The following is a 57,671-nucleotide window of genomic DNA, read 5'->3' as shown; positions in this document are numbered from 1 at the left end:
CTGTTACCTGTCCCGTGGCGATGATAGCTGCCACCGCCTCTCCATTGCCTGATATGGCCGCTGAGTGCAATGGATTACAATCTCGCAAGTCACCGGCAGAAATCTGTGTATTCAAATCAACACCATTAGAAAGGAATTTCTGAATCTGCTCCAGCTTAACCACCTTATGACTCTCCAAGTCAACACATAAACGCCTGGTTAAAAGAACCCTACCGGGTTCAATAGCTGGCATTACATCCGGTAAAGCACTGACACCGTTGACATTACCATTTGCCGGGGCCTGGCTCTGCCCTGACCCGAAAGACATGGATTGTAGATCGGGCGCAATATCGCTGCATATATCTCTGTAAGGATTCATCTGTCACCTCAGGTAATCTACCTGTCATCATTCAATCTTTAACTTGATGATAAATATGACCGACGAAACAGGAAAAAGTTCAATACTTCTTCGCCTAAAGTGATAACCGTCATGCTTTAAGACAACTGTAATGAGCATTAAAACAGAGTGCTATGCTTCCGCCTCATCTGGTTTCCGGCTTTTCACAAACCGGGCAAAGAGAATTCCGCACTCAAACAACAGCCACATCGGAATGGCCAGCAGAGACTGTGAAATAACATCAGGCGGCGTCATGATCATACCGATCACAAAGCAGCCAACCACCACGTATGGGCGCTTTTCCTTGAGGCTTTCGACCGTAGTCACCCCCGACCACACCAGCAGAACCGTGGCCACAGGGATTTCAAAAGCGATACCAAAGGCAAAGAACAACTTCAGGATAAAATCCAGATAACTGTTGATATCCGTCATCACGGTGACTGACTCAGGGCCAACCGTGGTGAAAAACGAGAAAATCAAAGGGAAGACCACATAATAGGCAAAGGCAATACCCAGGTAAAACAACACAATACTGGCAACCAGCAGAGGAATTGCGATGACTTTTTCATGCCGATACAGGCCAGGCGCAATAAAGCCCCATGCCTGATGGAGAATAAATGGAATCGCAATAAACAGCGACAGTACAATGGTCAGCTTAAAGGGTGCCAGAAAGGGTGAGGCCACCTCGGTGGCAATCATGGTACTGCCTTCCGGCAGGCTGGCGCGGAGCGGTTCCGAGATATAAACGTAAATATCATTGGCAAAATAAAACAGCCCGGCAAAAACCACCAGCACGGCAACCAGGCTTTTCAGGATACGCCCGCGCAACTCAAGGAGGTGCTGAACGAGAGGCTGCTCTTTATCCTGACCTTTTGATGTCTGTTGAGAATCATCCGACGTTTGTTGTGACATAGTTTACCAAACCCGTCGTAAAGCATCGCCCAATCGGGCGGTGATATAAGACAGGAGCGCACAGAGCGCTCCGCTTGAGTGTTTGTTCATTCCTTGCTAACTTTATCCAGTCTTTTGTAGACCTACCGTCGGGCAGACGGGATGTAAAGTCTGCGGAGTTCGTGTGAGACTTGGGGAGCATGGAGCTAGGTGCCCCCGTTGATTCGCCATCGTAAAAGCTCCCACTGTGGAACTTTTATGCGATAACCAAGCCTAGGCGGCCCCACCTGTTCCCTGAGCTACGGACCGTGAAACAGAAACGTTCTTGAGCGATCAAGAACCCTCGCCCGCCAGGGCGGGGAGTGTCAGTTACTGCCCTTTTCCTGAGACAGGCGAGCAGAGGTGTCATTCACTGCCTGTTGGTTAACACTGCCATCTCCACTCACTGAGCCACCGTCAACCCCGGACGAGGTATTTACACCGGAAGACGTCTGGTCTTCGGCAGGATCAATGCTCACAGACTTTTTCAGATCATTGATCTGACTCTGAAACTGTTCACGAGTTTTATTCAACTCTTTCATGACAGCTTCATTGTGCAATTGCTGTTTGATTCCGTCGGCATCAATCTCCCGCTCAAGCTCCTCTTTGACGGACTGAAAACTGCGACGAATTTTGCCCACCCAGTAAGCGGTTGTCCGGATGGCCTGAGGCAGGCGCTCCGGACCCAGCACCACCAGGGCAATTACGGCAACCAATAACAACTCTGTAAAACCTATATCAAGCACAGCGAACTATCACACCTCTCGATCGCCACTCAATTACCAAAGGGTAGCTGTAGCTCCCCTGCAAGAGGGGATCACACCTGGCTCAAAAGAACAGCTTTCGCCAGAAAACCGGCCTGAAAGCCCTTTTATACAGTCAAGACTGCTTATGCCTGGACTTTTCCAGGTCAGACTCCAGATTACGCTGCTCAACAGAGCCAGCCTTCAGCTCAGGCTTCCCTGAGTTTTTTTCATTATTTTTCTCACCTTCCGACTCTTCATCAGAGCCCAGTGCTTTTTTAAAACCTTTTACTGCACTGCCCAGATCACTGCCCATTCCGCGAAGCTTTTTCGTACCAAAAAGCATCACTACGATCAACAGAATGATCAGCAACTGCCAGATACTGATGCCACCAAAACCCATTTTCTACTCCTTCAGCTCTCCATAAAAGCTGATCAAATAATACACAAAGAGAGGACATATTACCCCATTCCATCACCAGGAGCCTGTCGGACTTAAGACTGTCCTACTGCGGTTGCGATAAATTGGTCTAAAAATTTCTCGCAATCCTCGCTACGGACGCTTAAGTCCGACAGGCTCCCAAGGGCGTGGCTATTTTGCAACAAACGTTCAGGAAAAGTCGGGAAAGACAGTTACCCGCGGGATGCTTTCTCTTCTATACCGGAAAGCCCGAAACGACGATCCAGCTCATTCAACACATCAGCAGGCTCAAGCCCAAGATGGGACAGCATGACCATGGTATGGAACCAGAGATCAGCCGTTTCATAAATAACCGCCTCCCGATTATGGTCATATTCTGATGCCTTGGCGGCAATCAGCACTTCTGCTGACTCTTCCCCCACTTTTTTCAGAATATGGTCCAGTCCCTTGCTATGAAGCTGTGCAACATAAGAGGAATCCGGATCAGCTTGCCTGCGGTTGCTTAATACTTCAGTCAATTTTTTGATTATATCGCTCATGTTTTAACCTGTGGGATGATTTACAGCAAAGAATACAGCCTTTACTGATGTCCATAAATCGTTGCCGGATCCTGTAACACCGGCTCTTCGGTATCCCACGATGCGTCTCCATAGTTATCACTGAGGCGACGATAAAAGCAAGACTTACGTCCTGTATGACAGGCAATGCCACCTGTTTGTTCCACTTTCAGCAGGATCGCATCGCCATCACAGTCAAGGCGGCACTCTACCAGCCGTTGCGTATGGCCAGAGCTTTCGCCCTTGCGCCATAGCCTGCCCCTTGAACGGGACCAGTAAATGGCAACCTGTTCTTTCAGGGTCAGTTCCAGCGATTCCCGGTTCATCCAGGCCAACATCAAAACCTCTGCGGTTTTATGGTCCTGGGCAATGGCTGTCACCAGGCCATCATCGTTCCACTGAACCTCATCCAACCAGTGAGTTGTTTTCATAACACTATCCAATCATTTTATTTGTTCACATACTGACGCGGCTGATCAGATATCATATCCCTACTTCCCGCAGAGACACGACAACGTTAGCATGCAGGCATGAACACAACAGGCTTGGAGAAGATCACCTAAACAACCATTGTCAAATAGCTGTTCACAACACCCTTTATCGTTAGCACGCCGCTCTACCTGGAAAGCATCTTCTCTCATCTGTCTCATGACGTTATTGAGCAAAAGCACATTATTACGGTCAGGAACAGGCTTATTACGGTCAGGAAAAGCCTGTGGAGTCTGCCTCATAGCTTCCGAGTAGGACGGCGGAGGCGCAGCACACAGGTGACAAGGCTGGGAAGCAACGACGTCATGCCCCGAGAAACGTCCAGGCACATCTGGAACTGAAGCTTCAGTAGCGCCGTAGCCTGGTGGTTGGGCGCTGCTTACAAAACCACCCGGAACCGAATTCATGGGGCAACTCCTGATAGCTGATGGATAACAATATTTGACCCCCGGTATTAGAAAAAGTTCATAGGCCAATTCGCGCCTGACCCGGGGGTTGTCATAACAACGTTGTAACCTGGCAACCTTCTTAGCGAACAACCAGCCACCCACCCATTGCCACAGCCAGTAATCCAACCATTGTCTGATCCAGCAGCTCTTTTTCCACAAAAAGGGAACCTGAAGTCACCATCAACACCCCGCCTGCCAGAAGTAACAGAACGCCAAAACGTCTCTGCTTTTGCTGGCGTTTTTCCGCCCTCACCTGCTGATGATGCAACGCCTGTTGCTGATCAACCAGGGTTCGCACCGTTGACATCACTCTCTGGGCCATCACGGGAGCACTTAGCAGCCAGTCTGCACTTTGCTCCTTAATATCGCAGAAAATGCCAGTTGGGCTGACCTGGTCTTTCATCCACTTTTCCAGATAAGGCTGAGCCGTGGCCCAGAGATCCAGATCCGGGTATAACTGCCGCCCCAGTCCCTCGACATTCAATAATGTCTTCTCCAGCAGCACCAGCTGCGGTTGAACCTGCATATTAAAGCGGCGCGCCACCTGAAAGAGCCTGACCAGCAGCTGGCCGAAGGAGATATCCTTAAGGGGCTTTTCAAAGATCGGTTCACAGACGGTACGAATCGCCGCTTCAAGCTCTCCTACCGGCGTATCTCTGGGCACCCAGCCGGAATCCACATGCAACTGGGCAACCTTGCGGTAGTCCCGCCGAAAGAAAGCCAGCAGGTTGCTGGCCAGATAGTGCTGATCTTCCGGTTCAAGCGTACCGATAATGCCACAGTCGATCCCGATATAGCGGGGCTCGGCAGGATTGGTGGTATCAATAAAAATATTGCCCGGATGCATATCCGCATGGAAAAAACGATCCCGAAACACCTGGGTGAAGAATATTTCAACCCCCCGTTCTGCCAGTTTTTTCATATCCACATGCTGTGCTTTCATCATGGCAATATCAGAAACAGGCACCCCGTAAATCCGCTCAACGACCATCACTTTTGTGCGGCAATAATCCCAGTAAACCTGGGGCACAAACAACAGGGGAGAGGTCAGGAAGTTACGTCGCAGCTGCGAACAGTTAGCCGCTTCCCGCAGCAGATCAAGCTCATCCAGAATGGTACGTTCATAGTCGGCCACCACTTCCACCGGCCTCAAACGACGGGCGTCTTTTGATAAAGCAATCAGCACGCGGGCAAACAGATACATTAAGCCAATGTCTTTGCGAATCACCCGGTCAATGCCCGGACGAATCACTTTGACCACCACCTCTTCACCGGTATGCAGCTGAGCGGTATGAACCTGGGCAACCGAGGCAGAAGCCAATGGTTCACGATCAAAACGGGCAAACAGGGTATCAACATCGCTGCCCAGGCTGGACTCAATAATACCAATCGCCTCGGCGGCGGGAAACGGCGGCACATCGTCCTGAAGCCGGGACAACTCATCACTGACATCATCCGGCAACAGGTCCCGCCGGGTTGAGAGGATTTGCCCAAACTTGATAAAGATAGGCCCGAGCGCCTCCAGAGAGAGGCGAACACGCTCACCCCGGGGAGCATTATTGCGGATAACATAGCGCCAGGGCAGCAGAACCAGCAGGCAGCGCAGCCAGAACGGTGAGCGCTCCGAATCAATCAGATTATCCAGCCGGTTACGGGCGACAGCGGCGACAATTTTCAACAAACGGATCAACGTCAGGCCCCCGATTTGGCATCAGATGTATTTTTTGCAGGTTGTATGGTTTGCCATTGCTCCTCAAGCCGCTCCATCGACTCAGCCAGGCACCTCACTTCCTCCGCAAAGCTTTCCACTTCAATCCTTGACGGAATCAGGCGAAGTTCTTCCTGAAGGTAGTCCCCGAGGTTGTCCATAACCAGCTGCTGCCATCGCTGGCCCTGGTCACCGACAAAGCGGAGCCCCCGGGCCATCATATGCCCGGTGATATCACCAAAGGTCTGGCAAAGCGGTCTTTCCCAGTCCAGCTCCATCTGCTGGTGAATCTGCTGCAAATCAGCAATCAGTGTCTTATCACCAGAAACACTCAACCCGGGAACATCAGCAAACGGCAGATTCCTGCGCGTCGCCAGTGTGACAAATGCAACGCTGGAACCTGTAAAGGTGGCATCCACCGCATATTCGCGCTCTTCACCAAGAGTACTGGCAAGACGAATACGGTCATGCTCAAAGTGGACATAACATAACCACTGCGGCGAAGTGCACTGAAAAGCCACCACCTTACCAAACCAGTGCGACAGTTTTTTTATGGTGACCGGATCCAGAGCCAGCAGCGAATTGACCTGACGCTCAAGGGCGGCCAGCAAACCCATCTTGACGACGATGTTATCAAAAGAGCTGTCAGAAGAGCTGTTATCAGAGTCGGCCATCAGGGCTTAACTCCCTTATGCAGCGCCACAATGCCGCCGGTCATATTGTGGTAGGCCGTATTGACAAACCCGGCCTCTTTCATCATGCCTTCCAGCGTCTCCTGATCCGGATGCATGCGAATACTTTCCGCCAGATACTGATAACTTTCGGAGTCCCCGGCCACCAGCTTGCCCATCATTGGCAGCAAACTGAACGAATAAGCATCGTAAGCCCTGGTCAGCAATGGATGGTTGGTTTTGGAAAACTCAAGCACCAGCAATCGGCCACCCGGCTTTAACACCCGGCACATAGAACGAAGTGCCGCATCCTTATCCGTCACATTACGCAGACCAAAAGAGATGGTAATGCAGTCAAAGGTGTTATCCGGGAAAGGCAGGCATTGTGCATTGGCCTGGACAAACGCCATATTGCCAACAATGCCCTGATCAGTCAGTCGATCCCGACCGACGCGCAACATGGATTCATTGATATCCGCCAGTACCACCCGCCCGGTTTCGCCAACGATACGGGAAAACTGCCTGGCCAGATCGCCAGTCCCCCCGGCGATATCCAGCACCACATGACCGGGCCTGGCGGCGGAAAGCTCAATGGCAAAACGCTTCCAGAGCCGGTGAATGCCCATGGACATCAGATCATTCATCACATCATAGCGGCTGGCTACCGAGTGAAAGACACCCGCTACCAGCCCTTCTTTATCACTCTCTGGCACATCACGATAACCAAAGTGCGTCGTGCCATCATGCTTTTGCTTGCCACTGTCAGTCATGATCCTTCCCGGCATTCATTCGATCTTATGGCTGACTATTGTAAAGGCAAAAAGCTTATGGCGTAAGCATGAGAACAGGTATCGGGAAAAGAGGGCTAAAACTCTCTGACTGAGTAGAGAACAACAGCGAAGTTATGGAATAAGCTACCGCAATCAACTACCATCACAACCACTATTTATTATTCATTCTGCCCCATGGACTTCAACCGTATCTTGGGCCTGCGCAGCCACCCGGCCTGGCGACTGTTGCAGGCGGACAGCGCACCGCTGATTATCAGTTTCCTCCACCGTGCCTTTATTGCCACCAACCAACGCTCGGTGGCGGCAGAAGAGCTGGCCACGAAACTGGACGACTACCTGCACCATTTACGGGAAACCACCGGGGAGAACCGCTACCCCAAAAAAGGGCGGAGTATCTCAACAACTGGTCTGCCGGTGAACAAGGGTATTTAAGAAAGTACTACCCACCCGCCAGTATGGGCGATGAACCGCTGTTTGACCTGACCCCCGCCACCGAAAAAGTAATTGAGTGGATTGCCAGTTTTGAGCAGAAGCAATTTGTCGGCACCGAGTCCAGACTGCTGACCATTTTCCGGCTACTGCGGGAGATTGCCGATGAGACCGAAACCGACCCCACCCTGCGCATTCAACAATTAGAGCAGGAAAAGACCGCCATTGAACGACAGATTGCCCAGCTGCGTGAAGGTCATGTCACCCCTCACGACGGCACCCGTATCAAGGAAAAATTCCTGCAGGCAGAAGATACCGCACGACAACTGTTGTCTGACTTCCGTCAGGTGGAAGAGAACTTCCGGGCACTGGACCGGGGCGTCAGGGAGCGAATCACCACCAGCAGCAGCGGTAAGGGCCAGATGCTGGACACTATTTTCTCCGAGCAGGATGCCATTACCGAATCGGACCAGGGGCGCAGCTTCAAGGCTTTTTGGAGCTGGCTGATGTCCCCGGTCAGCCAGGATGAATTGCAGGAGACATTGCAAAAAGTCCTCCGGCTGCCGGAAATCAATAGCCTCAACAGTGACAAAGACCCTTTGCTGGACGGCATCCGTTTTCGTCTGCTGGAAGCCGGAGAAAAAGTGAACAGCACCTGCGCCCTGTTAGTGGAACAGTTACGCCGCTACCTGGATGACCAGGCCTGGCTGGAAAACCGCCGGATTATGGAGATTGTCCGGGATATTGAGCAGAATGCCATCACCATTCGCCAGCACCCGCCACCGGATAAACTGTTCACCACACTGTCGCCATTAAAACCGGAAGTGGAGCTGCCCATGGGCCGGGGGCTGTTCCGCCCCGCCCTGCGCCCGGTGATTGATGAAGTGCCGGAAGAGGGTCAGGGTGATGTGGACACCAGCGCACTCTATAATCAGCACTATGTGGATGAGCAGGCCCTGAAAAGCCAGATTCGCTTCGCCCTGCAGACCCGGTCACAAATCACCCTGGCAGAACTGCTGGAACTCTACCCGGTGAAAAAAGGATTAAGTGAAGTGGTCGCCTACTTACATATCGCGGCTGAATCGGATCGGGCGGTAATCAACGCTGAACATAATCAAGCGGTTCAGTGGCTGGACAATACCGGGAACACCAAAGCGGCGTGGATGCCTTCGGTGATTTTTACCCGTTAATGGTCTTTTACCCATCAACAACTTCGTCATAAGAAATGAGTAAGAATGAATCAGCCCCATCACAGGGGAACGCCAATCTGGGTGTCGTTGTGGTCAACCTGATGAAAGGTGTTGTCTATCGGGACCAGAATCCGGCGGTATGGCAACAACTTGAAGAGCTTCATGGGCCAGTATTGGACTATGTCTGGGTCATGGGTCTGGACCTGATCCTGGACGAGGCCGAAGGCTACGCTTTTCTCCGGCAACTGGATGAAGAGACCACCGAAGCAGACGACGACAAGACAAAGCTGCCGCGACTGGTGGCCCGTCGCCCCCTCAGTTTTCCGGTCAGCCTGCTCTGCGTACTGCTGCGCAAAAAAATGGTGGAGCAGGACGCCAGCGGTGGTGATGCCCGGCTGATCCTGAACCGTGAACAGATCGTTGAGATGATGCGGGTGTTCCTGCCGGACCGGGCCAATGAAGCCCGACTGTTTGACCAGATCGATACCCACATCAATAAAGTGGCCGAATTTGGCTTCCTGAAAAAACTGTCAGGCAATCCCCCCGCCTGGGAAGTACGACGCATCATCAAGGCACTGGTGGATGCCGACTGGCTGGCGGATTTTAACGACAAACTCAAGGTATACCGGGACCATGCAGACACACTCGTTTGATTTTTCCGACAACTCAAAGCGGGCTGGCTTCCGTCTGGCAGCCCTGGAAGTACTGAACTGGGGAACTTTTCACAAAAAAATCTGGGTCGCCACCCCTGGTGGTGATAACAGCCTGCTGACCGGGGATATCGGTTCCGGTAAATCCACCCTGGTGGATGGTCTCACCACCCTGTTGGTCCCCAGCCAGAAAATCACCTATAACAAGGCGGCGGGTGCGGAAACCAAAGAGCGCAACCTCACCTCCTATGTGCGCGGATATTACAAGAGCGCCAAAGATGACGACACCCTCAGCGCCAAAGCGGTGGCCCTGCGGGACCATAACAGCTATAGCGTCCTGCTGGCCCGTTTTGTCAACGAAGGGTTTGACCAGACCATCACCCTGGCCCAGGTATTCTGGAGCCGGGATAACAGCAATACGCCGGAGCGCTTCTATCTGGTGGCACGCACACCGTTATCCATTGCCAAACACTTCAGCGGCTTTGGCAGTGATATTGGTGACCTGAAAAAAAAGTTGAAACGAAAGGAGCACATCAAGCTGTTTGACAGTTTCAGCCAATACCAGGCCGAGTTCCGTCGCCAGATGGGCATTGACAACGATCAGGCTTTGGAGCTGCTTTACCAAACCGTCTCCATGAAATCCGTGGGCAACCTGACCGAGTTTGTCCGCAGCCACATGCTGGAAAGCACCGATGCCGAAGAGAAAGTCAACGAACTCAGTCGTCAGTTTGACAACCTTAACAGGGCGCACGAGGCGGTACTGAAAGCTCGCCAGCAAATTGATCGTCTCGCCCCCATGATTGACAACTGCAACCAGTATGAAAGCATTGAGTCAAGCATTGCGGCCCTGCGTCAGTCCAGAGAAGCGCTGTACGGTTTTTTTGCCGATAAAAAAATCACACTTCTGACGGAACGCATCCAGCGCCGGGAACAGGAACAGCAAAAACTCGAATCCCGCCTGCAGGAGCTGCGTCTGTCCATTGATGACCTGCGTACCACCAGCCGCGAACTGGAACGGGCCATTGACCAGAATGGCGGCCAGCGCCTCAGTGAACTGAAAACGGAACTGGAACGACTGGCGCGGGAGCGGAACCGCATCGCCAAAGCCTGTGATGATTACCAGGCACTGTGCAACATCCTGGAATTCTCCCCACCTGCAGACGACGATGGTTTTTTTCATAACCGACAGCAGGCAGAAACCGGGCTGCAATCCCTGGAGAAACAGCAGGCCGATCTGCAAAACCAGCAAGTGGAACACCGCGTTGAGTTCCAGAAACTGCGCAGTCAGCACGATGAACTGGAAGCAGAGATCGCCTCGCTGAAAAGTCGTCAGTCCAATATCCCCAGCCGCAACCTGGCCATTCGTCAGGCCCTGAGTGAATCCCTTAACTTGCCGGAATCCACCCTGCCCTTTGCCGGTGAACTGCTCCAGGTCCGTGAAGAAGACAAACACTGGGAAGGGGCGGTTGAACGAGTACTCCATAATTTTGCCCTGAGCCTGCTGGTGCCCGATGAGCACTACCAGTCCGTTGCCGACTATGTGGATCGCACTCACCTCAAGGGACGCCTGGTCTATTACCGGGTTCGCCAGCCCGCCCGTGCCACGGCCGATACCCTTGACCCGCGCTCCCTGTGCCGCAAGGTCTCGATCAAAACCGACAGCCAGTTTTACAGCTGGCTTGAGCATGAACTGTCCCAGCGCTTTGACTATATCTGTTGCGATCAGCTGGAGGACTTCCGCCGGGAGGTACGGGCCATCACCACCGCCGGACAGATCAAAAGTGGCGGCAGCCGCCATGAAAAAGACGACCGTTACCGTATTGATGACCGTTCCCGTTTTGTCCTGGGCTGGAGCAACCGGGAAAAAATCTTCACCCTGGAAGCCACCCGTAAACAGCTGGAAGCCGACATTCAGAAATCCGCCAGCGCTGAGATGCAGTTTAACCAGCAGATCAACCAGCTGAACCAACGGCAGTTAGATCTGAAGCTGCTGCTGAAATACGCTGACTTCGCCGAAATCAACTGGCAGCCCCTGGCCATCCAGATCAACAGCCTGGAACAGGAAAAGCAGCAGCTGGAAACGGGCTCCGACATTCTTCGCACCCTGCGCGAACGCCTGGAACGTTGTGAAGCGGCGACGGGTGAAAAAGAGCAACAGGAGCGTAAACTGACCAGGGAGTCCGGTACCGCTGCAGAGAAGCTGAAACAGGATCACAAACTGCTGAAGTTTTCTGAACAACAGCTATCAGAGCTTCCGGAAACCGCCCGTGAATCCTGCTTTCCCACGCTTGCCGAAATGGAACAGGAAGCCCTGGGGGACAAAAAAATCACCATTGAAAACTGCGACAGCTCCCAATCCACCATGCGCAGCTGGCTGCAGCATCGCCTGGATAGCCGGGAGAAAAAGTCCCGGGAACTGGCGGCCCGGATTACCGGGCAGATGGCGGACTATAAAAACGCCTATCCCCAGGAAACCCGGGAAGTGGACGCCTCCATGGGCTCAGTTGCGGAATTCACCGCCATGCTGGAAACCCTGCAAGGGGAAGACCTGCCCCGCCATGAGCAACGGTTTAAACAGATGCTCAATGAAGGCACCATCCACAACATGGCCATGTTCCAGAACTGGCTGGATCATCAGCAACAAACCATTCGGGATAAAATCGCCACCATTAACCGCTCCCTGGCCGCTATTGACTACAGCGACGGCACCTATATACGACTTGTGGCGGACAATCACCGGGACCCGGAGATCAACCAGTTCAAAATCGACCTGAGAAACTGCCTCGGCGATACACTGACCGCCGATAACAGCGATGATGCCTATGCGGAAAACAAGTTCCTGCAGGTGAAAACCATTGTCGAACGATTTAATGGCCGGGAGGGCCAGAGCGAGCTGGACAAACGCTGGACCCGGAAAGTGACCGATGTGCGCAACTGGTTCCTGTTCAATGCCTCGGAACGCTACCGGGAAGATGACTCGGAAAAAGAGTTTTATTCCGATGCCGGTGGCAAATCCGGTGGCCAAAAGGAGAAACTGGCCTACACCATCCTGGCGGCAGCACTGGCCTACCAGCTGGGGCTGGAGTGGGGGGAAAACCATTCCCGATCTTTCCGCTTTGTGATGATCGACGAAGCCTTTGGCCGGGGTTCTGACGAGTCCGCCCGCTACGGGCTGGAGCTGTTTCGCCGGTTGAATCTGCAATTATTGATTGTCACCCCCCTGCAGAAGATTCATGTGATTGAAGATTATGTGAACTCTGTCCACTTTGTTCATAACCAGGGTGGCAACCACTCGATGCTCCGGAATCTGACCATTGAACAATACCGACAGGAGAAACAGCAGGAACAGGAGCGTCTGCTGCAAGAAACCATAAGCCAGCACAGGGCAGACGCCATTAGCTAGATGATTACTCTCACCGAACTGCAGAAAAAATCCCTGCGCCCCTGGAGTTCTGGGGCGTTTTTGAGAAGTGTGTTGCAGGGGGAATCCCTGTTCCCGCTGGAAATCACTTTTCGCAAGCCTTCCGGCAAAGTACTCAGCCAGGAGTTTGCCAAGGTTCGGGACTGGATCGCCCTGTTGCACAGCAATAGCAAGGTGGTAAAAGGCAGTGGTTATCGGCTGGATTATCGCAGCATCAACCATCAACAGCTCGGTACCCAGCGCCTGCCCCAGCGCATTGTGTTTGAACACCGGGAAGACTGGCTGGGTTTTATCGGCAAGATCAAAGCCTTTCGCCAGTTTGATGAACTGGCGGGCACAACCAGACGACAGCTGCCAGAATTAATGCCCTGGCTGCAGGAGAAGCCGTTAAAAGCCCTGGAGCTGGTTGACAGCTGGCCACGGTTACTGAAGGTCTGCCGATATTTTCAGCTGAACCCACAACCGGGGCGTTACATCCGCCAGTTGGATATCCAGAGTGTTGACAGCAAATTTATTGAAAATAACAAGGGCATTCTTTCGGAGTTGCTGAGCCTGGCCCTTGAACCGGAGGATTTCGATGGGACCATCGCCGGTCTGGCAGAAAACGGATTTGAACGCCGCTTTGGTCTGCGGTTTGATGAGCCACTGGTGCGCTACCGGTTATTGGATCATCCCGGCCCGGTGACGGATATCACGGTTCCGGTGTCGCAATTTATAGACCCGGGAACCGGCAAGGTGTTTATCACAGAAAACAAGGTCAATGGTCTTGCCTTTCCACCGGTGCCGGATGCCATTGTCATCTTTGGGCTGGGCTATGGTATTCAGTCACTGTCTTACATTGGCTGGCTGAAGGAAAAAGAGATTATCTATTGGGGCGATATTGACACCCACGGTTTTGCCATTCTCTCCCGTTTGCGCCAGCATTTTCCGCAAGTCCGCTCCCTTTTGATGGACGAGGCCACCCTGCAAGCGCATTTGGCACTGTGTACAGAGGAAATGGACAGTAAGCGTTTTACCGGTGAACTGACGGGACTGACCCCGGATGAATCGCCAGTGTTTGCGGCTCTGAAAGATAACACCTTCGGAAAAAACCTGCGTCTGGAGCAGGAGCGTATCGGTTATGGTTGGCTGTTGGATGCCCTTTGATCCCAGCTTTTTCTCAGGCTTCGCCTCTCGCCAGGAAGACCTGTCACCTAACTTTTTTTTTTGGGCTTGAGTTAGCTGAGCAGGTGGTTTGATGGATTTAAGTGAATTGCTCGAATGAAAAATTAAAACTAAGCCTTAATTGATTTGAGGTAAAAGTAATTTAGTGTAATATTCAGCGTTGTTCGTAAGATACCAAATAATGAGTGGATGTAGAACATCAAGAGAAAATTCGCTCCCAGATATTGAAATGCTTGATTTTCCATTATACGCCAGTTTGAATGAATCAAATACTCCTTTCTGGATTTCAGAAAAAGGTTCTCTAACTTCAAGTATTCCAGAACTTTTTACATTTACTGTTTTGGCTTCAAAAAATAGTGGCAGCCTAACAACAAGCTCTTTTTTAACTTTATCAATATCGAATTCAGCAGCCCCCTCTACCTTGAAATCTAAATTAACACAATTTATTTTTTTGCAAAAATGGAAGTTTATTGGAACTGACAGGGTGGTAGCTTCAGATGAACTATCATTTGAAGCTGGCGTGGTCAATACATTACCACTGTCATAAGTATAAGTTTCACTAAAAATGTCTAAATTTAGCTCATTAATTTTTTCCATTACATAGTAATCATCGTAATCATTTTTTTTAGAAATATCCGAGGCCAAGTCTTCCCCATTACGAAGTAATCTTATGCCAGGTTCTTTACAAACAGTACATATCAGTTCATCATTGCTGGTGCTTTTTCGCGGTGGCGACAATTGGTAAAAACAGTCAAAATGAAACTCATGTCGTTTACTGCACGATACTTTAACCACCGAACGTCCACCATGACGTGCAAAACCTTCTTTTTTGCAGATATCGCATGACCAATTTGGTCCGACTGCACCACTGATACCATCCATTAAAATACTCCCGTCTTTTATAAGCAAAACTGTATTCGGGTAATAAGGCAGATGATTACGCAACCTTAAAAATAGACCAAAGTATAAAAAGGACACCCACTTTTTAAAAAGTGAAGAGAGTACGTCATTTATTCATTTTTTAAATGATAGTATTGATCATTGTAAGAATTTCTCATTCATACCAAACAGGAAGCGTATAAAAAGCACTCAGCAACAGCCAGATAGAAGACATTATCAAGACAATATAAGAAAGAGCATTCAGAAAATTCTGGCCACATTAAAGTAAATGAAAATACGTTGATCAGGCAGGATAGAGAGCACCGCTCACAGAAATTCCATGAACCCAGCATTTTCCGGTGCTTTCTGCATAAGCCTTCAGTGAAGCCAGCTTGCCGACTGCGCGGTGAAAACGATTATTCCAGCGCATAGTCTCAAGCCATTCTTTTGGGTCAATACCCAGGCGCTCCAGGATAGGTGGTACATCGTCAGTTATACGACCTCGTTTGCATTTGCGAATAATTCGGCCAGACCAGTCAACCAGTTCAAAGTAGCTACTGAGTAGGTATGGAATCGCCTGTTCAGGGTTTTGACCCTGAGCTTTTAATGGTTTCAAGTGCGCCTTTTGTTTTTTTCCGTTTGCGCTGTCGTATGACTCAATGCGCTCTTTAATAGAAGTATGTTCTGAAAAAGCGAGAGGGTCAGGTCTTGATTCTTGAATAAAGTCAAGGAAAACGAAAGTAACCATTCGGCTATGTTGTGCTTAAAGGTTGAAGATAATATGGTACCAATTAGCTGTTGGTTCTGGTCATTAAAAACAACACTATTAGGCTGTTAAGAGTCTAAAATGCTCATTTTCATGCCCTTCTTGCACTCCAGTAAGCTATTTAATTCATACGATTATCCCAATAAATCGCTTTCAACCCTTAAGCACAACATAGCCTAACCATTCGCTAAATCCATTATTCAAGCATCAATAGCCCTGTTCAGCTATCCTTGATAGATGCTTGGAATCACTTCGCCTGAATGCACTTCAGAACAATCCTGTACTCCTTTCAGCCTTGTTCAAGTCACTTTGACCAAGCAGGAGTTCATTGACCTCAAATGGCAGGTCAACCACTACCCGGGATCTGTGGAAACGGACCCGGGTTCGTGAGCAGGAATTACTGGCCACCATTGCCTTGATGAAAAAAGATAATAAGGCTGAAGTCGATCAACTCAAGGCGATCATCAAAGAACGCGATTCTCAGCTGAGTCATATGAAACACATGGTCTTTGGCCGTTCTACTGAAAAGAAAAACCGCTCAAAACCCAGTCAGGAAAAGCAAAGTAAAGGCCATATAAAAAGGACACCCATTTTTTAAAAAGTGAAGAGAGTACGTCATTTATTCATTTTTTAAATGATAGTATTGATCATTGTAAGAATTTCTCATTCATACCAAACAGGAAGCGTATAAAAAGTACTCAGCAACAGACAGATAGAAGACATTATCAAGACAAGATCATTCAGAAAATTCTGGCCACATTAAAGTAAATGAAAATACGCACTGTACACGACAAAAATTAAATTAGGAGTAAGCCAGCAGGATTCACTATCTTGAGTTTTTTAGCTCAAAAGACCCACGACAATGGAACCCGCCGACTTACTCATCACGCAGTTTAGAACCTATTTGAAATGGAACAAGTGTCGCCTGAACGTCCTTGCTTTCCTCGTACTTGGGCTGCTGGAAAAACAGACCGTAAACTTCACAAGTCTTGCAACCACCTTCCCCGGAAGGTCGCAGACCCTTTCCTGTTACCGAAGGATTCAGCGTTTTTTTCTCGAGGTGGTTTTTGATGAAAGCATCATGGCCACATTAATTGCCAGTCTGTTCGCCCCGGAAGGCAGGTGGCAGCTCAGCATGGATCGGACTAACTGGATGTTTGGAATATTCAAAATCAACATCCTGTTTCTGGCAATAAACTACAAGGGAATGTCTATCCCGATTTTATGGACACTCCTGCCCAAAAAAGGTTGCTCGAATACGACTGAACGCGTTGAGCTGCTGAAGAGGTTCCGAAAAATTTTCCCTGAGCAAGCCATACAGCGCCTGTTAATGGATAGAGAGTTTAAAGGAAAACAATGGCTGAAATATCTGGTTCATGGTAACTGGCCCTTCTGCATCAGAGTTCCCAACAATACGCTTGTTCCCAATAAGCATCAAAACAGGTTACTGCCAGTAACCAGAATATTTTCACTGTCAACAGGCGAAACTATGGCAATCCGGCAGCCACGAAAAGTCTGGGGGCAAATGGTATACCTTGCCGCCTCCAAAAAAGGGAGCGATCCCATGGTGGTGATCTGTAACGCCGAACCCTGGCGTGCCATTAGTGACTATCTCCAGAGATGGCAGATAGAAACCATGTTCCAGGCTATGAAAGGACGGGGCTTTAACCTTGAGGACACGCATCTGAAGGATCGAGATAAAATATCGAAATTGCTATGCACTCTGGCATTAGCCTTTTGCTGGGCATATAAGACAGGTGAGTGGATAAATGAAACAACGCCCATCAAGGTAAAAAGCCATGGGCGAAAAGCACAATCTATCTTCCGAGCAGGGCTGGATTATCTTGCCCGGATTTTGAATCATGTTGATACGTGGCTGGAAGAGCTATTTGGGGCTGTAGCACTGCTCTTTGAGACCAGGTGGGAGAGAGCCTCATGAAAATTGTCGTGTACAGTGGAAAATACGTTGATCAGGCAGGGTAGAGAGCACCACTCACAGACATCCCATGAACCCAGCATTTTCCGGTGCTTTCTGCATAAGCCTTCAGTGAAGCCAGCTTGCCGACTGCGCGGTGAAAACGATTATTCCCGCGCATAGTCTCCAGCCATTCTTTTGGGTCAATACCCAAGCGTTCCAAGATAGGTGGTACATCGTCAGTGATACGACCACGTTTGCCTTTTCGGACAATTCGGCCAGACCAGTCAACCAGTTCAAAGTAGCTACTGAGTGGGTATGGAATCGCCTGTTTCGGGTTTTGACCCTGAGCTTTTAACGGTTTTAAGTGTGCCTTTTGTTTTTTTCCGTTTGCGCTGTCGTATGACTCAATGCGCTCTTTAATAGAGGTATGTTCTGAGGTTTCCAGCGTTGCGGCAATTTTTGCCCGGATGGGGTTTAAGTCGACATAGGCCATGCAAGTCAGCAATGCTGCCTCATCTAACAGAGCCTGACTTTTGTAACGACCTTCCCAAAAGCGCCCTTTGCACTCATCCTCTTTATTGGCCAGCCGGGCTAAATATTCGTTGAGACAGCGCATGAACCAGCTGATATCCATTAAGCGACCTCGGTACTTCTGGGCATATTCTTCGACACGCAGCAACTCTGCTTTGCCCAGCTGATCGCCGACAAGAAAACGCTGAACTAAGTGTGGGCCTGAAAAGAGCTGCGTCCAGCGTTGTAAGACTGCTTTGGTGTCCCATTTTTTGGCTTGCTGACTATTGATATGGAGCACCACATGATAATGATTCGACATCACCGCATAAGCACAGACTTCCAGGGCAAAAATACCGGAAAGCGCTTTCAACCGATCAACCACCCACTGCCTGCGATGCTCATAGTTTTTGCCTGAGAAATTGTCTTTGCCGCATAAGAAGGCCCTGCGAACGCAGCGTGCCATGCAGTGGTAGTAGGGCGTACTGGCTGAATCTATGAGGTTTTTTCGGGCGGTCGTCATGTCATTTTTTTGGTTACTGGATAGATTTCCTTAATACCCTTAAGAGGCTCCAAGAGAAAAATAGACGGTGTGGCCGATTAGTCAAATTTTTTGGGTGTCCTTTATTTTCTTTTTTGGGTGTCCTTTATTTTCTTATTTTCTTTTTCTCCAGTACCAAAACTGGTTTGGTCTGAGGTCGTGCTGCTTACACCAGGTGCTCTGGCTTAATCCGGAATCACGCCAGGATTGAACGCGTTGTTGCCACTTCTCTCTGAGGGAGTGTGTAGACATGTTTGCCTCCTTGTAGACTGGAGGCTTATGATTTCGCAGTGGAGATTAAAGTGGTTGGGCGTGGGTTTTGAATGCGCTTACCAATGATCTGATAATGCAAATGTGCCCACCACGGTCGATATAGTCCATGATGCACTAGAAGAGAAAAAGAAAAATCATGGAAAAAAACAACCTGATTGGCAGCATTTTTTTGGTCACGGGAACCACTGTTGGAGCCGGGATGATCGCGCTGCCGGTAACCACAGGCACTTACGGGTTTGCAGCAACCCTCTTTATGTTTATCACCGTCTGGCTTGCTTCACTGGTCATCGCCTTCTCTATGCTGGAGGCTAACCTCCAGCATAGAGAAGGTGCCAACCTGATCACGATGATCTCGGTCACTCTGGGGCGACCCGGAGAGATCATAGGGTGGGGAAGCTGCCTATTATTTCTATATTGCATTCTTGCTGCTTATTTGTCTGGCCTGGGGGAGTTAACAGGCTACTCCTCATATATTCTTTCTCTTGACGTCAACAAGACTACAGCCGTTGTCGTGATTACGGCTATCGCCTCTGGCTTAATATATTCAGGAATTAGAATGTCAGAAAACATCAATCGCGTTTTTGTGATGGGTATTTTGCTGATATTTATCTCTCTTGCCTTCATTTCCATGCCCTATGTGGAGGCTGACAGGCTGGAAATAACAACATTCAACCCGCCATTCTTATCATTACCGGTTATTTTTGCCTCTTTTGGCTACCTGGTCATAGTGCCCACCTTGCGAAGCTATCTACACAGTGACGTGAGAAAAATAAAGATTGCCTGTGTGGTTGGTAGCCTTATACCACTGATCATGTACATTTTATGGGCAACGATTGTCATTGGGGTAATACCTGTTAATGGTGACAACGGTATAGAAAGCATTCTGCACTCTGGTGACCCATCAACAGGCATTTTACGGGCCATGGCAGAGTTCACAGACAATAGCAATGTTGTATTGATATTCAAGGCATTCTTTTTTTTAGCCATTGCCACGTCATTAATTGGTGTATCCCTGGGAACATTTGATCTTATTTCGGATGGTTTGCAGGCCAACAATATCAAACCCGGCAAGTTTACCCTGACTTTACTGACTTTTGCGCCACCTGCTCTGATAGTCATATTGCTGGATACTGTATTTTTAACGGCACTTGGTTATGCCGCAATATTTTCTGCTGTTGTTTTTGGCATCATTCCGGCCGTACTGCCCTGGGCCGGAAGAAACAAGGGTATCAAAAGCAGTTATCAGTTACCTGGCGGAAAAATAGCTTTCACGTTAATTATTCTCTTTTCCATTGCGGTGATAGTCGCTGAGCTATACAGCATGAATGATGCATAATTTCAAAAGGATATGATTATGAAAAATAATGTTATTAAAGACCTGGTAAAACTTTGCAAGTACGCCGGTGGCCGCTTCGACCTTGTTCAGGCTGGCGGGGGGAATGCCGGGGCTAAAGTGGATAACGGCAAACTGCTGGTCTCTCAGGGAGTGGGTTGCGTCCTTTCAGAAACGGAATCGAATCATGGTTATGTAACTGTTGACAGTGAAAAAATACTGGACGTTTTAGATAACGAAGACCTGTTGAAAAAATACAGTCTGAAAGAGAGTGTTAAAATAGCCAATCAAGCGGTCAGGGAAGCTAATGAGTTGCCGGATATAAAACCCACCGCCGAAGTCTTTCTTCATGCTCTCCTCCCTTTTAAATACACCCTGCATTTGCATCCTGTCATTATCAATGCCCTGTTGATAAACCGTGATGCCCAAAAAATCATATCAAACCTATACCCGAATGCCGGTTTTGTCGGGTATGCCGCCCCCGGGCTGGAAGTGTCCATTCTTTTCGCCCAGTACATGCAAAGCCTCACAGAGAAGCCGCATCTCTACTTTATGAAAAATCATGGCATTATGGTTGGTCATGATACTGTCGAAGGGTTAATGGCCATTGTTGAAAACATGATGGCTATTGCTGAAAAATACTTTGCAGTTGATTACAGCCACATGAAAAATGCAACAAAAATTGCTGAACTCTATAGCGCAATAACTGGCATTCAGTGCATAGCTCACTGTTCCAATGACCAAACCATCAACCAGGTCTACCGTGATGACAAAGAGGCCTTTTTCTTTACTCCCTGTTATCCTGATCAATATGTGTATAATGCGGTTCTGCCGGTGGAGTTGAACGAGTTATCGGCTCAGGAGATTGTGGATTTTAAAATCCATAATAATAATTTTCTGCCAGGTGTCGTGGTGTTCCAGGATAACATCTACTTTGTATCTACCAATTTAAAAATCACCCATGAGATGGAAGAAGTTTTCAGATCTCACCTGTTAATTGTTACCCTGAACAAACAAAACAGAAAAAAAATAGATACATTAGACAACAGCTTACACAATATTCTATTTTCGGTTAATCCGTTAAACCGATATCATTAGTGCAACTGATTCTTGGCGTTATGGCGACCATTATTGCCACCACTGCGGCGGTACCAAAAAAAAACGGTAACCGCCTTGGGGTGACTTAGCCCGGAATAATTTTTACAAGATACCCGGAAGCACTGGATTTAATGGGTCCACTTTCTGCTTATCTACCCATTGTTTCAGGTCTTCGCTGGTTTCGATGCCCGGTAAACTGGTGACGGTCTGCACCCAGATAAGGCCACCAACCCATGCAAAAGCTTCCGTTGGTGCCCCATCATTTACAAACGTATATTTTCTTTCCGTTGTGCATGCCAGGGGATTAATACCACTGGTAATCGGTTCGTTGGCCTCAGGCTCAACTCCATCAGTCTGCACGGAGAACCCCCTGGTGGTTCTTCCAGTTGCCGGAGGGTAGTCGAATTCGTCGTAGCCAGGCACGTCAGCTGACTCGCCTCCACGGAAGTTGCCGCCACGAAAGGTGCCTCCACGATAGGTGCCTCCACGAGAGTTGGCCCCACCAAACAGGCTTCCGATATCAAACATTTCTCTGGACCCCAACATATTTTTTGACGCCTTTGCTTCTCGCACCAAAGCATCCTCTGACTGTTTCAACAAGGTAAACCCGAAGGGAATGGCCAGTCCGGCCTCCCTGGACATGGCCGTTTTGCGGTCAACCCCCATGGCTTCCAGTATGGGTGCCACTTGTTGAATGCCAATGTTGTGCCTTTCTGAATCATTGCTCCCTTGTCCATGGGAAAAAAGCGCTCTCGAAGACGATGGCCGTTCCCCTCCAAACCACGATACCTCGTGAAGGGCAAAGCCGGCATGATGAAAGTCAGCACCTTGATGCAGCCCTTTGGGCATACGCAGCGCCACACTGAGGGGAATCAGTTTATCCATGCCCCGGGGCGAGAACTCCGACAGATACATCGCTCTGATTGTGCTGTGCAGATCCACAGTGAATTCAGCACCTTCCAGTGCCTTTTCACTACTGGCGCACAGATACACCTGAACGATGGGTATATTCGTATCAGCTTTTTTGCCATGATCCCCGATACCCGCAAGCTGCAAACGTTCCTGAACTTCAACAGGAAATTTATCCAGCGTTAGCCATGAAACGTTGACAACAGGCTGAATGTCCCGATTGTTACCGACAACACTCACGCCAATATCGGCCGTTGATACGGAATCGTTGCGAAATACGTTTACTGAAGTCATCCGGACCTGCTCTGCGAGGGAAGTTAACCGCTCCCCACTGGCCACTGTAGTGGTCTTCGGCTGTGTGCACTGGCCACTCATACGCGTCAGGATTTGAGCCATGTTGTTCATGGCAGTCCCGGTTCCGGAAGGGTCCAGGGAGTAATGCTCAAGCTGACGGGTAAACAAATCAAGGCCTTTATTACATCGCTGCTGTTCAGGGAGTTCACTTGCCCGCCTCCCCGCCATCGCATCGTCATAGGCAGGGGGCGCTGATGGGGCTGGATTTTCCGGTGGATAATGAAGGGCTTGTTGTTCCCTGGGGAGCTGCTGAAAAACATCAGGATTCATTGCCTGGCCGGTGGTACCACCATCACCAGAAGGAAATCCCTCACTTGAAGGAAGACCAGCGGACATGCCGGGTAAACCATGCTCACCGGCTGCCTGCTCCCGCTTATGCACATTGATTTCATCGATCAGGCAATCAATTCCCATGCTCAAGCAGCTGTTAGGTTCCCGGATAAGCTTACAAAATTTTGTCGCTTCAGGCCCTTCAACGCCCTCCCCAAGAGTCAGGAATTCCTTTTGGAGGTGCTGGAGCAGCCCGGTAATAAGCTGGCGCTTTTCGCCGCCAGGACAACTGGACTTATCAATATTGGCAAACCCTGAAACCCTGAGCTGCTCTCTCAGTGCTTTAATTCTGAAGCCAGGATCCGGATCCGCTGCCGTGCAGAGTTTTGTAGCGATCTCTTGGACCTCCATTACTTTCCTGTTTTGCAGGAATTTAGCAAGATCCATGGGCGTTATGTTACTGCGCTCAATTCGCCTGACTGCCTGGCTGCCAACGGGTTGTGGTAGCAATGGATTTTGGGGAATGAATTGAGGGTTTGATTTGGTAATATTCATAATCGATCAGCTCTAAATACAAATTTTCCTTATTAGATTGCCTGGTTGGCTAAAAGTTCAATTGATAATGATTGGCTATTGAAACATTTGGGGAAATGCGGAACTTTTATCAGAAAAAAGTGATTAGTCAGTTATAGTTTCACAATTCAACAAACCAACAGGTTAATTTTCAAATGGACAGAGTTCTTGCAGACTCAAAAGCAGCACTCTACGCTAATCAACCTTGCCAACAGGTTCTTTCAGAAAATTCCATACCTACTGAAGATTCGAGTCTACAGCCACGACTGGCTGGCTATTTTGCACAAATACCCACTTCAGCCCGTGAAAACTACCTGAAGCAGGAAGTAACTAACCAGAAGACACCATCTCCCCCCCTTTCAATCGATGATTTTTTCAATATCCAATTCACCAGCTACTAATAAAGAGTTACGACTTCCTCAGGCAACTGATCCTTCTGTCTCTGGTGAATCTGAAAACGTTACGCTTGAAAAGGTGCGCGTTAAGTTTAAAAAAGATTTGCGCATTTCCCCAACACTCAGGGAGATCGAAACCAGATTCCACCAAACCGAAAAAGGCAAGGCATGGGAAGCCGACAAAAAAGCATTTAAAAAGTCCTATATAAAATCGATGTATAAGGAAATGAAGGAGAAGGAGAGTCGGCAGCTAACCCAGACAAAATCGAATCATCTCCCCCCGGACATGCCTTGAATGGAACCTGATAATCCCGATAAGGTCAAACGTCGGCATTTACAGTCCATAGTCTATTGGTGACAAGGTCTCTGATCCAGAGTAAAGGTCGCTGGGAACAACTTTGGTCAAACGTATTATCAGGCAAGGTTTAATTGACGAATGAGTCAGTTATCAAATCGAGAGAGCACCCTTCTTGCTACCCACTGATTCTTATAGCAGAAAAGAAAGTCAGTCTTGCCTTTTCAGGTCAGTTAAAAAGTCGAACATCGTGTATGTTATGATAACTTGCTACTCGGTTAGTGATTTTGCATATGTATGTGTTTTTTAATTATATTCCATATGTTTTATTTTTTAAGGTGGAGCAATGAATATGCAGTAATTCCCACAACGACTGAAAGCCCGCTGTTCCCAAGGTCTGGAAGCTTACAGGACAATTTCAGCTACGCAGTCTAAAATAGATGATGCTTTTGGCAAAATAGCAACACAGTATCCTATGCCTACCTCTCATAATCATTCGGTTACTACTGACCTCATTGATCTTGTCTTTGAACAAGTTCAAGAGATTCCCGATCCTCGCTCACAAAAAGGGCGCTCATCAAATTTTTCCATTTCCGATTTGTTTATGTATGCCCTTGCTGTTTTTCATAACAAAAATCCATCGTTACTGGCCTGCGATGACAAACGTGAACAGCCCACTATCAAGGAAAACGCCAAGAGTTTATATCATGTTCAAAATATACCCTGTGATACCTATCTGAGATCAATAATTGATCACGTTAAGACAAAGCATATTCGACCACTGTTTCTCGCCCTTTTTGCTTATTGTCAGCGTCGTGGGAAATTGAAACATTTTCAATATTTTAAAGAGGGCTACCTGGCTCCCATTGATGGCACACAAACTTTTACGTCAAAGAGTATCAATTGTAAAAACTGTTGCACAAAAAACGCCGACAATCCTAAAAAAACAACTGTTTTCTATCATCAGTTATCCGCGATCTGTCTTGTAAAGCCAGGATTGAAAACAGTTCTGCCGTTAATGCCAGAACCTATTACTCAACAAAAAGATGCTTCCAAAAATGACTGTGAAGTGCGTGCCCTTGAACGCATTCTGGAAGATCTCTCCAGGGAACACTACCACCTGAAATTGGTACTGGGTTTAGATGGTCTCTATTCCAAGGGGCCAACCCTTAAACTCATCCGGTCTTATGGTCACAATTTTATCACTGTTGCCAAGGACAGTGATCATGAGGCTTTACTGGAAGCCGTTGATGATCTGGACCGGGAAGGCAAAGTCCGTCGGTTCACTTATACCGACAAACGGGGTCACCGGCATTCGTTTCGCTACGTAAACGATGTTCCACTCAATAAGTCACATCCTGATTTTATGGTCAATTATGTCGACTATGTGGAAACGGATTCGGATGGAAAAATAAAGTACTGCAATAGCTGGGTAACCAGCCTGCCCATTCACAACCATATGTGTTGCATGAAAATCATGCGAGGAGGACGCGCACGGTGGTTAATTGAAAATGAAACGTTCAATACACTGAAGAATTTGGGTTACAGTCTTGAGCATAACTATGGTCATGGTGAAGAGAATCTGGCAAGCAACTTTGCCTGTCTGATGTTTCTTGCCTTTCTGATTGATCAAATTGTTGAGCTTTCCTGCCCATTATTTAATGAAGCGCTGAAGGCTAACAAGCGGAAAAAGATTTTTTGGGAAAAGCAGAGGAATTTTTTTGAGATTTTTGTGGTTAGTTCCTGGGTGTTATTCATGAAGGGGCTGATCTTGCAGGGTACACCTGAACCAAAACCGAAAGGCAAGCGAGTGAAACCAAGTGAACAGCCAAAACGGAAAATGATCAGCATCCGGAGTTTATTCCCTGATACGGCATAGTTACCAAATAATAACCCATTTTCTTCAGTGAATTTAAGTTAACCTATGGATCAGATTTTGTGCTGAGTTTTTTGTTTGTGTCCAAAAAAGTAATGAGACAATTAAGGGAAAATCTTTATTTTTTCCCTTTTTGCGGGAATTGCTGATGAATATGATTCCAATTAATAACTTTAATAAATGCGAAATTACTCAAAGTATTTTTAAAACTGTTGAATTGATCAGCACTGGCTTTAAAGGTCGATATATCAGAGTTTGCGAGAATGAATCAATGGTTCGACTTATCATAAAACCGGACAATATGACTCTCAATAGCTACCAAAAAGAATTGTTAATTTATCGGCACATTCAAAGTGTTTGTTTAGAGAAGCAAATAGAGTGGCCGACTTACATCCCGAAATTCTACGGTGAATGCTACGTAAGAATGGTTGGAGAGTCTGTGGATAGCGATGTGGTTCTTGATTTTATAGAGGGGGATAAAGATCTACATTCAGAGCAGAAAAAAGACAGCCTTGATTTACAGAGGGCGATTGCGATTGAGTATTTCCCACCTCCATATAAGTCTCTTGCAAGATTGAGTGCTGTTGAAAGGCAGGCCCTTGATGAATATGTTGCGATAGATGCGGCTATGTCATTGAAGGATTTTCATAACACATACAATATTTGCATTGATCTGGATCTCCATATTCATAATGTTTTATTCAACCCACAAGAAAAGTTAATCGTATTTATTGACTTTGAGTATTCCACAATTTGCCTTGACGAGGATAAATTGACTGATGGTGATATTGAATTAATGGCCAGGAGCTTTTTTAGTAATATGGAAGCAGCTTATATTCCTCTTACTGAACATCAGTCTTATTTTCATGACTATAGATTAGCCCTTGCATGTATTAGTGGGAAATATGGAACAGACTATGAGCTAAGAACTATTGAGAGCCGTCACCCCATATTTGATTCTATAAAGGAAGGAAATCTGGATGCTTTGAAAAGTTGTGTCACCACTGAGTTGTTAAATACTTTACGATCAACTCGACATCACAAAACTCCCTTGATGGAAGCTGTGTTCCGAGGAAATATTGATATCGCAGAGTATCTGATAGATTGCGGTGCTGAGGTTAACTCAAAATCAGGCATTTATCATTCAACACCAATATGGAGGGCCGTTTTTGATGGAGATCTAGAGATGGTTAAATTACTTGTAAAGCATGGGGCAGATGTCAGTCAACCTGATAAAGATGGCCAAACCCCACTGGATACTGCTTATATTAAAGGGTGTGATAGCATTATTGAAATATTATTAATGCATGATGCAAAGAGAGGTGATGAATTAACGCAATTAAAGATCTAAAAATGATTGGGTGAAAGTCGCATACTGACTGTCTTTTCAGAGTTTGCGCTCCACGGAATGCCCCATAGCAACAAATTTCGCCCGGCCTGGTATAGGGTAACGGCCAAACACCGGTATGATGCTTACTGGAATACGACGCCGTTCCAGTGAGAGGCCGCCCCGATGGAAGTATGTCAGCCACTGGCTAAAACCGCCAATCTTTGCCACGCGCTTGAGCAGCTCGAACTCATGTTTACCCGCCTGCGCCAGCATCATAATCCGATCAGGCATTTTGAAGATTATGAAAGGTCCATGCTCTTTTTGCTCAGGCAGATCGTGAGGTTCTTGCAAATGACCTAGCTTCACTTGACGTCGATGCACCAGCCATTGAACTTATACTAATAAGAAAAGACATTTGCACAATGCAAGACCGGCCCCCTGCTTTTCTTCAATCCACTATCAGAGCATGAAGTGGTGGTCCTGAGCCGTACCAAGAATGGCGACATTACCAATATCACGCTACAAATTTGGGAAATAAGAGATGCTGGCACCCCGAATTGCAGACAACACGTATTTTGAAAACATTCACAACTTGATGATCAAACTCACTCTTTATGATAGTGCCTATTGGCAGCTGCCCGGAAACTTCCCGGCCTTTGGCCTGTCCATTAAGACATGAAACTAATGATCTTGCCGGTAATCACTGGCCAAGACAGGAATGGTACAAGCCAGTGAGCAACCCTCTCTATGCAACCGCTGCCGGCCTTTCCAAGGTGCCGGATTGCCCTGTAAATCCGCCTGCTAAAACCATACGCTCCAAATCCCCACCCACTGTCGCATGCCCGGAGGTCTGCCCGCAAACACAACCGTTGTGGCAAAGAACGATTACCAAACTTCCTCCTGAACTTTTAGTCATGATTTTTGACTACCTGGAATTCGATGATATTCGGCATGTCAATGCAACCTGTCTGGCATTTCGGGATGTGGTCATAAAATACAAATACATCCAGGAACTGTCTTATTTTGCCCGACTTCCCCTGAGCTTTCGGGAACAGTACCAGCCAACGGCCCGGTGGCAGAAAAAATCCCTGCCCTTTCATCCATTTGATCATTCAGCACCGCTGAACGCCAGGAGGATATGGTTCAGGGACAGGGTAATAAACAACCTGCCTCAGATGTCGGCATTACTGTGCCTTACCACCCTGGGGAAGATGGAACCATGCCCGGCTTATCGTATGGTTCCGCGATTTAAAGTCACTCTCCCCACGTCTGAAGCAGTGCAACAAGATTCTGACGATCCTGATCCTGTTCGCTTCAGCCCGTCCAGTCGTCATCTGTTGTTTTATGGTCGTTGTTTTAATGACGCTCGAATTCTGGCCAAGGATGACCGGGGGCAATGGGCACAACAGCCCCTGAATTGGTCCGATAACCGCGGCAGTCGGGTGATTACCGCGGCAAATTTCAGTGCTTGCACAAATCGCCTGTTAACCTGCAGCAGTGCGGGCTACATTAATACCTTGCACCCGGCGCACCGCTGTTGGGAAGAGGTTGGCGAAGAAATAATGCTGTCCGATCAGGTCGTCCAATTCAGCCCTTCAGGGAACTATATGGCGACCTACAGCAGGTCCAACCCTCTGAGAATCTGGCGCATGGAAGGAAATAACCAGTGGCAGGAAATGGAGGTGTGCGGCTTCTGCCCTGGAGTAAGCATTGTTGAAATCCTGTTCAGTCCATCGGAGCAGCATCTGTTACCGAAAGGTTTGTATGAATTAACCATATTATCTCTGAATGATCGTGGAGCCTGGTCAGCGCAGATAATATTAGAAACATCCTGTACTTGCATAGAGTATATGGATTATTCCAGATTCAGCCCAGTGGCGGATCAGCTTCTGGTCGGTTATTACAGTACTTTACCCAAAACTGGAAGGGTCTCTATTTTCAGCCCGGAACCCTCGGGAGAATGGCAAGAGACGATTATTTCCCCGGACTTCAAACTGCTTGAATTCAGCTCTACCGGTAAATACTTGTTCAAGAAATACCCCTGTGGCCCTAATTTGCAGCTATGGCCCAGACCGGAAAAATTGTCGGACTGGTGGCTGAATCCTCCTCTCCTGTCGCACCCGGATGCCCCATCAACAGCGATGCATGACTCAGTAATAGTGCTCAAACATGAATCTCGTTTAGATAAGGCGCAGTTCAGTCCGTCTGACAGCCACTTACTGGTCAGTTGTAAAACCGGTACGATCTATATCTGGGGGAAGAATCAGGCAGGCGAATGGTCAATACAAGCCATCAACAGGGACTGCAACCCAACCGCTAAACCCTGCTTCAGTCTGTCTGGCCTGCATGTGCTGACTAGCAACCTTACAATGGTAGGCATCCTGGGGCGCAGTCAGCAAAAGGACTGGCCGCTCAAGGGGGATTATCAGGCAAGACGATATCCTGAAAGCCTACTTCAATCCACTATCAGAGCATGAAGTGATGGTCCTGAGCCGTCATACGGATGGTGACATTACCAATATCACTCTACAAATCTGGGAAACAAGAGATGCTGACAAGCTGGATTAAAGGCACTGGTCTGCGTGGTATGAGCAATGCAGACTCATCTTATTCAGAAGAGAACATCTATATGACTGATCAATCTCTACCAGAGACACCAACTGGCGTTCTCATGGGTAGAGAGGTCACAGTCTTGAAAAAGAGTAAACCTTCATCACTCAATTTTCCCCTGGTAGCAGATAAAGCAAAATCAACTACAATCGTGGAAGAATCACAACATATTAAGAGAACCTTAGAGGAAACTTCCTGCGCATTTGCAAGATGTGTTTCACTTCATAATGAGATTAAGGTAGATAGTAGATTGTTATCCAACGTTGCTTCTGAAAAACAGGATATAGATAAAGAATACTTGCCTGAAAAACCTCTCATAAAAGCAAGTGACTCATTTTCATCTGCATTAGAATTGAGTATTAATGAACTAAACAATGAGGATGCATGCCACACGACGGTATCAGTTCTTGAAAAAAACTTCTCTAAAGCAGAGTACTCGAGACCTTATATTTTTTTCCCTTATGATCAGCAGATATATAAGACGTACATCAATAGTGACCCAGAACATAATTATATTTTTATACATAAGATTTATTATTTACTTCCTCATGTTAAAGTATATTCCCATGATTTCGTTATTCTCAGAAAAAATAACCTTTTCGAAATCTTACAGTCGATGGTAGGTGCATTCAGTCTTGATCAATGGCTCACTGGCGACCCTTCAACAATAATCGCAAACAAAAAAAATTATCAACATGCCAATGATTTAAATCTGTTTTCCCGGGACAACGAATCTCCACCATTTTCCACTAAAGAGAAGAAGGATAAAATAAAAAGATTGGGAGAAGAATTAAAAAAAACTGAACAACCATTTTATAAAGCAATAAAAACAAGAAAAAATAAACCTTGCTCTAAAGCTGTTTTTAACCAGAAAATTTTACCCACATTGTTTTCAGCTTTAAGTAATTCAGATGATCACCCCTACTTCAGAATGTTCGCAGTTTCAAGAAGATACTTAAACATAAGACCAGAATATCAGCTGCTTTTAGAGGTATACAATGCACAAATATAAGTGGCCCACCCACCTTGCCCATTGTGGCCTATTCCGATCGAGCTTTGCCGTGAAAGAAAATTGCCACGGAGGCAAAGAGACACGGAGAACAAAAACGCTTTTCCAGCTATGTTGCGTTTAAGGGTTGAAGTGAAGAAATTCTAAAATTTTATTGGCCAGTCGATCAGATGTTAGAGCATTGATGCCAGTTAAAGCCCTTCTCCATCCCAGATAGTGTGATAGATATTTTGTCGCAACTCCGTGAAAAATCCCTGTAATCCACTGCTTCAGGTGGCTGTGGTATGCATTCACATGCTGTAAGTGAAAAACACCTTCTATCACCCGTATTCCAGAGGATGACACTAGCTCCTTAAAAGTAAATCCGGTCACAGTAGGAATGGCGGTCACCCGCCACCCCCTGCGCAGATCCGTACTTGCACTGCTAGCGCATACGGCTCCTACCTCGAGTATTTAACGTCAAACCGTTGCTCCGGCCATGGATGAAGAACTTTTACTTTGGGCAACACAGTGTTGATGAAGGCACCAAACTTCTTCCAGTTCAGTCTGCTTCTCTGGCTGCGCCGCTTCAAGGCTTTGTACCAAATCTTTTGCACTGCTGTCCTGAAGGCATTGATTCTCAGTCCATTGCCAGGCACCGAAAAGTAGTTCATGTGACCTTGCAGTACACGTCTCAACCACTTCAACTGCTCCGGCACGGGGTCATGCCTGTGTTTCAGGAGATAGTCTTTGATCTTGCTCAATGTCGCTCGCATTCGCTCTTTGCTGGTTCGTCTGACAATGTTGAAGTTTCCACTGCTTCGACTAATACCGCAGATATGAGTAAATCCAAGAAACGTAAACGTCTCCGGCTTTCCCTGCTCCCTTTTCTTCAAGTCAACTTTGGCAAAGCGACCAAAGCGTATCAATCGGGTTTTATCCTCATGCAAGGACAAACCAAACTGCCCAAGTCTTTTACCAAGCTCACTCAGGAAGACCTTTGCATCATGCTCACGCTGAAAGCCCAGCACACTGTCATCCGCAAAGCGAACCACAATCATTCGTCCAGAGGCTTCCCGCTTTCGCCATTGGTCAACCCAAAGGTCAAACACGTAGTGCAAATAAATATTTGATAATAGCGGCGATATCACCGATCCCTGTGGCATCCCTCTTACGCTTCGAACACGACGACCATCCCCGTCGTAGTGCCCTACTTGTATCCACTGTCTTATCAAGCGGATAATGCGCTTGTCCCTCACCCGATGCTCTAAAAACATGATCAGCCACTCATGTTCGACCTGTTCGAAGAATTTCCGAATATCCAGATCCAGCACCCAGTTCACCGGATTACGTTTGATTCCCACCGTCAGAGCATCCAATGCATCATGTTGGCTTTTCAAAGGTCGGTAACCGTAAGAAAAACCACGGAAATCATTCTCGTAAATCCCCTCCAATACCTTGACTACTGCCTGCTGGACTATCTTATCTTCCAGACAGAATACACTGATCGGACGCTCACCACCGTCAGCCTTCGGAATCATTATCCTTCTGGCCGCTCGGGGGCGATAGCTTCCTTTATGTAATCGTTCGTGCAAGGATGCCAGCCGGTTATCCAAATCCCGCTGATAGGTTTGCCATGTAACACCATCTACCCCCGCTGCCGACCTCCGTTTCAATTGAAAGAAACAGTCTTTCAACAGATAAGGTGTAATATGGTGAAACAAGGCCGTGAACTGTAAACGACGATCCTTTGCCGCAGCCTGACGTATACCCAACAGATTGGACATAGTGCTATTCCCGCGCTGAGTCGGGTCACGGACATCCTGTTGGATATTCCTCTTGGTCAAACCCCTTTCCTCCACAACCTCCGCCACAGATCTCTCTGCTTTGTTCGGCGCTTCTCAGGTACTATGGGCTTGTCCGACTTCCTGCCGACGACAATAGGCGTATGGCTATTAACCTTCCCTACTGCGTCTCCTATGGCTAAACAGGAGAAACCAGCAGGATCTCCCGAGTTCCGCACAAGATGCGTACCTGCATGCACAAGGTCTCCGACTGCGCGAGGCCCACAGGTCACTTGCGGTGTAGTGCAACCTGCAATATTGCTTTCTGCATCGCTTAACAACATCAGCACCTCGGATTATTGGATTTCGCAGCTCAATACTTAGCCTACAGGCTCCCCTGTCAACGCTTCACCGGATACCTTACGATATACGGCGCATGACTCGAGGCTGGGGCGACCCGCCAGTCTTACCCCACAGGGACTTTCACCCTTAACATCTTGCCGATTTATCTCGGCACACTAAGCGTCCAAACGGGGGGCAGACTCCCCCTACTTGTCGAGATCGGCTTTTAATGGATTGGCCCCGAATTTCTCTTTCCAGAGTCGCGGTATCAGTTCCCTGATATCACGGGCCGGGTGGAGGCTGATGCGTTGGAGAACATCAACCAGGTATTTGTAGGGATCGATGCCCGCCAGCTGGCAGCTGGTGATCAGCGTCTGGAACACGGCAACATTGTCTGCGCCCTCTTCCGTCCAGCAGAACATCCAGTTCTTTCTACCCATCGGGATGCAACGAAGGCCACGTTCAAGATGATTGGTGTCTATCGCTACCGTTGGATCGTTCAGGTAAACCTGAAGCTCTTTTTCCCGCTTGTGAACATAGCCCAGTGCCTTGCTCAGAGGGTTGCTGGGAACCAGGTCAAGCCGTCTCAGCTGCTCCCGGTTCCATTCAAAGAACTGGTCAACCAGGGGTTTGGCTTTTTGTTGGCGATAATCACGCAGTGCGTCGCCTTCCAACCCCTGACGACGGATGTCATCTTCAACCTTGTACAGTGCGCCGATCTGTTTCAGGACTTCTTTGGTCGCTTCGGGTTCCGCTTTTTCTGACTTGACGAAATAACGTCGGCTGTGTGTCCAGCACTCGGCATGAGTGATCTTTGGGTATTTCGAGCAAAGGCTGGCGTAGCCGGGGTAGTATCATGGCCGTAACTTTCAATATCTTCCCAGGTCTTTGCACCACTCATGATGGCGATGATCAGGATATCGATAACCTTGTGACCACCGGCACCAGTTTTATAAGCGGCAAAAGACGTATAAAAGAAAATATCTGACATTTGATGTTTTTCTACCCTTAAAACAACATAACCCAGGAACTTTTACGTCACTGCATGGACGAATAAGGGGGGTGCCCAGTAACTTTTTGTGCACATTTCTAATGTAATGTTATGCATTACAAGATCAAGAGTCCTGTTATGATTCAGCAACCCATTCAGCAACCCATTCAGCAACCATTATCTAATACTCGACTCTAAAGTTTTAGTCTGACTATTGGGTCAAATTTGAGCAGGTCTCACTGCCGCTACTCGGACTTTAGCTGCGCAGAGTCTTCATCGTGGCAACAGGAGGCCTGCTGTACCAAGCTTGGTTGCAAAGTAATGTATTGGCAACATTCATGTGACCATGGTTATACGTATTCTTCCCTGCGCTACTCAATTTATTGATCATCTCGATCAAGCCTTACGCCGTGCTCCGCAAGCTCAGCGACTGACTACCAAGCAACGCTATTTTCTGGCATTTGTCATTTCGGCAATGATTCTGACGCAGAAGCTCTGTTGGGCAACCATGGAACGTCGAAGCCTTGGCCAATACACATCAGCCGCCTTATGGTGGATGTTTTACCGATCCGAAATTGTCTGGCATCTACTGCTACGCATCAGTGTTCTCGTCATTATTGGCCGCTATGGTTTATCAGAGGGAAATCTTCTTATTGACGACACCGGGCGCTCACGATGCAAACGAACCAAAAAGATAGGCAAGACCCACAAGATTAGGGAGAAGAAGACCAGTGGTTATGTCAACGGTCAGGAGCTGGTCTTTCTGGTTTTACAAACCCCGCTGGTGACCATTCCCATTGACTTCCGGTTCTATATGCCTGACCCGAAGATGACCGAATGGCGGAAGAAAAGAGACTTGTTGAAAAAACAGGGAGTTCCTCCAAAGGATCGACCTCCCAAGCCAAAGCCCAACAGTGAGTACCCAACAAAACAGCTACTGGCGCTGGATTTGATTCAGGCCTTCCAACGCCACTTTCCTGATATAAACGTCACCGGCATCCTGGCGGACGCTCTCTATGGTGATGCCCATTTTATGGATGGAGCTTCCTCAGTCTTCTCGGGAACACAGGTTGTTAGCCAGCTCCGTTGGAACCAGACGGTGATCTACAAAAACAAAGAAGTTAATCTGAAGACCTATTTTGACAGTTATCTCGGGCCTGGCGTTAAAAAAACTCTGGTCATACGAGGAGGAAAGGAGCAAAAGGTGACGGTATTGTCTGCCCGTCTCAAGGTCAAAGCCCATGGGCAGAAGCGATTTATTATTGCTTTGAAATACGAGGGAGAGGACGACTATCGCTATCTGGCCGCCACGGATGTTTCCTGGCGTCATGATGATATTGCCCGGCTTCACACGCTGAGGTGGTTGATCGAGGTGTTCTTTGAGGACTGGAAACTTCATGAAGGCTGGTGCAACAGAGCCTTGCAGCAAGGCATTGAAGGGTCTGAGCGTGGCGTGATCCTGAGCGTGCTGTGTGACCATATGTTGCTCCTTCATCCTGAACAATCTGCCCGCTTGGAACACAAGCAGCCTGCGCTTACCGTTGGCTGTCTGGTCGAGAAGCTCAGAATCGATGCGTTGCTGGATATCATCCGGACAGTTGTGGATTCAGAAAATCCTCAGGAGCAGTTCAAGAAGCTGACGGAGTCTCTGGAAGACTACCGGCCAGTGAGAATATCCAGCAAGCATATGGCGGGCAGGGAGCTGGGGAGAATGATGCCAACTGCTTCACTCAAGTATCGTTTACCGGAATATCAAACACTTGTGCATTAGAAACTTGAGAGTCGAGTAATAGGCCCTCCCAATGTATAGCGAAAGGAGACGAGCGTTCCTGGCTCGGCCATGCCGTTGCTGTTTGTAAAGCATTTGCGAAATCATTGATTCCAACAGAAGATCCTTGCCTCAGTTTCAATTCCCGCAGAGCAGTGGAAGATCTTGTGCGACTGGCCACAACAGCTATCTTGCCGTCGAGTTCCATCCTTTTCATAGTGAAAGATATGGCCAATGCCCGCTCCGGAAGCGGTTTGCCCGGGCCGGATGCAAAACCGGAATTACCACAGACATCAAAAGAAACCCGGGAAGAGGCTCAGGAAAAAGAACCCGGCTCGAAAGACGTACCCCTTCAACAGCCATCCACGGCCCGCTATCAAGGGAGTGAGGGAACCAAAGGGCTACTTGCCCTTGGCACGTTGGCCAGCTCTTTTCAGTATGCGAATTCGAAAGAGATTAATAATCCAGAAGACCTAGGCAAGATTGGTCGAGGAGATGTCAAATTTCCAATAGACGGCAAATATCAACAGACTGCGAATATTTATGTCAATGAAACCCATAAACTCATTGGCACATTCACCGGGGAGTACGATGGGCAGTGCTATACCATCAGCGGCCTGTCTGACTGTTTTGTTGACACTCTGGAAGGCACCATCAAGAACCTTAAATTTACTGATGCCGTTATAACTTCCAAGAAGAAGACCACCGGGTTAGTAGCCTGTAATGTGAATGGCACAGTCAGTGATATCTTGGCCGATAATGTTACTATTTCCACCTCAGGTGAGTCTGCATACGCCGGCATCGGGGGGGGAAGGCTTGAGGCTGGAGGAAAGATTGCCAACATCACAGCGGTGAGCAGCCATGTCAAAACCTCGGGTTTCGGTGCAGACGCCGGCATCGGGGGGGGAAGGGTCAAGGCTGGAGGAACGATTGCCGACACCACGGCGGTGAACTGCACGGTCACAACCTTGAATGAAAATGCAGACGCCGGCATCGGGGGGGGGGGGATGGTTGAGGCTGAAGGAAGGATTGCCTCCACCACGGCGGTGAACTGCACGGTTACAACCGAGTGGACCAATGCAAATGCCGGCATCGGGGGGGGGGGAGGTTAAAGGAACAATTGAGGACACCACGGCGGTGAACAGCAATGTCATGACCTTAGGTAAGCAAGCAAACGCCGGCATCGGGGGGGGCTTGTTAATTCTGGAAAGGTTACCAACACAGCGGCGGTGGGCAGCAATGTCACAACCTCAGGTGAGATGGCTCACGCCGGCATCGGGGGGGGGGTTCGTTTACGGTGGAGGAGGAATGGTTGCCGACACCACGGCGTGGAACTGCAGGATAAACGCGACGGGTAAGGATGCAATCGCGGGCATTGGGCGGGGGAAGGTTAGCTCCGGAGGAAAAGTTGTCGGGACCAGAGCGAAGGACAACTATGTCTCACCGTGCGATAAATGCGATAAAGAGTTTATTGGACCTATCTCGGATCAGCTTCTTTGCCAAAAAGCAGACCTGCGAGAATTAACAGCCAGTTGCTCTTCGAGAACTGAATTTCAGGATGCTTTGGGTTTTTCGTACAGTGATGTTTGCCCGGTAAACCCCACTAAAGAGCCAACAACCGCTATAGAGTCAACAACTGCTAAAGAGTCAACAACCGCTAAAGAGTCAACAACCGCTAATGTGTTACCTGCTACTACTACAAAGCCGACAGACGCTTCAGTGTCAACAACCGCTAAAGAGTCAATAGCCGCTAATGTGTATACTGCTACTACTACAGAGCCGACAGCCGCTTCAGTGTCCACAGCCGCTACGGCAGGCATTACCACAGGCCACCTAGTGGCAGCAGCGGTCGGATTGGGGATTGTCGCCTATTCAATCTATCAATGGATTACCGGTTACCGGGATGGGTTGCGTGGTCAGGAGCTGGCGAAGAAACCAGTGACTCGCGGTAAGGAACTGGCAAGCGCCGCGGTCGACTCAGTATCACAGGGTATTCAGGAAATCAGAGAACGAAGGAGGAGGCGGAGATATGTGTATTGAAAGCTTATCTTTCCCGTATGTCCAGAAAAATGCCGAATTGAACAAGTGAAAGAATTTGTAGTAGGTGTGATGGATTTGATTGCTCCTGATATTGAGCGAGTTAACGTTCTTAAAGTGAGTCTATCTTCAGCGGCACCAAATGCCAGTCAATGATCTAGTACATCATTTCAATGAGATTGACGTGTACCATCTCCGTTCATCCTGAGCGGAGTCGAAGGGTGTTTGGCATGATCTATCAAGGAAGCAAGAGTCAGGTCTCGATTCTTGTGACTGATCAATCACCCCGTTGCCAATGCATCCTAAGCTGCTTATACCAATTCCACCTTTTAAATATGAACTGCGCAGCCATTTTGAACAGTTCATAAAAATTGTTTTCAGCTTTAAGAATGGAACCTGATAATCATATTGAGGGCAAACATGGGCATTTACCGTTCTGGGGTTTATTTTGCAAGCGACAGCATCAAATCCCCCCCCATCCAAAGCCTGCCTACCGGGCTGGCCAGCAAGCCAGCCCAGGCAGAGTTACTGGCCGGTCCAGAAGTACATTTATCGGTAAAAGAATATCAAATCATCAATTGCACAGAAGAAGAACCAGTACCCCGGATGATGGCCAATGTATTGAAGATGCCTTTTGGAAAAGTAAACCATTACACGGACGTCAAATCACCTCAGGTGTCGTGCTCAGGGCCTATAGAAATGACAGGACATCTCTGAGAGCTGGCTTCTTCCTGCAAAAACTGTGCTTACAGAACATTCTGCATGACAATAAAAGAAAAAATTACCCGGGTCAGGTCATTCAGGAATTCAACCGGAAGCCAAATCGAAACAATAAGCAGACATTGGCGATAGCACGTTTCAAAGCGGACTGTTGCCTGAGGGGCCTCTCGTTGAATGGCCAGCAGGTCTCGCCGGATTCCGTGGTTAAGGATTACCTGGCAGCCAAAGCAACACTGGAGTTGGCGCGATTTAAGGAACACTGTTGTCTGAGGAGTCTGCCATTGAATGGCCAGCCAGTCACACCAGATGCAGTAGTCAAGGGTTATCAGGCCACCAAAGCAACACTGGAGCTGGCACGATTCAAAGCGGAATGCTGCCTGAGGGACTTGCCGTTAAATGGTCAGCTGGTCACACCGGATGCAGTGGTTAAGGATTATCAGGCCACCGCGGCAACACGGGAATTGGCACACTTCAAAGCCGAATGTTACCAGAGGGCTCTGGCGTTGAATGGCCAACCGGTCACCCCGGATACGGTGATTAAGGAATATGAACGGTGTGGTTGGTTACGCGATAGAGATTTTTTTATTCTCATCTGCCATTGAAGGCAAGATCTCAGTTAAGTTTAAGTATTTCCTGATTCCCAGCAATGTGGGCACACCACCGGTCGATTGCTGCTTTGCCATCAACTCCATGTAACTGGAAACTCTTTTTGCTCAGATCAATTCCGAGAATAACAACCGTAAAGGTGTTGGATCTAAGCAAACCACTGCGCAAAGAGCCAAAGGTGATGACGAACAATAGACACACGGGCGGGGCGAACTCAGTCACGACAGCGACCGATGGACGACAGGCTTCTGGTTCTCCTCCTCTGAAGAGAAGAAAAACCACTGAATAAGGTAAAAAATACCAATGGTATCGATTCTGAAAATTTCCAGCACAAGGAGTCAGAAATATATAATTTCATGTGGTTAGCTGTTTACGGCCGGGTCTGGAAAAACAGACGCCTCCCATCAATGATTCGGTGTAATGGACGGATTAACGCGTTGGTGCTTGCCAATGTGCAGCCATCAATTAACGTCAGATTTATTGCATTGTCGGGCAGGAACTTTAGCGCTGTTCACCGGTCAAAGGCGGCATGCCTAAATATGCCGTTGATAATGCTTCTACTCATCCCCCCCCGGAATACAACTCCGTCTGGTAATCCGCCGGGAGAAAAAAACACAGAGGGGGTTTCGGTGGTTCCTCTTAAACAAGTGTCGCCTTTACTGGCATTACCCGATGAAAGGCTGACTCAAATTGCTGACAGCCTGACTTTCGTCGAATTTCATCGCCTGGCTTCAACAAGCAGCCGTTTGCTTACCCTGTTCAATACCGAAGAAAAATTGAAAAAACTGTCCGCTCAATATTACGGCACTGCTTCTGACGCATACAGAAAAACAATTGAAAACAGGGATATACCTGCGGTTCCTGACCATGACATTGAGGACCCTCTATTACGGCTGGCTTACCTTCGATACGTCAGCAATAACTACCTGATTGCACAAAGCAATTCCCTGAACACCTGCGTGGCGACCTTGAGGGGGCATACCCACGGGGTGGTCTCAGTCACGGTATTGGCCGACGGGCGCCTGGCTTCCTGCTCTAATGACGCGAACATAAAGGTGTGGGATCTGAGCAGGCCCAAGGGGGAGGAATGCGTGGCGACGCTGAAAGGGCATAATACCTTTGTGAATGCTCTCACGGTATTGCCCGATGGTCGGCTGGCTTCCTGTTCTTCTGACCGGACCTTAAAGGTGTGGGATCTTAGCAGGCCCAAGGGGAAGGAATGCGTGGCGACGCTGAGAGGGCATACCAGCGCGGTGATCTTAGTCACGTTATTACCCGACGGGCGGCTGGTTTCCTGCTCAGCAGACAAGACCATAAAGGTGTGGGATCTGAGCAAGCCCAAGGGGCAGGAATGCGTGGTGACCCTGAATGAGCATACTCACTGCGTGAATTCTGTCGTGGTATTGCCCGACGGGCGGCTGGCTTCCTGCTCTATTGACCAGAGCATAAAGGTGTGGGATCTGAGCAAGCCCGAGGGGCAGGAATGCGTGGCAACGCTGAATGGGCATACCGGCAGTGTGAGATCGGTCAAGGTATTGCCCAATGGCCAACTGGCCTCCTGCTCTGATGACCAGACCATAAAGGTGTGGGATGTGAGCAAGCCCGACGGGCAGCAATGCGTGGCGACACTCAATGTGTATGCAAACTGTGTGAAATTCACGGTATTGCCCGATGGGCGGCTGGCTTCCACCTCTGCTGACGGGACCATAAAGGTGTGGGATCTGAGCAAGCCCGACGGACAGCAATGCGTATTGACGCTCAAAGGGGATACCGGTTGGCAGCTCTCAGTCACGGTATTGCCAGATGGGCGGCTGGTTTCCTGCGCTAATAAGGGGATCGTAAACGTTTGGGATCCGAACAAGCCCGACGGAGAGCAATGTGTGGCGACGCTGAAGGTGCATGCCGGGAGAGTGACATCAGTCACGGTGTTGCCCGATGGGCGGCTGGCTTCCTGCTCTGACGACAAGACCGTCCAGGTGTTGGATCTGAGCAAACCACTGCGCAAGAAGCGCAGGGTGCTGATGAGAAATAGGCGCACGGACGGGGCAAACTCAGTCACGACAACGACCGATAGACGGCAGGCTTCTGGTTCTCCCCCTCTGAAGAGAAGAAAAATCACTGAATAAGGTAAAAATGCGAGGAAGCGAGGTTCAGGTCTTGATTCCTGAATAAAGTCAAGAAAAACGAAAAGCCAGGGGAAGGCCTTTGTATTTGAATACATTCAAAATTCAAGACCTGACAATGTTTATTTCTAGCTGTGTTTAGTGCCTTGCATATCAAGAATATTCTGCATCCGGGAATCCAGTTTCTGTTTTAATTCCTGATAATCTTTATTACCTTGTGTCACGGAAAGTACATTGTCGAGAACTTCGTGTCCATCGTTTATAATCTTTTGTAATTTTTTGGCCGAAGTAATGACTGTATTCTCAGCATTTGAAATACATGCCGGGACTTGATAAGCAGTGATATTTGTTCTGATGCCAGGCAGCAGCCCGGAAGCACCATGATGGGTAGATCCCAGAATATACCCTGCATCCTTTTTGCGTTCCAGTATGCGCTCCAGTTTGTCGAATCTGGATCTGAATTGCTTCAGGGCCTGTGCTGCTGATTCATCAGTAATCGTTTGTGATGAGTCCATAATGCTGTCAAAACCAAATTTCAATTCCTTACTCCAGGCTCTCAGATCGCTGATGATTTGTTTTGCAGAGAGGGTTTTCTCGCCGTTCTCAATAGCCGCTAGTTCCAGGCCTATAAAAACAGTAGCCATTGGGATATCACTTACCTCACCGACGATATCGACATACTCTGCTGCCAAATTCGCAAGTTCTTTCATATTCTCCTGCAATTGACCCAGCCTTTGTTGTTCTGCCAATCTATGTTGTTCTGCCAGCCTTTGTTGTTCTGATAGCTGGACTGTGTTGACCTCCGACTGTGAGTTTGACCGGCCTGCGTCCTGAGCTATGGGTGTCTGAGTGTCCTTTGGGTCAGGCCGTGGCGTTGTAGTCTGAGCACGCAAGTCACCTGCAGGACTAAGAGTCACTTTCCTGCTGCCAATTTTTCTGTTCAGAGCTTGTGTTAGCCCGGATTCAGGATAGGCGTTGATGTAATTCTCGGCCTCGACGACCGAGATGGTCCTGGAATGGCCAGAGAAACAGAAAACAGCGATCAGGGCGCTCCACAATCCTTCGGTTTGGTAATTATATTGAATATTTTCAAGCCAGCTCAGCTGGACAGAGGTAGATGGCGTCATACGGTAATTTCCATAGGGTCAGTTATTTTTTGAAGGCTTTAGTACAAATTTGACCAGTAAGACCTGAGCAAGTTCATATTTAATGGCAGATCCTATGTACAATATTCTGATGACTTCGGTTCCCTGGAATTTTTGTTATGTATACTTACTCCAGTGTTAGTGAGTTTTCGTCCAAAAACGCAAGCATCTGAAAACTTTGCCAGTGTTTGCAGTGTGACATAGCTGGTAGCACACCCAACTTTATTGCGTCCATATCTGCCTTTCCTTATCAGTATTTACGTTGTTAAGGTTATTTGATATCAGATTCTGTATGAAATTCTGAATCATAGATATTTCCACTGATAGTTAGGCACTAAAGTTCTTAATAGTCTCCCTCTTTTATAAATTTTTAAGAGATTACACAGACAAAAAAGGCCAGCTCTCAAGAGAACTGGCCTTTCTGAAACATTAGATTTTAAATCATAGGTTTAGCCACCAAAATCATCCAGCAGGATGTTTTCAGACTCTACGCCCTATTCATAAACTGCACCGAATCTCGCGCACGACCACATGGATGGAGTAAATAGAGCAATGCAGGAGCCGTTGCCGGGAGAGACTGCCCCAGAAAATAGGATTTCATTTGATTAACTACACTTAATGGCCATCGCAGCTCCTTATGCTTCGCTGACAAAAATAGTAAATGATTTGTGGCAGGAAGGAACTTTTATACGAGGACGTAGTCATAGGATTAATTCAATAATCCAGTAATTCAATGAATCACTCCTGCAACTTACATTCATTCTATATTACTTTTTCTGATCATTATTCCAACAGATTAGATATCATAAACCAATCCTGCAAACTTGATGCCCGCAGACAACGGGTGTATCAATGCATGTCTGGCCAGGCACTAAACTCTCCTTTTCCTGTTTACAACAGTCAATCAGATATCTATCAAGATGAAACAGGCAAGCTTAAATCGTTGAGTGAATACAGTATTGTATCTCTGGCAGACTTCAATGCAGAGAACTCTTCTGGAACGGGTATTCCTGAGATGCCAGAATCAGTTCTTGATAAATATGTACCCTGGATCGCTGATGATAAAGTCATTAGTAATGATATATCATCAATATCAAATCCCTCCTTTGCTCAGCAGGTATGCTTATCGGTTAGTGAGCCTGGTCAAATACCTGTCAGGCATTTGAGTCCAGATGATCAGTTAACTCATCCTCATGCCGTACTGTTTAACCGACAGGATTTATTACCTGTTACTTTTGTTAACCCAATAAACCTGAACCAAACAAAAAGTGATACGCAAACGATCCCACGGAAAGAAGTTGCTGATAGTTTTCTTTTTAAGCACCAAAGAAAGCGAATACAAGAACCTGAAAAAGAGAAAGAAATGATAAATCAGCGAAAAAGGGAGCATTATAGAGAAATGATGAAAGATCCTGAAAAGAGAGAGTTGAAAAAGCAACGCCAAAGGGAGCGAATGCAAGACCCTGAAAAAAGAAAACTTGACATTCAACGCAAAAGGAAAATAAGGCAAGATCCAGAAGAAGAAAGCTGATAAATCAGCGTCAAAGGGAACTTTATAAGGAAAGAATGAAGGATCCCAAAAAAAGAAAGATAATGAATCAGTACAAAAGGGATCGAATGCAAGATCCCGAAAAAAGAAAGCTGGAAAATCAGCGCCAAAGGAAGCGGTATAGAGAAATAATGAAAGATCCTGAAAAAAGAAAGCTGAGAAATAAGCGCCAAAAGGAGCGGTATAGAGAAAGGATGAAAGATCCTGAAAAAAGGAAGCTGGCAAGTCAGCGAAGAAGGGAGCGGTATAATGCAATGCTGAAAAATCCTGAAAAAAGGAATCTGGAAAATTAACACCAAAGGGGGCGAAGGCATGATCTCGAAAAAAGAAAACTGAATGACCAGGATAGAAATCACTGTATTGTATCTGAAACGCTGGCACTCCTTCCCTGAAATAACCGGGTCTTTATTTGATCAATACATCGCTTTATTGAACCTTGGTTCAAAAGCTGGTTAACCGGGATTTCAATGACCTCAAATCCTGCTTTTTGCAACAGTGCGATTTTAAGCAGAGTCGAACCATCCCTGGTTTTGAAATCACCACCCACGTAATGAGACGGTCCCTGAACTTCAATCACCATGTTGTGATCTGGCAGTAGCAGGTCAACCGGAGGCAGTGAGTTAAGACTTTGTTCTTCTTCAATCTTCAAAGAGGGAATGCATGATTGCAGTTGATTGCGGACGATGGTTTGAGGCTTGGAAATGATTGTCGGGTAATGGGGGACCACCGGACACGCTCTCCCAAGCCAACTTGCGGCCATGGTAATGATGGATTGTTCCTCTTCATTGTCTGGGGAGGTATTTTCCAGGCGAGTAAACAGATCATCCATGTGCGTTTCAAGCACACTATTTTTATTGGCATGGCATTCCAGAGACAACCTGGCACAGCATACCATTACTCCCCAGAGAGACATTGATATCTCTTGATGAGAGAGCTGAGGGTGTTTACTGGTCCGGCAGACAAGGGATTCAAACGTGGATGTAACCACGTTCAACTCAACCAATTCCCCCAGTTTCGCCGAGGCCCACAGCAGGTTGGCGAGACCCAGGGCATTAAACTGGTCTTTCTGTGAGTTCACCCGGGGCAACAGCGCGGCCACGGCCTCATTGAGCCCTGGTATCAGCTCCTGTCCATTATCAAACAGTTTCGCCATGGCCCACAGCAGGTTGGCTATGCCCTGAGGGTTAAATTGGTCTTTCTGTGTGTTCACATGGGGCAACAGTGCGGCCACGGCCTCGTTGAACTCTGGTGTCCGCGTCTGCCCATTGTCCACCAGTTTCGCCATGGCCCACAGCAGGTTGGCGATATTTTGAGGAATAAATTGGTCTTTCTGCGCGCTCACGAAGGGCAACAGCGCGGTCACGGCTTCTTGGAACTCAGGTGTTTGCTCCTGCCCGTTGTCTACCAGTTTCGCCAGGGCCCACAGCAGGTTGGCGATAGCCTGGGCATTGAATTGGTCTTTCTGTGTGTTCACCCGAAGCAATAGCGCAGCCACAGCCTCTTTACGTTCTGGTGTCCGCTCCTGCCCGTTGTCTACCAGTTTCGCCAGGGCCCACAGCAGGTTGGTAATACTCTGGGCATTAAACTGGTCTTTCTGTGCGTTCACGAAGGGCAACAGCGTGGCTTCAGCCTCGCTGAGTTCTGGTGCCCACTCCTGACCAATGTCCACCAGTTTCGCCATGGCCCACAGCAGGTTGGCGATACCCTGAGCTTTAAATTGGCCTTTCTGTACGCTCACGCAGGGCAAAAGCGCGGCCACGGCATCGTTGAACCCGGGTGTTCGCTCCTGACCGTTGTCCACCAGTTTCGCCATAGCCCACAGCAAGTTGGCAATTTCCTGGCGTGTAAAGTGAGCTTTCTGTGCGTTGATGGTGGGCAATAGCGCGGCTACGGCATCGTTGAGCCCTGGTGTCCTCTCCTGCCCGTTGTCCACCAGCTTTGCCATAGCCCACAGCAGGTTGGCGATATGCTGAGGAATAAATTGGTCTTTCTGTGCGTTTACCAGGGGCAACAGCGTGGCCACGGCATCGTTGAGCCCTGGTGTCCGCTCCTGCCCGTCAGACACCAGTTTCGCCAGGGCCCACAGCAGGTTGGCGATCTGCTGAGGATTCAATTGGTCTTTCTGTGCGTTCACCTGGGGCAGCAGCACGGCTACAGCCTCATTTAGCTCCGGTGTCTGTTCCTGCCCGTTGTTCACCAGCTTCGCCATGGCCCATAGCAGGTTGGCGATCTGCTGAGGAATAAACTGGTCTTTCTGTGCATTCACTCGCAGCAACAGCCCGGCCACGGCCTCCTTGATATCGGGTGTCTGCTTCTGCCCGTTGTCCACCAGCTTCGCAATGGCCCACATCAGGTTGGCGATACCCTGTGGTTTAAAGTTGGCTTTCTGTGCGTTCACCAAGGGCAATAGCGCGGCCACGGCCTCGTTGAGTTCTGGTCTTCGCTTCTGTCCGTTGTCCACCAGTTTCGCCATGGCCCACAGCAGGTTGGCAATTTCCTGTGATTTAAAGTTAGCTGTCTGTGCGTTCACGTTGGGCAACAGTGCGGCCAAAGCTTTGTTGAGCGTTGGTGTCAGCTCCTGCCCGTTTTCCACCAGTTTCGCCAGGGCCCACACCAGGTTGGCGATACCCCGGGCATTGAATTGATCTTTCAGTGTGTTCACGTGGGGCAAGAGCGCGGCCAAGGCCTCTTTGAGCCCTGGTGCCCGCTTCTGGCCGTTGTTCACCAGTTTCGCCATGGACCACAGCAGGTTGGCGATATCCTGGGCATTAAATTGGTCTTTCTGTACCTTCACGCAGGGCAACAGCGCAGCCACGCCCCCTTTGAGCTCTGGTGTCTGCTCCTGCCCATTGTCTACCAGTTTCGCCATGGCCCACAGCAGGTTGGCGATACCCTGTGGCTTAAAGTTAGCTTTCTGTGCCGTCACGCAGGGCAACAGCGCAGCCAGGGTCTCTTTGAGCCTTGGTGTTTGCTCCTGCCCGTTTTCCACCAGTTTCGCCATGGCCCACAGCAGGCTGGAAATTTCCTGTGGTTTAAAGTTAGCTGTCTGTGCGTTCACGAGGGGCAACAGCGCGGCAACGGCGCGTTTGATCTCTGATGCCCACTCCTGCCCGTTGTTCTCCAGTTTCACCATGGCCCACAGCAGGTTGGTGATACCCTGAGGTTTAAAGTCAGCTTCTTGTGTCACGTGGGGCAGCAGCGCGGCCACGGCCTCTTTAAACTCTGGTGTCCGCTTCAGCCCGTTGTCCAGCAGTTTCACCATCGCCCACATCATGTTGGCGATATTCTGAGGAATAAATTGGTCATTCTGTGCGCTCACGTGGGGCAACAACGCGGTCACAGCCTGTTTGAGTTCTGGTGTCAGCTCCTGCCCATTGTCCACCAGTTTCGCCATGGCCCACACCAGGTTGGCGACTCCACGGGCATCAATATCCCTGGCTTCAGGTTTTTGGTTGCACTTGAATATTACTACATCAAGTAGCGCTGACAATAAGGCAACTTGGGTACGTTTAAAACGCTCATCCATGGGTTTATGAGGGGTAAAAACACCTGCTGAGGTCAATGAATGAAATGTTGTCGTCAGGCTTAGCCAATTCCAGCTCCGCGTTACTGTAAAATTTTGCAGCAGACGTATCAGCTGGCTTTGTTCATCCCGATTTAAAGGTCTTTTAACAACTGACGTGTATTTTTTAATTGAACTGGCGTATCGACCATGATTTCTCCCATCATAACGATGACCGAAATGATCAGATTTACTCACCAGATCAGCCATTATTTCCTGTTTGATGAGGGCATTAAAATCTTGAGCAGGGTTGACCAAACGGCACTGTAGATGTTGAGAAGAGCGTACACCAGAAGAATGGTAAAATTCATTACGCCCGGTGCGGGGGGGGGATTATTCCATTGTCTGACTGTGGCATATCTATATCGCCCATGCCTTGAAGAAGCGGCATGGTCATCCGGTCGGTTGTAATCATTGTTTGATCTTGCATATTTACCACTGATACCACCAGAACTTCTATCCATAATTATATTTCATTGATTCATGAAAATATAAAAAGCAGACTGTTGTGCGGTTCATAAGTTCATTTTGCTGAAATGTTTATCCGCTACCCTGGCAACGGTCGTGCCACCGTGTATAAGGAGCTGTCCTGAAATAACTTAGATATTTCTATAGACGCTACCTGCTACCCGCCGCCCGCTTCCCGAAAAGCTGGAACCACTTGTGCTTTTGCGGGCAGCGGGTGGCGGGAAGCGGGCGGCGGCATTTTCTCAGTCTGAATAAAATGATGAAGTTATTCCGGGACAATTCCTAAGTAGGGGTCGAATCAGCGTTTTTTTCTTTTTTCCCAGGCTTGGGACCAAGCGGGTCGGGCAAAAGATCATATTCTTTTTTCAGGTATTCTTGCAGCTGAGTCCGGTGATGATCCTTCGCCCGATTTATCAGGGGAATGTAGTCACCACGGGTTCGTATGTAACCGCCCTCCTGGAGCAATTCCTGAACCAGTTTGATGCTTCCGCCCATGGCCGCTGCCGAGATGAGGGTTTCATGCTTTGTGCTGTTTTTTTCAAAGGTTGCCCCTGCACGGCGCAAGTCATTGACCAACTCGTAGTGACCGGCCGAGGCCGCGGCCCAGATCGGGGTGAGGCTGCCGACACTGTTGGCATTCACATCCGCACCCAGTTCGAGCAAGTACTTGACCAGATTGCGGTCACCGGCCAGGGCCGCAGCAAGAATCGGGGTCCCATAGCCGGTACTGTTGGCATTCAGATCCGCACCCTGTTCGAGCAAGTACTTAACCAGCTCATGGTCACCAGCTCGGGCCGCAACCCAGATCGGAGTATCGTATCCTGAACTGAATGCATTGACGTTAGCACCCTTTGCAACCAGAAAACTCACAATATCACGGTGGCCTTTTTTGGCTGCAATCCACATCGGGGTGTTACGGCCTGTTTTGCAACCGTCAAGGTCAGCACCGTTCTCAACCAGTAATGTCACTATATCAAGGTGTTTCGAACTGGCTGCCAGGTACAGGGGAATGTTAAAGCTTTTCATAGAGCCGTTGACGTTTACACCGTGTTCAATAAAGTACTTCACTACGTCAATGTGCCCCCCAACGATGGCTGCATCGATCGGGGTGTCGCAGTTTATGCAGATATCTTCACTGACGCCTGCCTGATGCAGGTAGCTTACAACGTCAACATGGCCATATTTGGCTGCTTCCATGATCGGTGATGCAAAGAGCTTGTCGGTCCTTGCGCCTTTCTCATGGAGGTAGCGCACCAGCTCAAGATGACCCTCCCCGGCTGCTGCGGCAATGGGGCATGCATGTACCTTCCAGTTCATATTGATATCCGCGCCCTGATCAAGCAAGGCTTCCACGGCCTCCTTGTTGCCAGCTCGGGCTGCCTCAACCAGTTGCTCGCTCAGCTTTTTCTGTTGCTCGCTCAACGCTTTGGAGGTGGTCAGGGCGGACGACATCATGGGCTCGACAATTTTTTCCGGTACGATCATCTTTCTTGTTTTTTTACCCGTTGCGGGCTGGCTGGAATGTTCAACCGGGAGTGGTGTTGCGCGTTTTGCTGCCGTTTTTTTGCGTTTGCTTTTTTTGTCATCGGCCTGAGCAGGTGCCGGAGATGAAGAGCTGGCAGCAGTCGTGTGTTCACCTCTGATATTCATGGTCTTGAAACCTCTGTTTGTATTTACTTAAACAAGACAATCAAATTTTGTTTTTTATCCCGGTCAAGCAAAAAAAGCCTGTCGCTCGGCCGATCCCGAGGATTTATTGAAGAGTGATCTTTGTTAAGACATAAGTAGTTAACCAAATGAAATCATAAATCTTGAATTGCTTCAAAAGATAGAACCAAGCCAGTTGAAGTCTAATAACCAGAACCAGCTGAACAAGCATGAATTAAGACAAAAAAAGTAACAAACCGTTCATTAATTGCTCACAGCTCCGGACTTGAAGGTCTCCCTTACCCGGCTCTTCCTATCCAACCGCTGACACACAGCCCGGTCTTTCCCTGGCGATAATCCCTGCCTTCCAAAATATCTCTGCTACGCTTCTCCTGCCTTCCCATGGTCATCCACCATTAGTCAGGAGATCTGATGAATACTGCTATTTCGCCAGCCCCTGCAGTCCCTTTCGTTTTGAATGATTCCTGCCCCGTGTGCCTGCAGACATTTGCTGATCAACAAGAAATCACCGTTGCCACTTGTCAGCATCGATATCATGAACAGTGCATCACTCCCTGGCTGAACAACTCTAAAGGGATTGCCCAGCGCAGTGTCGATGTTGTGCAGCAGGTACCTGGTCATGGCAGTGCAGCGGAATCACTGCTTGACCAGGCCGCTGTTCTTGATGAACCCCTGCAATGCTGTCGTTCCGGGGATATGGAGGCGTTGTCTGGCTGGCTGGATCGGGAGCCCATGCTGGCCCGCCAGAGCTTTAACTCAGCATTTTACGGCGGCCATGTCACGCTGCTGCACATTGCTGCCCAGACGGGCAATGAGGCGTGTGTACAGATGCTTGTTAACCATAATTCCAATGTCAATGCCGTCTCCTCTGCCGGCGTGACACCCCTGCACTTTGCCGCAGGATATGGCCACGAGCAGTGTGTCAAAACATTGGTCAATAATGGTGCCAATATGAATATCCGGGACAGAATAGGCAGAACCCCCCTGCACACTGCTGCCCTGCATGGTCAAGTGACGTGTGTGGAGCGTTTTCTTGAATTCAGGGCGATTGGCAATGAAATTGACCTGTTTGGCACTACCCCCCTGCATCTCGCAGCCATGATGGGGCATGATGCCTGTGTGGCAGCCATACTCTTCACCGGACGCAGAGAGAAGAACGGTGAGAGGAGTTGGGTGAAGTATGAAGAGAATATAGATGCCACCTGTAATCATCATCATACGGCACTGCATCTTGCCGTTCTTAATGGTCATGACAAGTGTGCTCAAATCCTGCTTGATCATGGTGCCAATGTGAACGCCATTCTGAACAAGGGCAAGACACTCTTGCATGTTCTCACCCGCAGTGGCCCCATCGATTTCTTGCAAGTGCTCCTTGATCAAGGGCTGGATGTCAATGCCAAAGACGACAATGGACAGACAGCCCTGCACATTGCCGCCCTTGGTGGCGGTGTGAATTTTATGGAACTGTTGCTCAATCGCAATGTCAACCTGCTTGACGCCAGGGACAACGACGGCTCTACTGCCCTGCACCTGGCAGCCCTGGCTGGCAAGGCCCGGTGTGTGGAATTACTGCTGAACCGGCAGGCAAACGTCAACTGCCAAAACAACAGGAACCTGTCACCCCTGAGCAACGCTGCTCATCAAGGGTATCCAGAGTGTATAAAACTTTTACTGGCTCATGGTGCCGGGTTTCTTGAAGCCAGCACCATCCTTGGCTGGTCGCCACTGCACAGTGCTGCTGACAATGGGCATGTTGAATGTGTGGAGCTTTTGCTTGGTGCCGGGCATAACGTCAATGCGGTCAACCGTGACGGTATAACCGCTCTGCACCGGGCCACCCAGACTCCCCAGCGGAATTCCGTGGACATCCTGATCAGGCATGGTGCCAATATCCATGCCCTCACAGAGGGCCACAATACCCCCCTCCATAATACGACCCTGTTCGACAGTGTGGAGTATCTGCAGACCTTGATCAGGCTGGGGGCTGATATCAATGCCAGGACTCTTTATGGCTTGACGCCTCTGCATATTGCTGCCCGGGAAGGGAGTGTGAAATGTATGAAAGTCTTGCTTGAGCATCAGGCGCTGATCATAAGCTCGCAACGCGGAGGGGGATGGACGCCCCAGCATTTTGCCAGCAAATATGGTCACAGCGAATGCCTTCGGTTGCTGTTGATGGACAAAAGGACGAGCATTAATCCAAAGGATAAGATGGGCCATACCCCCCTGCATATCGCTGCCCAGTTTGGCAGGATTCCCTGTATGACTGTACTGTTGAATCACAAAGACTCGGTGCATATCAATGCCAGGAGTAATAAAAAATTGAGCCCCTTGCATATAGCCGCACAGTTGGGCCAGTTGGAAAGTGTCGAGCTTCTTTTGGCTTACAAAGCGGATATCAACTTCAAGAATAAACGTAGCCAGACTCCCCTGCACCTGGCCACCATAAGCGATCAGAGGCAGTGTGTGCAGGTTCTGGTCGACAACAATGCCGATATCACTACCCTGGATGATAACAACTACTCACCCCTATGCCACGCTGTCCGCCTTGGTTATACCGCATGCATGGAGCTGTTGCTTGATGCGATGGAAAAGACTGGAATTTCCCTCAGTCAGTTGCAGGGAGGGATATCTCTTTTGCATATCGCTGCCCAGTGTGGCCAGATCGACTGTGCCCAGATCCTGGTTAACAAAGGGATAGATGTTAATAACAGGTCGGCTGCAGGCTTTACGCCCCTGCACATGGCCATAAAGAAAGACAAGGTAGAAAGTGCACAATTCCTGCTCCATATCGGGGCAAATATCCATGCGACCACCAGCACAGACGAGACGGTGCTGCATGTTGCGGTTAAGGGAAATGCCGTTGGGTCTTTGCCCGTCCTGATCGATAGCGGTGCTGATATCCATGCCAGGGATTGCCATGGCCAGACACCCCTGGAGCTGGCCAGGAAGAAACAACGTAAGCAGCTGATCTTGATGCTCGAGAAGGCAGAACAATTCCTGGGCCAAAATCCTGACCATGATGAAGGGCAATTGTCGTGCATTGATGCATTGAGTAGTGGTCTATGACCGTGGTGTATGAAGCGCTTTCAGGCCCAACCCTCATCGTCGCTGGCTTGTTCAATCCAGTCCATGGTGTCGTGTTCCAGTTTATCGGACTTGAGCACGGCAGATTGTCGCTGACACTCCAGATCGAAGCCCTTGCCCCGTGTATCAGGAACCCGGATCTGTAAAGGGCGCAAACCAGCCTGGCGCAATGTTTCTCTGTGACTTTCTACACGTTTCCAGGTGGTTTTGGACTGGTTAATATTGGTAGACATAACGCCTCCGTGGCTAAGTTTTCATAATGGTGGTTATGTCACATGCAACGTAGCAGGCAGGGCATTAAGGTCAAGTTACTGAAAAAGACGAACCACCGAAACATCCGGATCCCGACTGGCACCAGCATCCCTCAGAGCCTGCAGGTACTCATCCCACATCGCTTCTTTGTTATGACACAGCTCATGGAGGTAGCCCCAGTCATAAATCCCACTGTTATGCCCATCATCAAACACCAACTTGATGGCGTATTGGCCAACCATTTCCACGCCGGTGATGGCCACATTCAGTTTACCGGTCTGCAAAACAGGGTTGCCATGACCACGAACCTCGGCAGATGGGCTTAATACCCGGAGAAACTCCGCTTCCAGCTGGAACGTGTCATGACCAAACTGAATCTCCAGGGTTTTGGAGCGTTTATGCAGTTTAATGGCGGAAGGAATTGGGGTAGTCATTTTCGGGCGGGGGTTCCACTCATAGAAAAGAGTAAGAGAGTGAAAGGAGTGACCAACTGACCACTCCCTATCAAACATCAGAGGATATAACGACTCAGGTCTTCATCCTGAACCAGTTCACCCAGGTGTTTATCAACATAAGCCGCATCAATCTTCAGTGGCGCGCCATCCTGGGCAGAGGCCAGATCTGCTGCACCAAAGGACACTTCTTCCAGCAGACGCTCCATCACTGTATGGAGACGGCGGGCACCGATATTCTCCGTACGTTCATTCACCTGCCAGGAAACCTCCGCCAGGCGGCGAATGGCATCCTCGGCAAACTCGATATTGAGCGACTCTGTGGCCATCAGCGCCTGGTATTGTTCCGTCAGAGACGCATCCGGCTCGGTCAGAATACGCATAAAGTCTTCAGAGGAGAGCGCTTTCAGTTCAACACGGATGGGCAGACGTCCCTGCAGCTCCGGAATCAGATCGGAAGGCTTGGCCAGATGGAACGCACCGGAGGCAATAAACAGAATGTGATCTGTCTTCACCATGCCGTATTTGGTAGAAACGGTACAACCTTTGATCAATGGCAGCAGGTCACGCTGCACACCTTCACGGGAGACATCGGCATTGGAAGCCCCGGAGCGCTTGGCCACTTTGTCAATTTCGTCAATAAAGACGATACCGTTCTGCTCAACAGCATCAACCGCCTTGGTCTTGAGCTCGTCTTCATTAACCAGCTTGGCTGCTTCTTCCTCCTGAACCAGACGCATGGCATCCTTGACTTTCAGCTTCCGTTTTTTGGATTTGCCGGTATTCAGGTTCGAGAACATGTTCTGCAGCTGGCTGGTCATCTCTTCCATGCCAGGAGGAGCCATGATTTCAACACCCATGGCCGCTTCACGCACATCAATCTCAATCTCTTTATCGTCCAGGTCACCTTCACGGAGTTTTTTGCGGAACACCTGACGGGTTGAGTTGTCCTGGGGCTGAGACGACTCTTCACCAAAAGAACGGGGAGGCGGCAGCAGGGCATCCAGAATGCGCTCTTCAGCGGCATCCAGCGCACGGTGACGAACGCGCTCCATCTCCATCTCACGGAGCATTTTGATGGCAGCATCCATCAGGTCACGGACAATGGACTCGACATCGCGGCCCACATAACCCACTTCGGTAAACTTGGTGGCTTCCACCTTGATAAACGGTGCATTGGCCAGTTTGGCCAGACGACGGGCAATCTCGGTTTTACCAACGCCGGTGGGGCCGATCATCAGAATATTTTTCGGGCTGATCTCGTTACGCAGATCTTCATTCAACTGCATTCTGCGCCAGCGGTTACGAAGGGCAATGGCTACAGCGCGTTTGGCCTCGTCCTGGCCAATAATATGTTTGTCCAGCTCATGGACAATTTCACGGGGTGTCATATCTGACATATCAGAAACTCGTTAGATCGCTATTGTTTCAAGCTGCAGGAAGCTCTTCGATGACTTGGTTTGAGTTGGTGTAGACACAGATATCTGCGGCGATACCCAGACTCTTTTCAACGATATCCCGGGCACCCATTTCTGTGTTGTGAAACAGTGCCTTGGCAGCTGCCTGGGCATAAAAACCACCGGAACCGATGGCCAGGATGCCATCTTCCGTCTCCATGACATCGCCATTACCAGTGATGATCAGAGAGGCCGTGGCATCAGCAACAATCAGCATGGCTTCCAGACGTTGCAGGGCCCGCTCGGTTCGCCACTCTTTGGCCAGCTCAACCGCTGATTTGGTCAGTCGTCCCTGGTGTTTTTCCAGCTGGGCTTCAAAACGCTCAAACAGAGTGAAGGCATCAGCGGTACCACCGGCAAACCCGGCAATCACTTTACCTTTATGCAGTCGGCGTACTTTGTGGGCGTTGCCCTTGATTACGGCATCACCCAGCGAAACCTGGCCATCACCACCGATCACGACACTGCCGCCACGACGCACCGACAGAATAGTTGTGCCACGATACTGTTCCAAGGCTCGCTCCTTAATAAAAAACGGATAACAGTGCCTTATATGGGGCAGGGAAATAAATTATCAAGAGGGGCGGAAGAGAAAACCCGCCCGCAATGGTGCTTTTTCTATTTCAACTGTAACAAAAGACTATCAATGTTTTTGCTGGCCAGCACTTCCTGGGCATTGTGCAGTGAGGCCCGGTCGGTAAATGGTCCCAGCTGCACCCGGTGCCAGGTTTCCCCTGTGCCAACACTGACTTTCTCGACTTTGGGAGTCAAACCTTCCAGCAGCAATTGCGCCCTGAGTCGCTCGGCATCCTTGTCGCTGCGGAAAGAACCGGCCTGCAGAAGATATTTTTTAGCGCTGGCTGCCGGTTTCTGATCCGGCTTACTCTCTGTTTTTCTGGCAGAGACCGGTTCCGGTTTCAGTTCCGGCTCCGCAATGGATACCGTCACTTCCGACTCGGGCAGCAGGGTATAAAAATCAAACACCGGCTGATTATCTTTTTTCTGTTCATCCCCGGACGATGACTGGACCTGCCCGGCGACGCTGCGCACATCTTTGACAGAGGGCGTCAGCCCTGCCAGAAAAGCAGCAAACACACCAATAACCAGACCTGCCAGCAGCCAGGCCCAGTTGGGCAGAGACACACCTGATTTACCGGCATTGGTCGATTTACTGGCTCCCCGCCTGCTATTGTTTGATCTGGATGTCATATCTCTCAACTTATCTATTGTCAGGTCTGTGTTTGTCCGGCTGTTTATGAACACACCCGGATAAAGATACCATTTTCTCCAGCCTCACTGGTATAAGTTCAAGCACAGCGATTGCTTCTATTGAGACAAATGGCCTTTTTCGATAGCATTCCCGCCATTTAAATTCCAGCGAGTTTTAACCAAGGACTCATGCATGAATATTCTCAAGCTGCTTGAAGACAAAGTCATCAAAGCGCTTATTGCTGCGGATGCTCCGGAGGAGACCCCGGCCATGGTTCGTCCCGGCGCACGGGCAAACTTTGGTGATTACCAGTGCAACGCCGTAATGGCTGCGGCCAAAAAAATGGGGATGAACCCACGGGAACTGGCACAAAAAGTGATCGACAATCTGGACCTTGATGGCATTGCCAGCAAGGTTGACATTGCCGGACCCGGTTTCATCAACATTCATCTCGCTCCCCAATGGCTGGCCAGCAGTCTTCAGTCTGCCGTCCACGATCCCCGGGCCGGTGTTGCACAGACCGACAACAGGCAAACCGTGGTGGTTGATTACTCAGCGCCGAACGTTGCCAAAGAGATGCACGTTGGCCACCTGCGCTCCACCATTATCGGTGACTCAACCGCCAGAACCCTGGAGTTTCTCGGACACAAGGTAATCCGCCAGAACCACCTGGGGGACTGGGGTACGCAATTTGGCATGCTGATCGCCCACCTGGAAGAACTGGAGAAAGAGAACCAGGAAGCCATGAGCATGGAGCTTTCTGACCTGGAAACGTTCTATCGCGAAGCCAAGAAGCATTTTGATGACAACCCGGACTTCGCCACCCGCGCCAGAAGCTATGTGGTCCGCCTGCAGGCCGGCGACGAGTACTGCCTGAAGCTGTGGAAAAAACTGGTGGATACCACCCTGTCACACAACCAGGATACCTACGACCGCCTGAATGTCTCACTGACCGCTGCTGATGTGATGGGTGAAAGCGCCTATAACGACAGCCTGCCCGTGATTATCCAGCTGCTGGATGAACAGGGACTGTTAAGCGAAGACAGCGGTGCCAGGGTTGTCTTTCTGGATGAGTTCAAAAACAAGGATGGCGACCCAATGGGCGTCATCGTCGAGAAGTCCGGAGGTGGTTTCCTTTACACGACCACCGACCTGGCGGCGATCCGTCACCGCTGCCATACCCTGAACGCCGATCGCGTTCTCTATTACGTAGATGCACGCCAGGGACAGCATTTCGACCAGGTATTCACCATTGCCCGCAAGGCAGGATTTGCGTCTGGCCACGCGTCACTGGAACACCACGCCTTTGGCATGATGCTGGGCAAAGATGGCAAACCGTTCAAGACCCGTGCCGGCACCACCATCAAGCTGGCAGACCTTCTGGACGAGGCGGAAGAACGCGCAGCAGCCCTGATTGCCAGTAAATCCGGCGACCTTTCAGAAGAGCAGAAGGTGAATGTGATCCGCTCTGTGGCCATTGGCTCGGTAAAATATGCGGACCTTTCCAAAAACCGGACCAGCGACTATGTTTTTGACTGGGATA

49 protein-coding genes and 2 pseudogenes (2 of these 51 running past the window's edge) are annotated in these 57,671 nt (G+C 48.9%); 23 read left to right on the top strand and 28 right to left on the bottom strand.

The genetic code is table 11. The annotated features are described in order from the left end of the window. The 9 genes from O3276_RS22185 to ubiE form a co-directional block, all read right to left on the bottom strand. A protein-coding gene (locus tag O3276_RS22185) for an ankyrin repeat domain-containing protein (RefSeq protein ID WP_269673256.1) crosses the window boundary here: on the bottom strand, window positions 1–358 show its start. It extends 923 nt beyond the left edge of the window; only the first 358 of its 1,281 coding nucleotides appear in the window; the start codon lies at window positions 356–358; the stop codon falls past the left edge of the window. A 150-nt stretch (window positions 359–508) separates the two neighbouring features. After that, a complete protein-coding gene (gene tatC, locus O3276_RS22180) occupies window positions 509–1,288 on the bottom strand; it encodes a twin-arginine translocase subunit TatC (RefSeq protein ID WP_269673255.1) in 780 nt (259 codons plus the stop codon). Between the two features lie 344 nt (window positions 1,289–1,632). After that, window positions 1,633–2,052, bottom strand: a complete 420-nt coding sequence (tatB, locus tag O3276_RS22175) for a Sec-independent protein translocase protein TatB (protein WP_269673254.1) — start codon at window positions 2,050–2,052, stop codon at window positions 1,633–1,635. 133 nt (window positions 2,053–2,185) lie between these two features. Beyond that, a complete protein-coding gene (tatA, locus tag O3276_RS22170) occupies window positions 2,186–2,452 on the bottom strand; it encodes a twin-arginine translocase TatA/TatE family subunit (RefSeq protein ID WP_269673253.1) in 267 nt (88 codons plus the stop codon). Between the two features lie 230 nt (window positions 2,453–2,682). After that, window positions 2,683–3,009, bottom strand: coding sequence for a phosphoribosyl-ATP diphosphatase (locus O3276_RS22165; RefSeq protein ID WP_269673252.1), 327 nt, complete (start codon window positions 3,007–3,009; stop codon window positions 2,683–2,685). A gap of 41 nt (window positions 3,010–3,050) precedes the next feature. Beyond that, a complete protein-coding gene (gene hisI, locus O3276_RS22160; protein ID WP_269673251.1) occupies window positions 3,051–3,458 on the bottom strand; it encodes a phosphoribosyl-AMP cyclohydrolase in 408 nt (135 codons plus the stop codon). A 586-nt stretch (window positions 3,459–4,044) separates the two neighbouring features. Continuing rightward, on the bottom strand, window positions 4,045–5,661 hold the full coding sequence (gene ubiB, locus O3276_RS22155; protein ID WP_269676041.1) for a ubiquinone biosynthesis regulatory protein kinase UbiB: 1,617 nt from the start codon (window positions 5,659–5,661) through the stop codon (window positions 4,045–4,047). Then, window positions 5,658–6,347 carry a ubiquinone biosynthesis accessory factor UbiJ gene (locus O3276_RS22150; RefSeq protein WP_269673250.1) on the bottom strand — a complete coding sequence of 230 codons (690 nt, stop codon included), beginning with the start codon at window positions 6,345–6,347 and terminating at the stop codon, window positions 5,658–5,660. Before O3276_RS22150 ends, ubiB begins: the two co-directional genes overlap by 4 nt. Beyond that, window positions 6,347–7,114 carry a bifunctional demethylmenaquinone methyltransferase/2-methoxy-6-polyprenyl-1,4-benzoquinol methylase UbiE gene (ubiE, locus tag O3276_RS22145; protein WP_269673249.1) on the bottom strand — a complete coding sequence of 256 codons (768 nt, stop codon included), beginning with the start codon at window positions 7,112–7,114 and terminating at the stop codon, window positions 6,347–6,349. Before ubiE ends, O3276_RS22150 begins: the two co-directional genes overlap by 1 nt. Before the next feature lie 195 nt (window positions 7,115–7,309). On the opposite strand from ubiE, the pseudogene O3276_RS22135 reads away from it, so the two are divergent. The 4 genes and pseudogenes from O3276_RS22135 (at window position 7,310) to O3276_RS22120 (ending at window position 13,971) form a co-directional block, all read left to right on the top strand. Beyond that, window positions 7,310–8,754, top strand: a pseudogene (locus tag O3276_RS22135) (DUF3375 domain-containing protein). Between the two features lie 35 nt (window positions 8,755–8,789). Continuing rightward, window positions 8,790–9,407, top strand: coding sequence for a DUF4194 domain-containing protein (locus O3276_RS22130; protein WP_269673247.1), 618 nt, complete (start codon window positions 8,790–8,792; stop codon window positions 9,405–9,407). Further along, window positions 9,388–12,807, top strand: coding sequence for an ATP-binding protein (locus O3276_RS22125; protein WP_269673246.1), 3,420 nt, complete (start codon window positions 9,388–9,390; stop codon window positions 12,805–12,807). The genes O3276_RS22130 and O3276_RS22125 overlap by 20 nt, the downstream gene beginning before the upstream one ends. After that, the gene (locus O3276_RS22120) at window positions 12,808–13,971 is read left to right on the top strand and encodes a DUF3322 domain-containing protein (RefSeq protein ID WP_269673245.1); all 1,164 of its coding nucleotides are present in this window, start codon (window positions 12,808–12,810) and stop codon (window positions 13,969–13,971) included. Between the two features lie 135 nt (window positions 13,972–14,106). Here the strand turns inward: O3276_RS22120 and O3276_RS22115 are convergent, their stop codons facing one another. Together O3276_RS22115 and O3276_RS22110 are read right to left on the bottom strand one after the other, a co-directional pair. Further along, window positions 14,107–14,871: a hypothetical protein gene (locus O3276_RS22115; RefSeq protein ID WP_269673244.1), complete on the bottom strand. Its 765-nt coding sequence runs from the start codon at window positions 14,869–14,871 to the stop codon at window positions 14,107–14,109. Between the two features lie 301 nt (window positions 14,872–15,172). Continuing rightward, window positions 15,173–15,616, bottom strand: coding sequence for a hypothetical protein (locus O3276_RS22110; protein WP_269673243.1), 444 nt, complete (start codon window positions 15,614–15,616; stop codon window positions 15,173–15,175). A gap of 346 nt (window positions 15,617–15,962) precedes the next feature. On the opposite strand from O3276_RS22110, the gene O3276_RS22105 reads away from it, so the two are divergent. Together O3276_RS22105 and O3276_RS22100 are read left to right on the top strand one after the other, a co-directional pair. Then, a complete protein-coding gene (locus O3276_RS22105; protein WP_269673242.1) occupies window positions 15,963–16,232 on the top strand; it encodes a hypothetical protein in 270 nt (89 codons plus the stop codon). Between the two features lie 306 nt (window positions 16,233–16,538). Further along, window positions 16,539–17,573, top strand: coding sequence for an IS4 family transposase (locus O3276_RS22100; protein ID WP_269671929.1), 1,035 nt, complete (start codon window positions 16,539–16,541; stop codon window positions 17,571–17,573). A gap of 31 nt (window positions 17,574–17,604) precedes the next feature. Here O3276_RS22100 and O3276_RS22095 read toward each other — a convergent pair whose 3' ends face one another. Beyond that, entirely contained in the window at window positions 17,605–18,585 is a 981-nt protein-coding gene (locus O3276_RS22095) for a transposase (protein WP_269673241.1), read from the bottom strand. 132 nt (window positions 18,586–18,717) lie between these two features. Further along, on the bottom strand, window positions 18,718–18,855 hold the full coding sequence (gene tnpA, locus O3276_RS25965) for an IS66 family insertion sequence element accessory protein TnpA (protein WP_269676982.1): 138 nt from the start codon (window positions 18,853–18,855) through the stop codon (window positions 18,718–18,720). Window positions 18,856–19,012: 157 nt separating this feature from the next. Between tnpA and O3276_RS22090 the strand changes: the two genes are divergently transcribed. Both O3276_RS22090 and O3276_RS22085 read left to right on the top strand, forming a co-directional pair. Beyond that, window positions 19,013–20,212, top strand: coding sequence for an amino acid permease (locus O3276_RS22090; RefSeq protein ID WP_269673240.1), 1,200 nt, complete (start codon window positions 19,013–19,015; stop codon window positions 20,210–20,212). 18 nt (window positions 20,213–20,230) lie between these two features. Continuing rightward, the gene (locus O3276_RS22085) at window positions 20,231–21,307 is read left to right on the top strand and encodes a class II aldolase/adducin family protein (RefSeq protein WP_269673239.1); all 1,077 of its coding nucleotides are present in this window, start codon (window positions 20,231–20,233) and stop codon (window positions 21,305–21,307) included. 102 nt (window positions 21,308–21,409) lie between these two features. Here the strand turns inward: O3276_RS22085 and O3276_RS22080 are convergent, their stop codons facing one another. Next, window positions 21,410–23,395: a hypothetical protein gene (locus tag O3276_RS22080; protein WP_269673238.1), complete on the bottom strand. Its 1,986-nt coding sequence runs from the start codon at window positions 23,393–23,395 to the stop codon at window positions 21,410–21,412. Between the two features lie 173 nt (window positions 23,396–23,568). Here O3276_RS22080 and O3276_RS22075 point away from each other — a divergent pair, with 173 nt between their 5' ends. The 4 genes from O3276_RS22075 (at window position 23,569) to O3276_RS22060 (ending at window position 27,330) form a co-directional block, all read left to right on the top strand. Continuing rightward, window positions 23,569–23,814 carry a hypothetical protein gene (locus O3276_RS22075; RefSeq protein ID WP_269673237.1) on the top strand — a complete coding sequence of 82 codons (246 nt, stop codon included), beginning with the start codon at window positions 23,569–23,571 and terminating at the stop codon, window positions 23,812–23,814. After that, window positions 23,780–24,103: a hypothetical protein gene (locus tag O3276_RS22070; protein WP_269673236.1), complete on the top strand. Its 324-nt coding sequence runs from the start codon at window positions 23,780–23,782 to the stop codon at window positions 24,101–24,103. Before O3276_RS22075 ends, O3276_RS22070 begins: the two co-directional genes overlap by 35 nt. A gap of 475 nt (window positions 24,104–24,578) precedes the next feature. Beyond that, window positions 24,579–25,982 (top strand): hypothetical protein, encoded by a 1,404-nt coding sequence (locus O3276_RS22065; protein WP_269673235.1) that lies wholly within the window; start codon window positions 24,579–24,581, stop codon window positions 25,980–25,982. 145 nt (window positions 25,983–26,127) lie between these two features. After that, on the top strand, window positions 26,128–27,330 hold the full coding sequence (locus O3276_RS22060) for an ankyrin repeat domain-containing protein (RefSeq protein WP_269673234.1): 1,203 nt from the start codon (window positions 26,128–26,130) through the stop codon (window positions 27,328–27,330). A 36-nt stretch (window positions 27,331–27,366) separates the two neighbouring features. Here the strand turns inward: O3276_RS22060 and O3276_RS22055 are convergent, their stop codons facing one another. Beyond that, complete coding sequence (locus O3276_RS22055) at window positions 27,367–27,600, bottom strand: hypothetical protein (protein ID WP_269673233.1); 234 nt, start codon at window positions 27,598–27,600, stop codon at window positions 27,367–27,369. Window positions 27,601–27,923: 323 nt separating this feature from the next. Between O3276_RS22055 and O3276_RS22050 the strand changes: the two genes are divergently transcribed. Together O3276_RS22050 and O3276_RS22045 are read left to right on the top strand one after the other, a co-directional pair. Then, window positions 27,924–29,786 (top strand): F-box protein, encoded by a 1,863-nt coding sequence (locus O3276_RS22050; RefSeq protein ID WP_269673232.1) that lies wholly within the window; start codon window positions 27,924–27,926, stop codon window positions 29,784–29,786. 71 nt (window positions 29,787–29,857) lie between these two features. Further along, window positions 29,858–30,931: a hypothetical protein gene (locus O3276_RS22045; protein ID WP_269673231.1), complete on the top strand. Its 1,074-nt coding sequence runs from the start codon at window positions 29,858–29,860 to the stop codon at window positions 30,929–30,931. Window positions 30,932–31,048: 117 nt separating this feature from the next. Here the strand turns inward: O3276_RS22045 and O3276_RS22040 are convergent. The 4 genes and pseudogenes from O3276_RS22040 to O3276_RS22025 form a co-directional block, all read right to left on the bottom strand. Continuing rightward, window positions 31,049–31,270 (bottom strand): annotated as a pseudogene (locus tag O3276_RS22040) (transposase); the annotation flags it as partial. 98 nt (window positions 31,271–31,368) lie between these two features. Next, a complete protein-coding gene (gene ltrA / locus O3276_RS22035; RefSeq protein WP_269673230.1) occupies window positions 31,369–32,754 on the bottom strand; it encodes a group II intron reverse transcriptase/maturase in 1,386 nt (461 codons plus the stop codon). A 485-nt stretch (window positions 32,755–33,239) separates the two neighbouring features. Then, entirely contained in the window at window positions 33,240–33,845 is a 606-nt protein-coding gene (locus tag O3276_RS22030; protein ID WP_269676040.1) for an IS66 family transposase, read from the bottom strand. After that, window positions 33,758–34,024, bottom strand: coding sequence for a hypothetical protein (locus O3276_RS22025; protein ID WP_269673229.1), 267 nt, complete (start codon window positions 34,022–34,024; stop codon window positions 33,758–33,760). Before O3276_RS22025 ends, O3276_RS22030 begins: the two co-directional genes overlap by 88 nt. 346 nt (window positions 34,025–34,370) lie before the next feature. On the opposite strand from O3276_RS22025, the gene O3276_RS22020 reads away from it, so the two are divergent. The 5 genes from O3276_RS22020 to O3276_RS22000 all read left to right on the top strand — a co-directional run bounded on the left by O3276_RS22020 (window position 34,371) and on the right by O3276_RS22000 (window position 41,281). Then, window positions 34,371–35,795: a transposase gene (locus O3276_RS22020; RefSeq protein WP_269672517.1), complete on the top strand. Its 1,425-nt coding sequence runs from the start codon at window positions 34,371–34,373 to the stop codon at window positions 35,793–35,795. Between the two features lie 224 nt (window positions 35,796–36,019). After that, window positions 36,020–36,904, top strand: a complete 885-nt coding sequence (locus O3276_RS22015) for a hypothetical protein (RefSeq protein ID WP_269673228.1) — start codon at window positions 36,020–36,022, stop codon at window positions 36,902–36,904. Next, window positions 36,876–37,832 (top strand): hypothetical protein, encoded by a 957-nt coding sequence (locus tag O3276_RS22010; protein ID WP_269673227.1) that lies wholly within the window; start codon window positions 36,876–36,878, stop codon window positions 37,830–37,832. The genes O3276_RS22015 and O3276_RS22010 overlap by 29 nt, the downstream gene beginning before the upstream one ends. A 386-nt stretch (window positions 37,833–38,218) precedes the next feature. Further along, complete coding sequence (locus O3276_RS22005) at window positions 38,219–39,151, top strand: hypothetical protein (RefSeq protein ID WP_269673226.1); 933 nt, start codon at window positions 38,219–38,221, stop codon at window positions 39,149–39,151. 633 nt (window positions 39,152–39,784) lie between these two features. Then, window positions 39,785–41,281: a WD40 repeat domain-containing protein gene (locus O3276_RS22000; RefSeq protein WP_269673225.1), complete on the top strand. Its 1,497-nt coding sequence runs from the start codon at window positions 39,785–39,787 to the stop codon at window positions 41,279–41,281. A gap of 125 nt (window positions 41,282–41,406) precedes the next feature. On the opposite strand, the gene O3276_RS21995 is transcribed toward O3276_RS22000, so the two are convergent. After that, window positions 41,407–41,988, bottom strand: coding sequence for a hypothetical protein (locus tag O3276_RS21995; RefSeq protein WP_269673224.1), 582 nt, complete (start codon window positions 41,986–41,988; stop codon window positions 41,407–41,409). A 1,291-nt stretch (window positions 41,989–43,279) separates the two neighbouring features. Here O3276_RS21995 and O3276_RS21990 point away from each other — a divergent pair. Together O3276_RS21990 and O3276_RS21985 are read left to right on the top strand one after the other, a co-directional pair. After that, window positions 43,280–43,954: a hypothetical protein gene (locus O3276_RS21990; protein WP_269673223.1), complete on the top strand. Its 675-nt coding sequence runs from the start codon at window positions 43,280–43,282 to the stop codon at window positions 43,952–43,954. A 62-nt stretch (window positions 43,955–44,016) separates the two neighbouring features. Beyond that, the gene (locus tag O3276_RS21985; protein ID WP_269673222.1) at window positions 44,017–44,265 is read left to right on the top strand and encodes a hypothetical protein; all 249 of its coding nucleotides are present in this window, start codon (window positions 44,017–44,019) and stop codon (window positions 44,263–44,265) included. 59 nt (window positions 44,266–44,324) lie between these two features. Here the strand turns inward: O3276_RS21985 and O3276_RS21980 are convergent, their stop codons facing one another. The 3 genes from O3276_RS21980 to O3276_RS21970 form a co-directional block, all read right to left on the bottom strand. Continuing rightward, complete coding sequence (locus O3276_RS21980) at window positions 44,325–47,744, bottom strand: RAP domain-containing protein (RefSeq protein WP_269673221.1); 3,420 nt, start codon at window positions 47,742–47,744, stop codon at window positions 44,325–44,327. After that, on the bottom strand, window positions 47,744–47,998 hold the full coding sequence (locus O3276_RS21975; RefSeq protein WP_269673220.1) for a hypothetical protein: 255 nt from the start codon (window positions 47,996–47,998) through the stop codon (window positions 47,744–47,746). The genes O3276_RS21980 and O3276_RS21975 overlap by 1 nt, the downstream gene beginning before the upstream one ends. Before the next feature lie 286 nt (window positions 47,999–48,284). Further along, a complete protein-coding gene (locus O3276_RS21970; protein ID WP_269673219.1) occupies window positions 48,285–49,652 on the bottom strand; it encodes an ankyrin repeat domain-containing protein in 1,368 nt (455 codons plus the stop codon). A gap of 429 nt (window positions 49,653–50,081) precedes the next feature. Here O3276_RS21970 and O3276_RS21965 point away from each other — a divergent pair, with 429 nt between their 5' ends. Beyond that, window positions 50,082–52,739, top strand: a complete 2,658-nt coding sequence (locus O3276_RS21965; RefSeq protein ID WP_269673218.1) for an ankyrin repeat domain-containing protein — start codon at window positions 50,082–50,084, stop codon at window positions 52,737–52,739. A gap of 20 nt (window positions 52,740–52,759) precedes the next feature. Here O3276_RS21965 and O3276_RS21960 read toward each other — a convergent pair whose 3' ends face one another. From O3276_RS21960 to O3276_RS21940, 5 genes are all read right to left on the bottom strand, one after another. After that, a complete protein-coding gene (locus O3276_RS21960; protein ID WP_269673217.1) occupies window positions 52,760–52,990 on the bottom strand; it encodes an antitoxin MazE family protein in 231 nt (76 codons plus the stop codon). Window positions 52,991–53,065: 75 nt separating this feature from the next. Then, window positions 53,066–53,443, bottom strand: coding sequence for a gamma-butyrobetaine hydroxylase family protein (locus O3276_RS21955; RefSeq protein WP_269673216.1), 378 nt, complete (start codon window positions 53,441–53,443; stop codon window positions 53,066–53,068). Window positions 53,444–53,520: 77 nt separating this feature from the next. Continuing rightward, window positions 53,521–54,861: an ATP-dependent protease ATPase subunit HslU gene (hslU, locus tag O3276_RS21950; RefSeq protein WP_269673215.1), complete on the bottom strand. Its 1,341-nt coding sequence runs from the start codon at window positions 54,859–54,861 to the stop codon at window positions 53,521–53,523. Between the two features lie 28 nt (window positions 54,862–54,889). Beyond that, a complete protein-coding gene (gene hslV, locus O3276_RS21945) occupies window positions 54,890–55,432 on the bottom strand; it encodes an ATP-dependent protease subunit HslV (RefSeq protein ID WP_101749044.1) in 543 nt (180 codons plus the stop codon). Window positions 55,433–55,536: 104 nt separating this feature from the next. Beyond that, the gene (locus tag O3276_RS21940; RefSeq protein ID WP_269673214.1) at window positions 55,537–56,127 is read right to left on the bottom strand and encodes an SPOR domain-containing protein; all 591 of its coding nucleotides are present in this window, start codon (window positions 56,125–56,127) and stop codon (window positions 55,537–55,539) included. A 193-nt stretch (window positions 56,128–56,320) separates the two neighbouring features. Here O3276_RS21940 and argS point away from each other — a divergent pair, with 193 nt between their 5' ends. Then, window positions 56,321–57,671: the 5' portion of an arginine--tRNA ligase gene (argS, locus tag O3276_RS21935; RefSeq protein ID WP_269673213.1), read on the top strand. It continues 392 nt past the right edge of the window; only the first 1,351 of its 1,743 coding nucleotides appear in the window; the start codon lies at window positions 56,321–56,323; its stop codon lies beyond the right edge, outside the window.

The organism is Endozoicomonas sp. GU-1 (genome assembly GCF_027366395.1).
Classification (GTDB): domain Bacteria; phylum Pseudomonadota; class Gammaproteobacteria; order Pseudomonadales; family Endozoicomonadaceae; genus Endozoicomonas.
Note: the sequence above shows the minus strand (reverse complement) of the source record. Positions and strands in the feature narration are given on the sequence as shown.

Coding starts and splice junctions, on each gene's coding strand:
- tatC (WP_269673255.1), bottom strand. CDS start 1,288: ATGTCACAACAAACGTCGGATGATTCTCAACAGACATCAAAAGGTCAG.
- tatA (WP_269673253.1), bottom strand. CDS start 2,452: ATGGGTTTTGGTGGCATCAGTATCTGGCAGTTGCTGATCATTCTGTTG.
- O3276_RS22165 (WP_269673252.1), bottom strand. CDS start 3,009: ATGAGCGATATAATCAAAAAATTGACTGAAGTATTAAGCAACCGCAGG.
- hisI (WP_269673251.1), bottom strand. CDS start 3,458: ATGAAAACAACTCACTGGTTGGATGAGGTTCAGTGGAACGATGATGGC.
- O3276_RS22150 (WP_269673250.1), bottom strand. CDS start 6,347: ATGGCCGACTCTGATAACAGCTCTTCTGACAGCTCTTTTGATAACATC.
- ubiE (WP_269673249.1), bottom strand. CDS start 7,114: ATGACTGACAGTGGCAAGCAAAAGCATGATGGCACGACGCACTTTGGT.
- O3276_RS22130 (WP_269673247.1), top strand. CDS start 8,790: ATGAGTAAGAATGAATCAGCCCCATCACAGGGGAACGCCAATCTGGGT.
- O3276_RS22125 (WP_269673246.1), top strand. CDS start 9,388: ATGCAGACACACTCGTTTGATTTTTCCGACAACTCAAAGCGGGCTGGC.
- O3276_RS22120 (WP_269673245.1), top strand. CDS start 12,808: ATGATTACTCTCACCGAACTGCAGAAAAAATCCCTGCGCCCCTGGAGT.
- O3276_RS22115 (WP_269673244.1), bottom strand. CDS start 14,871: ATGGATGGTATCAGTGGTGCAGTCGGACCAAATTGGTCATGCGATATC.
- O3276_RS22110 (WP_269673243.1), bottom strand. CDS start 15,616: ATGGTTACTTTCGTTTTCCTTGACTTTATTCAAGAATCAAGACCTGAC.
- O3276_RS22095 (WP_269673241.1), bottom strand. CDS start 18,585: ATGACGACCGCCCGAAAAAACCTCATAGATTCAGCCAGTACGCCCTAC.
- tnpA (WP_269676982.1), bottom strand. CDS start 18,855: ATGTCTACACACTCCCTCAGAGAGAAGTGGCAACAACGCGTTCAATCC.
- O3276_RS22090 (WP_269673240.1), top strand. CDS start 19,013: ATGGAAAAAAACAACCTGATTGGCAGCATTTTTTTGGTCACGGGAACC.
- O3276_RS22085 (WP_269673239.1), top strand. CDS start 20,231: ATGAAAAATAATGTTATTAAAGACCTGGTAAAACTTTGCAAGTACGCC.
- O3276_RS22080 (WP_269673238.1), bottom strand. CDS start 23,395: ATGAATATTACCAAATCAAACCCTCAATTCATTCCCCAAAATCCATTG.
- O3276_RS22075 (WP_269673237.1), top strand. CDS start 23,569: ATGGACAGAGTTCTTGCAGACTCAAAAGCAGCACTCTACGCTAATCAA.
- O3276_RS22070 (WP_269673236.1), top strand. CDS start 23,780: ATGATTTTTTCAATATCCAATTCACCAGCTACTAATAAAGAGTTACGA.
- O3276_RS22065 (WP_269673235.1), top strand. CDS start 24,579: ATGCCTACCTCTCATAATCATTCGGTTACTACTGACCTCATTGATCTT.
- O3276_RS22060 (WP_269673234.1), top strand. CDS start 26,128: ATGAATATGATTCCAATTAATAACTTTAATAAATGCGAAATTACTCAA.
- O3276_RS22055 (WP_269673233.1), bottom strand. CDS start 27,600: ATGCCTGATCGGATTATGATGCTGGCGCAGGCGGGTAAACATGAGTTC.
- O3276_RS22050 (WP_269673232.1), top strand. CDS start 27,924: ATGATAGTGCCTATTGGCAGCTGCCCGGAAACTTCCCGGCCTTTGGCC.
- O3276_RS22045 (WP_269673231.1), top strand. CDS start 29,858: ATGCTGACAAGCTGGATTAAAGGCACTGGTCTGCGTGGTATGAGCAAT.
- O3276_RS22025 (WP_269673229.1), bottom strand. CDS start 34,024: ATGTCAGATATTTTCTTTTATACGTCTTTTGCCGCTTATAAAACTGGT.
- O3276_RS22020 (WP_269672517.1), top strand. CDS start 34,371: ATGGTTATACGTATTCTTCCCTGCGCTACTCAATTTATTGATCATCTC.
- O3276_RS22015 (WP_269673228.1), top strand. CDS start 36,020: ATGGCCAATGCCCGCTCCGGAAGCGGTTTGCCCGGGCCGGATGCAAAA.
- O3276_RS22010 (WP_269673227.1), top strand. CDS start 36,876: ATGCCGGCATCGGGGGGGGGGGAGGTTAAAGGAACAATTGAGGACACC.
- O3276_RS22005 (WP_269673226.1), top strand. CDS start 38,219: ATGGAACCTGATAATCATATTGAGGGCAAACATGGGCATTTACCGTTC.
- O3276_RS21995 (WP_269673224.1), bottom strand. CDS start 41,988: ATGAAAGAACTTGCGAATTTGGCAGCAGAGTATGTCGATATCGTCGGT.
- O3276_RS21990 (WP_269673223.1), top strand. CDS start 43,280: ATGTCTGGCCAGGCACTAAACTCTCCTTTTCCTGTTTACAACAGTCAA.
- O3276_RS21985 (WP_269673222.1), top strand. CDS start 44,017: ATGAATCAGTACAAAAGGGATCGAATGCAAGATCCCGAAAAAAGAAAG.
- O3276_RS21980 (WP_269673221.1), bottom strand. CDS start 47,744: ATGGCTGATCTGGTGAGTAAATCTGATCATTTCGGTCATCGTTATGAT.
- O3276_RS21975 (WP_269673220.1), bottom strand. CDS start 47,998: ATGGATAGAAGTTCTGGTGGTATCAGTGGTAAATATGCAAGATCAAAC.
- O3276_RS21970 (WP_269673219.1), bottom strand. CDS start 49,652: ATGAATATCAGAGGTGAACACACGACTGCTGCCAGCTCTTCATCTCCG.
- O3276_RS21965 (WP_269673218.1), top strand. CDS start 50,082: ATGAATACTGCTATTTCGCCAGCCCCTGCAGTCCCTTTCGTTTTGAAT.
- O3276_RS21960 (WP_269673217.1), bottom strand. CDS start 52,990: ATGTCTACCAATATTAACCAGTCCAAAACCACCTGGAAACGTGTAGAA.
- O3276_RS21955 (WP_269673216.1), bottom strand. CDS start 53,443: ATGACTACCCCAATTCCTTCCGCCATTAAACTGCATAAACGCTCCAAA.
- hslU (WP_269673215.1), bottom strand. CDS start 54,861: ATGTCAGATATGACACCCCGTGAAATTGTCCATGAGCTGGACAAACAT.
- O3276_RS21940 (WP_269673214.1), bottom strand. CDS start 56,127: ATGACATCCAGATCAAACAATAGCAGGCGGGGAGCCAGTAAATCGACC.